This window comes from Limosilactobacillus ingluviei DSM 15946, assembly GCF_001435775.1.
GTDB classification, from domain to species: Bacteria; Bacillota; Bacilli; order Lactobacillales; family Lactobacillaceae; genus Limosilactobacillus; species Limosilactobacillus ingluviei.
In genome coordinates this window covers 57672-113596 of sequence record NZ_AZFK01000087.1, presented here as the reverse complement: position 1 = coordinate 113596, position 55925 = coordinate 57672, and the positions used below count along the sequence as shown (strand labels likewise).

Below are 55925 nucleotides of genomic sequence, written 5' to 3'. Positions count from 1 at the left end.
GTCGCTGACCGAGTAAAGCCCGATAACCCAAAGCTGTTAAAGAAACTCACCATCATGCAAGATAACTTGGAAGAAATCCGGACTCGGATTAACGGGATTGCCTTAGCCCTAGCCCAACAAGAACCCTACGAGGAGATGAAGATTCATGACTAACACAGATTTCAAAATCAAAATGGAAGCTTTCTGCGACGACAATAGCTTCGTATCCTTGCTGGACGTTGCGGTCGTTCTGAATATCGAACCTTGGCGCCTGCTGCGAGCGATTGAAAAATTTGGCCTCTATCACACTACCAGCTTCCAAATTACTAAGTACGACGCAACATTGCTATACGCCTACACGGTAGGTTACCAGGAGGATCACGATGGAAGTATTTAATGTATCGGCTCAGGAAGAGCCACAAGAAGAACGCTGGGCGATTAAGAACGAAGCAGAGGCTAATTGGTGTTTCTACAAAATCGAGCAGGCCCAAGCTAAGATTGCACAGGCTCAAAAGACCGTTGCCGAAGCAAAGGAATTTGCTGCAAAGGTTAAGGCACAAGAAAGCGAAGCAATCGACCGTTTTAAAGGTTACTTACTCGAGTGGGCCGACCAACAAGAAGATGATGATTGGTCATTCGTGGGACCGGCCGGGAAGATTTCCTTTGACAAAGAGCGCCAAACAATGACCAAAGGCAATGAGGCAAAGCTAATTAATCAATTTGCTAACACCGATTACGTTAAAAAACTCGTCAAATTAGATTGGGGCGAACTCAAGAAGACGCTGACGATTGCAAATGGCAAGGTTATTACTGCTGACGGCGAAGTCGTTGAAGGAGTAAAGATCAACACGAAAGCGGCCGGCTGGAAGATTAAGAACAAGCCAGAAGGTGCTCATGGCTGGCACGAAGTCTAGGAGGGATGAATATGGACTTAATGATGAGTGAAACGATTGGGGAGTTAACCAAAGGGCTGGCAAAATTCCATAGTCAACTAAAGCAACCAAAACTGAACTCTGAGAATCCTTTCTTCCACAAAAACTACCTTGATTTGACTGGCCTGCAAAGTGCCGTTGATGAAGCGATGAAAGGGACGGGGCTGTCTTATATCCAGCTAGTTGCGGGGAGCAATGGTCAACCAACCGTCCGGACGGTAATCCTGCACGAAAGCGGCGAATTTATCTCGTCCGACACGTTGCAATTACGGCCGGACAAAACCAATCCGCAAGGGCAAGGCTCGGCCATTACTTACGCAAAACGGTATCAGCTTGGGGCCATGTTTGGCATCTCCGGAGAGGCCGATGATGATGGTGAGGCTGCTACTAACCATCAACCTCAGAACCGGACGTACCAGCAGCGTCAGCAATCATCCCGGCAAGCAGCTCCACGCCAGCAACGTCAACAAGCGGCTTCGCAACCTCCTCAGCCAAGCCCGGAAGAACAGCAACAAATTGATGGACTCAAAACGGAATACCGAAATGTCCTTAATGGACTGGTGAAACAAGGGGCACAAAAAAAGGAAATTAATAACGAGGTTAACAACCGTCTGAAGCGATCCATTAAAGATTTCACAAAGAAGGATGAATTATCAAAGTGGACGGATGCACTAGCAATGATCCAAAAAATCGCCAATGAGCGTACGCAAAATCTCTTTGAAGAAGTACCTGAGGCAAATGCGCAATGATGGGGCGACTTAGCAAGATCGCAGGTCAGCAAGTTACCGTTACGGTTGACGACGATGTCAACCTGGCGCAGGTCAGCCATCTCAGCCAAGGAATGGTGCCAGCAGTAGAGCTGCACATTATCGATAAGCGTAAGATTAGCCCGGATCAACGCAAAAAGATCTGGGCCCTGCTAAATGACTTGTGCAACTACACTGGTGATGTTCCGGAGGACTGGGCGGCCCGGTTTAAGTACAAGGTGCAACTGGATTTTGGCGTTAAGCCATTCAGCTTGTCTAACTGCTCGGTAGCAATTGGCAACTACATGATCCTTGAGATCTTAGATTTCCTCTTTGCTGAGGACATCCCATTCCAAACTAAACTTTGGGACAGCCTGCCGGAAGATTTTCCTCGCCAGCGCTTGTGCCTGCGCAATCGGACCTGTGTAATTTGCGGCCAGCCACATGCTGACCTGGCCCACTATACGACCGTTGGCATGGGACGAAATCGCCGCACAATCGACGAACGTAAAATGTACTTTATGACGCTGTGCCGCAAGCACCATCAATATCAACACCAAGTTGGGATCCAGGCTTTTTGCCAGCAATACCACATCAAGCCACTAAAGCTGAGTGACGATGATTTGCTGCGCTTTAAGATCCTGACCAACCGAGAGCTACAAAAATTACAGGAGAATGATCGTGATTAATAATGTGTCATTAACGGGCCGGCTAACGCGGGATCCGGAGCTGAAGTATACAAATGGCTCCAACATTCCTGTCTTGTCCTTTACCTTAGCCGTTAACCGTAACTTTAAGAATAAGCAAGGCGACGTGGAAGCCGACTTTATCAATTGCGTTGCCTGGAATAAGGCCGCCGAAAACATCAGCAACTACTTTCAGAAAGGCAGCCTGATTGGCATTGAAGGAAGTATCCAAACTCGGACCTATGATGATAAAGATGGGAAACGAGTATATCTCACCGAAGTGTACGTAAAATCATTTAGCTTTTTAGAAGCCAAGAAAAATCAAGCACCAAGTAGCGGTCAGCCGGCCGCAGCATCGTATGCACCAGTTACCGACGTGCCATTTTAGTTAGGAGGCTAGTTTGATGGGAAACATGAGCTTATTGATCTCGGAACCACCATTGATGGTGCTGCCAGAACTGGCCAAGCAGATCGGGCTGAATGAAGCAATTGTCTTACAACAAGTCCACTACTGGTTGAGCAAGAGTGACAAAGTCCAAGATGGCCACAAGTGGGTTTACAACTCATACGAAGACTGGCACAAGCAGTTCCCGTTTTGGGGGATTGCGACCGTTAAGCGGGCTTTTACCAGTCTGGAAAAGCAAGGTTATCTGATTTCGGCCAATTACAATAAGGCTGGCTTTGATAAGACCAAGTGGTACCGGATTGATTATGAAAAATTAGCCGAAACTGAATCAGTGATCCAACGATCGGATCAAAATGATCCAACGAGTGGATCAAATCGATCCAATGGAGCGGATCAAAATGATCCAACGAAGGGATCAAATCGATCCGATGGAGCAGATCAAAATGATCCAACCTATACCAGAGACTATCCAGAGACTACTACAGAGAATAACCAAGAGAATACTGCAGAGAAGAATAACGATCATCGGGACAAGCCCGATGATCTACGCGAAGGCGTGCTGCGTGAATCATTCGAGCGGCTGTGGTCCCTGTATCCAGCCAAGCGAGGGAAGAAGGCTGCTTTTGCGCACTACAAAGCTTGGCGACGCAAGTCCAAGCAGAATACTGAGGCTATCTTGGCCGAAAAGCTGCAAGCCTACAAGGCTTATTTAGCTGCGCCCCAAAACAGCTGGCGCCGGCCGCAAGATGGATCGACTTGGTTTAACGGGGGCTTTGAGGACGATTGGTCATTGCCACAGCAACAGCCACCGTTGGGCCGGAATGATTACCTCAACGGGCTAACTGGGAGGCGATATGATGAGTGAGATGCAGGCCTTAAACACCAATCCCCAACGTTTGCGCCAGATTATGGCCAAAGCGGGGGTTGACGTTGATGATCCTAACTTGGCCATCCGAGTGCGGGAGTATCGGGCAAAGCAATACAAGTCATGGTTGCAACAATTGGCGGCTGAGAAAGCAAAGCAATTTGAGCGCAATTCGCTATGGGCAGGGGGCGAAGCTGTTGACTTCGTCTTCTCGCGATGGAATCCGCAATTGCAACCTGATGCCGTGCAAGCTCGTGCCGTAGGTGTCCATGCCTACCGACTGGCAAAAGAGCTGGCCATCAGTGGCAAGGGTAATATCATGCTGGTGGGCCTGCCAGGGACCGGCAAAACTAGCTTAGCGATTGCAATGGCCCATTACCTGGAAGCAGAGGCGGGGGCCAGCATTCTGTTTCTGGCCACCAACGAGCTCAAGCTGCTGTTCCAGCATGATTACTTCGCTGACGACCGGATCCGGAACAAGATCGACCTTGTGGTGACGGCGGCTAAACAGGTGGATGTGCTGATTTTGGATGACTTCGGCACCGAAGCCGGGAGCCAAAACCAAATCAAGGGCGTGCGCCGGGATCTGTACAGCACGATGAAGTCAATTGCTGAAGCACGATTTGACGGTATCACCAACGGGCCTAAGGGGATCACAATTGTGACGACCAACAACACGGTGGACCAGCTTGAACAGATGTATGATTCACGGACGATCAGCCGGCTACTACCGGAAACCAAGGACCGGTTCATCACTTTTGATGGCTTATCTGATGTACGGGGGAAAGGACAATGACAGCGAGTGAAAAATCAATCTTCTTGGTCGGCCAAGAAGTCAAATATCTGGGTGGTCGCTTTATCGTATCCGGCACATGGGATGATGGCACCTGCGACTTGATGCAAGATGGACTGGTGGTTATGTATAACGTGCCACTGGCGGATGTAGAGGAGATTTAACATGACAAAGATCAACGATGACATCAAGCGGCTATACTACCGACTTGATTATGATGATATTGTGCAAGCTTTCGAAGCTACCCAAAAACTTAAAACCGGTTTTGGCGATTTCTTAGATCGTTGCGCTGATGCAGCGTTCGACGATGATGGCTATCAAGGGCTACAGCTTGCGGACTTTGAGGATGAAGAAATCGAAGCCTTGTGGGCCTATTACAAATCACGAAAGCACGCAGAGGAATAGTAATTATGGCTATGAGTTTTGAAGAGAGATTAAAGCGGGCAAAGAGCATTGTTAACAACTGCCGTGAAGAAGCTGAACGGCAAAACTTAAGCACAGCATGGGGCGATCAAGCCTTGACTAATGCAGTAGTAGCTATTGACTTTGCCATAATAGAAACGGCGAAAAAGTCGAAAACAAGTGTTGATGATGGAGGGGCTGATTGATGAAGCAGCGGCCAAGTAAGCAAGAAAGGCGGATGGATCTGCTACTGACAATTCTGACAGTGATTGTGTTTGCCGTAGCAATTTGTTACGAGGTTAAGTATTTCCACTAAAAAAGGGCCTACCCTTACAGGCAGACCACACATCAAATTAATTATAGCATGTGAGGGTGGGTTATGTACGAACAACAATCTCTACTGGGTGATGATATTGACTACAAGGCGACTGAGGCCAACGTAAAGCACTTTTTAACTCGTGTCTACCCGCGTGCTAAGCGGATGGCTGGCAAGGAACTTGCTAATATCCAGTCACCGCAAATCACCGACATGCCTAAGGGGGCACCAGCAGGCAATCCCTTAGAGCAACGGATTATCCAACGGTCTTATGCCCAGCAAGTGGTCAAAGCGACCGTTGACGCGATTTATCGGTGCGATGCATTTAGTCGTGAGGTGCTGGATCTGTTGTACCTGCAAGGCTACTCGGACTCGGCTTGCTACATGGCGATTGGGTACCAGCGCAGCCAATACTTTAAGCGGATCAAGCCAAAGGCGTTGAGACAATTTGCTGAGGCTTACGAGCTGGAGGATCTAGAGATTCATCGCTGAAAACAAAAAAGCCGCTGCGATTGGGCAACGGCAAGGCTGGTACCAACTAGAAGTAGTTGCAACAAGCTTAAATAACTTTCACTCGGATATAATATAACCTTAATACGACTGTTTGTCAATATGTATGGGGTGCACGAACCCCATAAGTGAAAGTTAAAAGCTTATCGCAAAGCTACTTCTTATGGGAGAAGTAGCGAACAGCAGCAGCGCCAATGATTGAGACAATCACGTATACTACTGGTTCATAAGCGACAAGCACGTCGTAAAACGTGTTGTGCAACACACTTCTCCTTTCCGGCAAGGGCACTTACCTTCATTCGTGCCTTCCAGCAAGTGAGATCCCAATGCCAAATTACGGCAAAGCCGCAAAACCATTCTAGCATAAAATTATCTAAATTTTGAAAATCGGACTCAAAACGGACTAAAAGCGGACTGAGAGCGGACTATGATCGGACTCACAGGCCGAAAAACAGCGTTATAGTGGTATCGTAAATATTTACGAATTCTGCAGTAGCGATGTAGCTCAATGGGCGAGCAGCAGGCTTCTGCCTGAAGATCCCGGTTCGATTCCGGGCATCGCTATTCCGCCTACTCGACAAGGCGGGTGCCAAGTTCCCAGGTGGGGCAGTAACTTTTTGAAGCGATTATTACTGGCAAAAGCACGGTTCGAATCCGTCGCTTGGGCATTGCTGGGAATCCATAAAAGGAGTTGACGTCTCCTTTTCTCTAGAATTATCATCCCAGCTTCTCTCGTAGTGGCACATACATTGATGACATTCAAGGTTTCAATTTGTGATTTTCTTACGCAGTCTAACCGGTGACTTTCTGGTATTGAGATGCCTCCTTTCTGGAAGATAATAAGTACGGGTAAATTAGGTGCCTTGGGGTGCGAATCCCCGCTACGAGTTTAGATGGTTTGCCCAGTTATGGGCCACAGCTCAGCTTAACGGCTGGGCTTTTTTTTGTATTAAACGATTGTGAGGTGGTGGATCGATGTGAAACTAACAGCAAAGCAGCGGCTATTTGCCGATGAGTATATCAAGAGCGGCAATGCCAGTGATGCAGCTATCAAGGCTGGTTATAATGCTAAGTCAGCACGCTTTATTGGCGCTGAAAACCTAACAAAACCCAACATCAAAGCCTATATCGACGCCAAAATGGCTGAAATCGAATCGAGCAAGATTGCCGACGCCAAAGAAGTCCTTGAGTTTTATGCTCGCGTGTTACGCGAAGAAGAGACCGAAGAAGTAGCTCTAGCAGCTGGCGATGATGTTGTTACAGTCCGCAAAAAGCCCAGCATGAAGGATAAGATCGCCGTAGCAAAAGAAATCATGAAGCGGTATCCATTAACTGATCCATTGGTAGCTGCTCAGATCAAGAAGCTGCAAGCTGAAACAGAAATCGCTGAGTGGAAACGCAATGAGCTGACTGGAGAGAACAAGGCCGCAGATAAAACGACATTGGTTGACGATATTGGAGGGATAGATGATGGCCAAGACGATTAGATTATCTAAGATGGTCAATCCGCACTTCTACCCTCTGTGGCGTACTGATAAGCCTTATGTCGTTGCTAAAGGTGGCCGGGGATCATTTAAGTCGTCGGTGATCAGTCTTAAGTTGGTGACGATGGTTAAGCACTGGACGCAGCAAGGACACCAGGTCAATGTAGTCTGTGTCCGTGAAAACGCCAGTTACTTGCGCGATTCGGTGTACAGTCAGATCAAGTGGGCCTTGGATATGCTGGACCTTTACGATGAGTTCTCTTATTACTCCAGCCCGCTTAAGGTCACTCATAAGCGGACAGGTAGTTCATTTTATTTTTATGGTGCCGATGACCCGATGAAGCTCAAGTCTAACATCGTGGGTAACGTGGTAGCCGTTTGGTTTGAGGAGGCCGCAAACTTTAAGAGCCAAGATGTATTCGACCAATCTCTGCCAACTTTCATCCGCCAGAAGCCGTTATTCGCTACTCAGACCAAGGTCTATTTCTCCTACAACCCACCCAAAAATCCGTATGACTGGATCAACGAATGGGTGACCCAGTGCGAGCAAGATCCGGATTACTTTGTGGATACCTCGACTTATTTAGATGATGAGTGGGGCTTTACCACGCCGGACCAGCTTAAGTTAATCGAGCGGTACAAGCAGCATGATCCGGACTACTATCGCTGGCTCTATCTTGGAGAGGTTGTCGGCCTTGGGACTAACGTCTACAACATGGATAACTTCCGGCCGCTGGCAGACTTACCTGATGATGATTACATCACGGACGTTTTCTACTCCGTCGATACTGGGCATGAGGTATCGGCAACAACTTGTGGTGCCTATGGTGTAACCAAGCGAGGGGATGTTATCTTACTGGATACGTACTATTACAGTCCACAAGGTAAGGCGCACAAAAAGCCGCCTAGCGAGCTCTCCAAGGACTTAAAGGCATTTATCGATAAAGTTACCGAGTGGATCGGCAAAGCACCCACACGCATGACTATCGACTCTGCCGAAGGGGCATTAGACAATCAGTTCTACAATGACTACGGCATCCACTGGCATAAAGTGGCCAAGCTTAAGAAGGTGGACATGATCGACCGTGTGCAGGATTTACTTGCGCAGGGTCGTTTTTATTACCTTGAGCGACCGGAGAATGAGATCTTTTTGGCTGAACACCGCAAATACCAATGGGATGACAAGACACTACAAAGTGACGATCCCAAAGTGATCAAAGAGGATGACCATTGTTGCGACCAGTTTATGTACTTTGTACGTGATAACGAGCGATTCCTTGGACTTAAGTGGTAGGAGGTGATCCGATGGGTTTTATTGCAACATTACGCAATCTGCTATGGAAAGGGGGTGCCAAGATCGGCATGACGAAAAGCTTAGTAAAGATCACTGATGATAACCGTGTCGCAATCGCGCAAGGTGAGTATGACCGGATTCAATTGGCGAAAGCGTACTACCGGGACGACCTGCCAAAAATCTGGTTCCGGAATTCGTATGGCGAACGCAGGCAACGGCCGATGAGTACGCTCAACGTGACCAAGCTATCAGCTAAACGCTTAGCCTCAATCATCTTTAATGAGCAGTGTGAGGTATCGCTGGAGGATCCGCAACTGGACAAGCTGGTCAAACAAATCATTGCTGACAACCACTTTAACTTGCAGTTTGAGCAACATCTCGAAACTGGGGTGGCATTGGGTGGACTAGCTGCCCGGCCGTACGTTGACAATCAGAACAACATCCGCATTGCGTGGGCCAATGCTGACCAGTTTTACCCGTTACACACTAACACTGATAACATCAGCGAGTGCGTATTTGCGTCGCGATCAACACGGATTGAGAATGACCAACCAGTCTATTACACGCTGCTGGAATTCCACCAATGGGATGGGCCAGATAAGTATGTAATCACCAATGAACTGTATCGCTCAACGCAGCATGACGTTGTCGGCAATAGCGTGCCACTCGATACTCTCTACCCCAACATGCAACCACAAATTGAGTTTAATAGCATAATCAAAAAGCCGTTGTTTGCTTACTTTAAGACGCCAGGCGCGAACAACCGCGACTTGGACAGCCCATTAGGGATCGGCATCGTTGACAACTCGCGTAACATCATTGACGCGATAAACTCAACGCACGATGCCTTTGTGCATGAGATTAAGATGGGCAAGCGACGGATTGCCGTGCCGGCCGAAATGCTACGACCAGGTTCGACGTTTGGCAACCGTAAAGGCGAAGAAACACATCCCCGCATGTTTGATTCCGATATGGATGTTTACGAGCAATTCTACGGGATGGACGATCTCAAGATTACGGACCTAACCAGTGATATTCGTGCTGAGCAGTACAAATCATCGATTGATTACTTCTTGCGCGAGTTCGAGGAGCAGACCGGCTTTAGCGCTGGGACGTTCTCATTTGACGGCCAGGGGGTCAAGACAGCAACAGAAGTCGTCAGTGAGAACAGTACGACCTACCAAACTCGGTCCAGTTATCTGACGCAAGTAGAACTGTTCCTTAACCAATTAGTTACAGCCATTCTCCAAGTGGCTAGCACGCCCGAGTTCTTCAGCGATGGGCAAGCCCGTTGTCATTTCGATGCAACTGGTGACCTTAATCTGTCCGTCCACTTTGATGATGGCGTGTTTATCGACAAGGACAAGCAACGAAGTGATGAACTAGCGTTAGTTTCTGCTGGTGTAATGCCCAAGCGTGAGTACTTAATCCGTAACTTTGGCTTGAGCGAGCAAGAGGCTAATCAATGGTTGGCCCAGATCGAGAATGAACAACCAGAATTTACGCCAAGTGGCTTTATGGATCCTGATAACAGCGACGAATAGTGAGTGAGGAGGGAGATCATGGATGCAGGAAAGCAGATCCAAGCTGACGCTGAAACGATCACCAATCTCTACTCTAACCTTGAGAGCCGGATATTTACGGAGATTATCAAGGTGCTGCAACGGGGCAAGTATGCTGATGTAACAGCGGACAATGTATTGCAGTGGCAAGCCAAGCAGTTAGCTGATGCGGGGATGCTATTTGACGGAGTGATTAAACTGCTGGCCGAGTATGACCATCTGGATCCGGATTACATCCGCCAAACCTTGCAAGATGATGGCTACCAGATCATGGACGAGGTTAGCCAAGAGCTGCAAGAGCATGGCCGGCCAGCACAACCGATCAGCGATGAGTTAACAAATACGCTTGATTCGGCGGTGCGACAGACTACAGACACGCTCAACAACATAATTAACCAGACGCTACTTAGCCGTAACTTGGGTGTCAATCCCGCCATGCGGGCTTACCAAGAGATCCTTAAGCGATCTACGGTAGCCACGGTATCAGGGCTCAAGACTCACGAGCAAGCCGTTAAGGATGCAATCTATCAACAGGTAGAGCGTGGGATCCCGCTCCTGAGAGATAAGGCTGGACGGATCTGGTCAATTGAGGGCTACACGCGGACTGTCTTAACTACGACGGCCAATCGGATCTACAACGACCTGCGGACCAAGCGGATGCAAGAGATGGGGCAAGCGTTGTGTGTAATGACCAGTCATCCCAACAGCCGGGAAGCCTGCGCGTACATCCAGGGTCACGTGGTTAATGTCGTGCCGCCAGAAGATCCCAAGTTTAACGGTAAGTACGATAGCATCTATAATCATGGCTATGGTACGCCGGCCGGAACACTGGGGATTAACTGCCGGCATATGTTAATCCCATACACCGAGGGCGTCAACACCAATCACCAGCCCCAATATGATCCAGAAGAGGCCATCAAGAATGGTAAACTGGTTCAGCAGCAACGGGCCCGTGAGCGAGCCATCCGGGAGGCCAAGAAGCGTTTAAAGGTCGCTGAAGAGCTTGGCGATGAAGTAATGGTCAACCAAACTAAAACGTTGCTGAGAGCACGTCAGGCTAAGCTGCGGGAGTTCATCAAACAAACGAATGCTGATCGCAAGGTGCCAATCTTGACTCGCGATTATAGTCGGGAAAAGATTATCACTCGCGGGTCAAAATTCAGAACAGCTGAACGAGAATTAATTTCAGAGAAATCAACACGAAACGAGTTTTCCGTTAATCGGAAGCTGGTTAACACTGCTGAATTTCATAAACGTTTCAACGAGCTTCCGGTTCGTAAAGCAGCCAGAGAATCTCTGTATAAGCAATCCATTAAGATGTTGGAACATCGTGATGGAACAGCTTATGAAGATATTGTAGCCATTGATGCTCGAACGGGGAAAGTGATTGCCAAGAATGATACTTATGAACATCGCTTCCAAAGTGGATTTACTAATGCTGATGCACAGCTGCTTAATACTTATCCTGGGCGGATTATATTGCTTCACAATCATCCTGGAAGCACCAGACCGTCGTCAGCAGATCTTATTAGCTTGCACAAGCATAATGCTGTTGCTACTGCTGTGGTGGGGCATGACGGTTCGATTCGGCTTGTTAAAGATGATTATCGGCTTGTTGGAATAGAGGCTAAGTATCTAAAGTGGTATAATTACTACAGAAAAGATCTCGCTGAAACTCAGCAGCTTGCAGAGATCCATGCCATGAATCAGATTTACAAGGAGGTGCCAATCTATGGAACGCGATTCAATCAAACACGATGAAAGTAAGATGGGTTGGGTTATTAAGGAGCCTTGTGCTGATTGGACGGAAAAAGAACAACTTGAATATATTGCACTTGAAAAACAAGAAACTACTAAGCACTAGCATTCGCTGGTGCTTTTTTGTTCGACCCGAGCACGTCGTAAAACTGCTCTTTTTGTGTACCAATTCTCGCGGCTCGTAACCGCGTAACCAATTAACGTAAAGGAGCGATCACAATGAAACGTGAAGAATTAAAGGAACTGGGCTTAAACGATGATCAAATTGCGGCTGTGATGACCTCGTACGGTAAAGAAGTTAATCCCTTGAAAGAACAAGTGGATAGCCTGACCAGTGAACGTGACAACCTAAAGCAGCAAGTCAGTGATCGTGATGGTCAATTAGACGACTTGCGCAAGAACGCTGGGAAGAACGAAGAACTGGAAGCCACGATTAAGCAACTGCAAGAAGACAACAAGGCTGCTGCTGCCAAGTACCAAAACGATCTAGCCGCTAAGGAAAAAGGCTTTAAGATCGAAGGTGCTCTGCGTGATGCTAAAGCCAAGAACGTGAAAGCCGTACTCTCTTTGATTGACACGGAAAAGGTTAGCGTGCAAAAAGACGGGACCTTAGATGGCTTGACTGACCAAATCGAGGCAGTTAAGAAGTCCGACAGCTACTTGTTTGACGCTAAGAATGCCGGCCAACCAATTAAGTTTGGTGGCAACTTTGGCAATGGTAATAACAACAATGGTGCTGGCAAGGACGACATCGCCTCCCGGATTGCTGCACGCTTTGCAGGAACAGCAGAATAAGAAAGAAGGTATAGAGAATGACGATTGCATTAGACCAAAAAGATCTAAACACGATTGATGAAGAATTTGCCGCCGATTCCAAGATTTGGCAACCACTGACCGGTGGGGCTAAGTCAATTACGGCGGCCGACTTTGACGGCGTCCACACGGTCCGGGTAAACAAGATGTCTGGATTTGTTGAAGCTGCTAAGTACAACCGCAACGGTGACAACGCGCGGCACAACGTTAATATTGAAAAAGAATCGTTCGAACTAACCCAAGAAGATTGGATTGGCTACGACCTTGATCAATTAGACATGGACGAAAATGGTGCTTACCAAGTCGCTAACATGGTGCGTGAACACCAGCGGTTAATCACGGTCCCACACCGGGACAAGTTCGCGGCGCAAAAGTTGTATGACACGGCTAAAGCTGGCGGGAAGCTGGTAACGGATACCATCGATGCGAAGAACGCCCTAGCCGCTTATGATGATTTAGAAACTTATATGATCGACAATGAAATTCCGGGTGGTTATGTAATTTTTGCCTCATCTGCTTACTATCGGGCGCTGAAGAATGCTGATGGGGTCAACAAGAACTTCTCCACGAATACTCAACAGATCAACGGGATTGATCGGCGCGTTGGTCAGCTTGATGGTGGGGTGCCAATCTTGACGGTCCCAAAGGCTCGTTTGCAAGGCTTGAGCATTACCGACACAGTCAACTTTATGGCTGTGCCGTTGTATGCCGTCGCACCAATTGTTAAGTACGATACAGTCGATGTTCTTGATGCCTCAACCGACCGGTCTGGCTACCGGACGACTATTAAGGGTCTGTCCTACTACGACATCTTGGTATTTGACAACGCGAAGAAGGCTATCTATGTTGCGGCTTCCCCAAAAGCGTAGCCCCGCAGAATAATCTAAGCGGGGCCTTTGACCCAAGCGGATCAGTTAAGCCAACGGAGAGCCAGACTGTGGACCAGATCAAGGCCTACATGGACAAGCATGGGATTGCCTATACATCTAGCATGAATAAGGCGGACCTCTTAAAGGCGGTGGACGGCGATGCAAGTTAACTTAACCTTTGCTGAGTACGTTGATTTGGGCTACGCCAGTACCAAGGCTGATGATTTTGCCTTGCTGGAGCGTCAGGCCCAGCGGGCAGTGGATAGTGTGACGGATTACTACTATCAAGATCATGTCATGGCTGATGATCCGGATCAGCAACGTGTTGATGCCTACAAAGCGGCGATCTGCGAGCAAGTTGACTGTATCCAATCAACCGGAGTCTCGTCTTCCTACGAAAACGGGGATGATTTTAACGCTATCACGGTTGGCCGCCTATCGTTGCAGCCAGCTAACCACGTCACAAAAGACAGTATGGTGGGCGGCGTTTGCAAGGAAGCCTATCGCTTACTAGCTCATTATGGCCTGCTCTATCGCGGAAGGGGGAGTGATCTGTATGTTGCCACGCATCCTCAAAAAGATGTGTAACCAAACAATCACTCTCGCCTTGCCAACTGGAGAAGAAGACGACTACGGCAAGCCAGTTGTTAAGCAACAACAAATCGACAACGTGATTGTCCAACCTCAAACGATCTATGCAGGCAACAGCAATGGGCGGCAAGTTACCGCCAATGCTGTTGTTTTTATTTTGGGGCAAGTTTCGGCACCGATGCCAGAATTGGGTCCGGATTGTGTGGGCTGGCATTTGCAGTTTGAGGGGCGTGACTATACGATTACCCGCTTTGTTGACAACCGGGAGCCGTTTAGCAATGACGTGTACTCGTATGAGCTGGAGGTGTTGTAATGGCAGTTAAAGTTACTTATGGCGGCCGCTTTCCCGACGACTTGATCAGCAAGGCCCGGATTGAGCGAGCCAACTATGATCTGGCTAACCAGGTCATGAGCGATATGGATCAGTTTGTCCCGTACAAAAATGGTCCGCTATCACAATCAGCGCATATTGCTGCTAACGGCAAAACGATCATCTATACACCACCGTACGCCAAGGCGCAGTTCTACGGCTTTATCAATGGTCACCGGATCCGTAATTACACACGGACGGAGCATCCTAAAGCTACTCGGCGTTGGGACTTGCGGGCCAAGTCGCTATACCTATCCAGTTGGCAAAAGCTGACCGCAGATTTGATTTTACGAGGTGGACCACATGGATCTTAAAGAACGCGTGCGCGAGTCAATCAATAGTTTGGATTTGCCAGTTAAGTGCCTGCTGGGCTACTTGGATGGCAAGCACAGTCCAGAACTGCGGCTACAAATGTTGCCGGGCTCTACGGTGATCGACGAAGACTATGCTGGCAACAAGACTGAGACCTACGCAATGGAAGTAATCATGGCCGGCCCAGACGAAGGACTGATTAACGAAACGCTGGGCAAGATTGCGGAATTGTTAGCTGATCATGATTACATCGTGACCAGTAAGGATGATTCGTTTGATTTTAGTGGAGTGGAAGTTGCGTCCTTCCCGCACCCGATCTTAGCGGATGCGCAAGGAGACGTAACCTATGTATTTGATTTCAAAGTAACAGTAGACACCTACAAGAAAGGATGATCTAAATGGCAGAACCAGAAGCACCAACGAAGATTGGTAAATTTGACCTGAACTGGCGGAATAAGCTGGAAATTGCAATCGATGGTCAATCAGACCCCGCCAAGGCTGATGAGGCCAAGTGGGCTCCATTAGCCGCTGGGATTAACAACATTACGCCGGCCGGGAACGACACGGCCACTAACGACCAATACTATGACGGCGAAGGGTTTGGGAGCGCAGACGTAACGTCCAAGCGGTTCCAGCTGACCATCGCCGGCCACCGTTTAGCTGGGGACCCAGCACAAGACTTTGTGGCCTCCAAGTCATTGGCAATTGGGGACGACCTCAAGACCTTATGTCGCTTTACATTATCCAACGGGGACGTCATTATGGGTCAAATCACCATGCAGACGATCGTAGCAACTGGTGGTCAGCCAGGGGCCAAGCAAACCTTTAGCTTTGTGGCTGTCTTTAACGGTAAGCCAACTTATACGGTTAAAGCTGCTCCGTCTAGTGTAGGAGCTGGCTAGGGTTAGTTAGTAAGACAGAGACGAGGAAACGTGAGACGGGAGGCAACACATGTCAGTTATTAATTTGGATTTAGACGCTAAATTTGCTTTTGACTTCAAGCGGCGCGTAATCATTGCTGGGCGCGAATATATCATTAGCTTTAACGACCACTTAGACACGACGCTCAAGGATTTGGACTTGGACGTACAGGGCCTGGCCGAAAACCTGAATAAGCAAAGCGACAAATTTGAGCAAGAAATGACTGTCGATGACCGCAAGCAGTATATCCACCAGGTCAACCGTCAGGCCCAAGAACGGGTCTTAGCTAGTTTGGACGCGATCTTTGGCGATGGCGAAGGCCAGCGGATTTACGACTACTACGATCAAAGCATGTATGCAATGGTGCGGATTGTAGAAGTATTGCGTGATACCTTAGCCGAAATCAACGGCGAGAAGCGGGATAACGATGCTGCTAAGCACCAAGCCCGGAAGCAATCTTATACCCGTAAACGGCGGCGTTAATCATGCTACGGCTAACCAATGATCTTAAGCGCGGTTACCAGCTACGTGATCGGGTCTATAAGCTGAACCTGGCATACGATAATGTCTTGCGATTTTATGAGCTGCTTGATGACGATCATTTTTCAGCTGTCGAAAAGGCCCAGACGGCTTTTGAGATGTTCTTCGGCTTTGCACCTGGCCCGGATGATGATGAGTATATTGCAGGAGCCTTTGAAGGAATTGCCAAGTACTTATCTGAGGATCCTTACGAGGATACGAGCGCAGGCACGACTGATCTGGTAGGCAATGATTTTACTCCAACCAGATACTATTCGTTTACTCAAGACGCGGGGGCAATCTATGCCAGCTTCCGGGAACAATATGGGATTAATCTGATCGAAGAGCAAGGTAAGTTGCAGTGGGACGAGTTTAAGGCATTATTTGCCGGACTCGGGCCCAAGACTTATTTTCAGCGGATTGTGGCGATTCGCCAGGCAGATCCAAACGACTACGAAGGCAAGGAGCAAGTCGACTTGCTCGAAGCACAAAATCGTTATGCTTTGGCAGATAACCACAGTGAAGAAGCCGTACAAGCTCAATTAGCCGGCTTTGCGGATGCGCTGAAAGGCTGGGCACTATCATAGGAAGGAGGGACCAACATGGCGGCAGATGGAACAGTCAATATTGATGTGATCTTGAATGACCAGGCCAGCGAGAAGGCCAAGCAGATCGATACCATCTTAAAAGGGATTGGTGACGATGCTGGCGAAAAGATTGATGATCAGATCGGCCAAGAGCTCAACAAGGCAGTTGATAAAACCGAAAAGGCTCACGATAAGATGGGCGAAGCCTTGAAGAAGCCCGTTAAGCAAAAAGTTGACGCTGACACTAAGGAAGCCGAAGAAAAGACCATCAAGCTGGTCAAACGCTACAAGGACCTCCCCGACGAAGTTAAGACCAAGTTGGTGGCCGATGCACAAAAAGCTGGGATCGAAAACTTTGACCACCTACTCAAGAAAGTACCTAAGAAGGTGCTGACAGAGTTGGCCACTAAGGCGCAGAAGGGCGAAGTCATCGACTACGAAGCGTTGCTTAAAAAGGTACCCGCGAAGGTCTTAACTAATTTGCAGGTAAACGATAATGCCTCACCGGCGCTGCGCAAGATTAAGCAAGAAGCTGACTCGACGGCGACTCATTTTACCAGTTTGAAGGAGATCGTTGCGGGGACCTTTGTTGGTGGTTTGATGACTCGTGGGATCAGTATGATCACTGGAGCAATGGGCGGATTAGTGCATGAATCAATGAACGCTTCTGATGCCATCTACAAGTTCAAGTCAACGATGAAGCTAGGTGGCTTTGGATCGGATGAAATCAAGTCCGCAACTGCTGAAATGAAGAAGTATGCGGATCAAACTGTGTACGATTTAGGCGATGTTGCCAATACTACGGCTCAACTGGCTGCCAACGGGATCAAGAACTACATGGAGTTGACCGAAGCGGCCGGGAACCTCAATGCTCAAGCTGGTGGTAGTGCTGAAACATTTAAAAGTGTAGCGATGGTAATGACCCAAACCGCTGGGGCCGGGAAGTTAACCACCGAAAACTGGAACCAACTCGCTGATGCTATCCCTGGGGCCTCTGGAGTGTTGCAAAAAGCCATGAAGGACAACGGCGCCTATACCGGTAATTTCCGTGATGCTATGGAAAAAGGTGAAATTACAGCCGAAGAATTCAATAAGGCAGTTACCCAACTGGGGATGAATAAGGGGGCAATCGAAGCCGCCAAGAGTACCGAAACCTTTGAAGGAGCATTTGGTAACTTACAAGCTAACGTCATTAGCGGGCTTAACGATATGATCAATGCGATCGGCAAAAAGCGGATGACAAACATGATCAATGCTGCTTCCGATGCGGTCGTTAAGTTGACCGGGTTTGTCCTTAAGATGTTTTCGGCGTTGGCCGAGCATAAGCAGATTGCAGTTGGGCTGGCAGCCGTATTAACTGGGCTGTTTGCGACCCGGAAGATCATTGATTTTATCGGTGCGCTTGGTCAAGCCAAACGCGCTATGGTCGAATTTGGCTTAGCCAGCGAAGCCGCTAATGCTTTAGGTGGCGGTGCCGGTGGTTTGGGTCGGACTGCGGCTGGTGCGGTTGGGCTTGGATCGCGGGCTTTGTCCTTTGCGGGCAAGGCAGTACCAGTTGCGGCAGCAACGATGGCGATCGGCTCGGAATTAACCTCGAAAAACAGTACCAGCCAAAAGATCGGTGGCTCGGCCGGTGCAGTTGCCGGAACAGCGCTCGGTGCCTTTGCGGGATCCTTTATGGGCCCGGCCGGAACAGCAATTGGCTCGGCCGCTGGATCGTGGCTGGGAACTAAAATCGGGGAGAAAGCCGGCGAATTTGCCCAAAAAGCGCTCAAAGGCAAGACACTGGTCGCCTCGACTAAGATCAAGATCGATTCCGACACCAACAATCTTAGTAACAAATTATCGCCGAACCTGAACAAGCTGAATAAGCTGACTATTCAGGCGGAGATTGATCAAAAGTCGATTAATGATACCAAAGCTAAGACGGATCAACTCTTTGCCAGTATGAGTAAGTCGGTGGACAAATACTATGCTGATAAGGAAAAGAAGGCCCAGAAGGACCTCCAGCAATTGGTTAAGCAAGGCATGCTGACCCAAGCCGAAGCTGACAAGCGGCTTAAAAAGATGCAAGAGGCCGACCAAAGGGGAGCCGATGCACGTAAGAAGTCGTTAGATAAAATGCAAAATGATACTAATGCCCACTATCAACGATTGGAAGCCTTACAGAACGGCTCTAATGCCAAGTTACAAAAGATTGCCCAGAAGTATGGTACCGACTCTAAAAAGTATCAAGATGCCCTACACAAGGCCTTGGAAAAGGAGAATAAGAGGTACTCTGAACAGTTGGCTCGCGATCAGATGAATGCGAACGGTAAAGTTACCAAGAGTGTTAACAAGGGAGCCAATGAGCAGCGCAAAATCCTGCAAAAGCTGAGTAAGGACAAAGGTAAACTCAGTATGCAGGACCTCAAGCAAACCGAGAAGGATGCCAAAAAGCAATATGAAGCGGCGGTAAAGCCTGCTAAAAAGGCACGCAACGAAATCATCGCAGCCGCCAAGGATAAGTACAAACAGACGGTCAAGCTTGCTGAAAAAGAACGTAAAGAGAATCACTCCATTACTCAGAAACAATATAATGATATTGTTAAGCACGCTAAAAAACAACGTGATGATACGGTCGATGCTGCCAATGACCAGTACAAAAAGGTAACTAAGTCCGCTAAGAATCAACATGATAAGGTTGTCCACGAGGCCGAGTCCCAGAAAAATAAAGTTATTATGGCCGCGAATGGTCAGGCAACTGGGCACGCCCAAGCAGCGTCCAACGAATACTCGATGGTTAACAAAAACGTATCGAGTGGGAGTAGTCGAACGGCATCAATTTGGAACAAGCTTGGTGGTCAGATCAATAAAGTGTTGAAAGTATTTGAAGCCAGCCAAAAAGTCCCAATGCTAACTGAAGCATACGCAACTGGGACGGGGGCCTTAGTAAATGATCAACTTGCCTTGGTCGGTGAAGAAGGATTTGAGTTGGCCCACACCCCACGTGGATATGAAGTGCTGGGGAAAGAGGGCCCAGAAATCCGGTACCTATCAGCCGGGACGTCGATCTTAACGCACGAACAGTCTAAGCAAGTAATGGCCCTCAACGGCGGAAAACTACCGGGCTACGCTAAAGGGACTGGTGCTAAGATTGCCGACTTTGTCAGTGGTGCGTTAGATAGTGCCGGCGATATGTTGGAAGAAGCGTTTGATTTTATCGGAAAGAGCGCAACTGAAATCTGGGACAAGATCAAAAACAGCATCGGCTTAGATCGATTGTTAGACGCCTTGCCACGACCATGGCTTAACCAGACCTACGGGAAAGGATCAATCCGGATTGCTGAGCATTCGGTTGGTAACTTCTTGAAGAAGATGGCCGATAAATTCATGGAGAAGATCGGTGCAATGGGGGTCAGCGAAGGCCTCATCCGAGCGGCGGCGTCACTGATGAAAGTCAGCTTAAGTGCTGGTGATGTGTCACACATCATGAATGTTATCAAGCATGAGTCTGGTGGTCGAGCTGACGCAATTAATGGCTGGGACTCCAACGCGAAAAAAGGCACGCCATCTAAAGGGATCTTGCAGTATATTGATCCGACCTTCCAGACTTACGCCATGCCAGGTCACACTAATATCTGGAGCCCGTTAGACCAATTGATTGCGTTATTTAACGACTCAACTTGGCGATCTGACCTTAAACTTGGTGGTTGGGGCCCAACCGGTGGCCGGCGCTTTGCTTTGGGCGGCTGGGCTGATCGTCCATCAATTTTTGGCGAGGTGCCTGGCGAACCTGAGGTGGCGATCAATCCACGTCGGGACACGGCCGATGGACTAATTGCCGATGCGATCCAAGCCCGTGCCCAAGTTGATCCAAATGGATTGGCAGGGCGATTGGCTAAGACAATTACTGCAGCTAAACAGCAAGCGGCTGGGTTACTGCCCAATGCATCTCTCCCCCACGCTGGGCAAATTTTGGCTGATAATCGTCAAAATGGTGGTTCAGCCGCCCAAGGGGATATTAAGCTTGCCGTCCAGCTTGATGGCAATACGATCGCACGGGTTGTATACCCAATTCAAAAGGCTTTCCGGGCTCAGGAAATTATTGTCCACAACAACGGCGGCGCTGTACCAGTTGGCCGTGCTATGCCAGTAGGGGGTGCATTCTGATGGCAACGATTATCATTCAGCGACTAGATGGTACGGTCTACGATCTAGACGCGATGGGCTTTCGGGTCAAAAAATTTGATATTCCACTACCTAATTACAATCACTCTTACCAGCAGATTGGGAATTATGGTTCCACTTTGATTGGCACGCAGGCACAACAACTAGTGATCCCACTAGTTATCGACATCACGGCTATGGATATTCACGATTATAATTTTCAACTTTTACAGCTAAGACGGGTTTTTCGATCTGATGAAGATTTCTTCGTGATTAATATGTATGCTCCATTTATCCGTTGGCGGTGTCGTGCAGAAGCTGTGACCCCTAGCCAAAACGGTAATTTCTGGCGAGCGTCTGACGTAACGATTAATCTGGATTGCCCATCAGGGTTTGCTGAATCGGTGGCAACCACACAAGACCCGGTTGATCCACCTAACAACGGGTGGGGATTTGGGCAGGGATTTAATACTGAACAGATTCCAAGCTATATCTACACCACTGCTGATTTTACTTTCTTCAATGCTGGGGTGATCCCATTAAGGGCAGACGATCGGCCAGTTAAAATTACCTTTCAAGGAACAGCCCCGAATGGCTTTACACTTACTAATAACACCACTAAGCAGTCCTTTAAGCTAACTAAAGGTGTTAGATCGTCAGACGTTGTCACGATTCTGGGATTCGTTCCTAGTATTAACGGGAAGCAAGAGTACAGCTCTAGCGATCATGGCTTTTTGGATTTTGCCGTTGGCGAGAATAAGCTACATCTTGATGGAGCTTCTGGTTTCACGATGAAGTTTGATACAAGATTCTATTACTAGAAAGCGGGGATGAAATGCTATCGATTGGGATTGAAAATTATGATGGTCAGCAGTCTGTTGTTTCAGCCTACGGGGTATCAGTAACGACAACGATCAATGCACTTGCCACGCTTTCTTTTAGCTTCAACGCTACTGGCCAAAATCTACTTGCAGAAGGATTAATTGGACCATATACGCTTTTTACCACTCCAGACGGTCAGCAGTACCGGTTAACTACTTCCAACCCAGTTCCTAATAACGAATTCAGGGTGTACGCGATTAGCGCTACACATATTGGTCGAGACTTAAACGATACGTTTGTGGAAGATACGTTAAAGGGCAAGCAGTCTTTAAAAGCTTGCATGGATTTAGTGGTTAAGGACACGGGATTCAAGTATCAAATCGATGATAAGTTTGATGACCATGATTTTGGTGATGCTGAGATTGGCAATGCCGCTGCGGATAGCATTCTGTCATCGATTGCCGAAGCTTGGTCTTGCGAGTACTACTTTGATAACAAAACGATTCATCTAGCCAAAAGCATTGGCCGCGATGGATCGTTTTTATTTATCGACGCAGTTAACGCTTCACATATTGCATGGACAGAAAGCTATGACAGCGTAAAAACGGCTATTAAAGGATATGGGAAGCAGGTAGAGCAAACCACCAGTAGTACCGACGATTCTGGTGATAGTGGTAGTGGTAGTGCTAGCGGTGGTGCGGCCGAGTTTATCAGCTATACCCGTTCGTTCGTTGGGCGGGTTCCGTATGTATGGGGTGGTAATACTCCGAGCGGATGGGATTGCTCCGGATTTGTGGCGTATGTGTATAACCATTTCGGGGTACCAATGCACCAACCAACCACCTATGAGGAGTATCAAGGATCGGTTGTTGGCCCGCCATATCAGACGGGTGACATGCTGTTTTGGGGTGCACGTGGTGGTACCTATCATGTTGCCTTAGCCCTAGATAGCAATACGTTAGTGATGGCAGCTAATCCTAGTCGGGGAACAGTACAGCAATCAATTAATGCTTGGCGACCTGATTTTGGAGTGAGAAATGGAGCAATGGCAGCGAAGTTAAGTACCGGTAGTACAACAACAACGTCTGCCCCACAAGAAACAGTTGAGGATGCAGCGCCAGAATACACCTGTCAGGCCGAATATATTAGCCCGTTAGCCAACAAGAAAAACATTGGTAAGCGGTGGGCTGAGCCATATTATTCCGATACCATCACGGACGAGGGAGCTCTTAAAGCAGAGCTAAAGAAACAACTCCATGACTACCCAGATGTCCAATATACGGTCGATTGGATTAGTTTTACTAAGAATGTGGGCGGTTTTGCCAATGAAATTAAAATCGGCAATAAGGGATGGTTACGTGACCGGATGGGGACCGATGTTAGTGTTAGGATCCAGTCCATCACACAGGTATTGGATAATAGTGACCCAAGTAATAAAGGGTCGATTACCTTCGGAAACAAGATTTTTGATGCGTCAGTATGGAATGACCGGCAAAAGTCGGCAGGGGTTACTAAGGAACAGCTTGAAAAACTCCAGCGGCGAATTAATCAGTTATCCAATATCACTACAACGCAGTTACCAACAATGAACAGCGATGAGGAGGCTACGCTAGATGACTATCTTAAATCCCACGAATCAGAAAGCAACGCTAGTCAAGACGGATGATGGTAAACGAATCATTGTTGACGAGTTAATGGTTGACAGTAAAACCGGGGTTATTGGAAAGGGGTACTCGCCAGACAATGGTAAAACGCTGGTAGTAAAGCAAACCATCAAAGGAAATCTATACGATCAGGATGATGCAAATAAGCTCTCACCACTACTGAACAAAATCCCGGTAGACAGTCTTAAATTACGATCCCCTAATGGGACGGTTTTCCTACTATCAGTTGATGATGATGGAAAACTAGCAACTCGAAAGGTAGGTGAAAGCAGTGAAGCAAATTAGTTTACAGGATGTAGGACTAACTGATCGGTATAACCGCAATCGTGCCCAAAGTAATTTCAAAAAAATCGAAGACGCAATCAACAGCAATGCCATCACAGCGGAAGAAATGTACGCCGAGCTCAATGGCAAGCTGGCGGCGGAAGCCAATATGCGGAAGGCGGGTGACGACAGCGAGGCACGCGACCGGCGGGTGGCGGATACCACCGAGGCCCAAGCGCGGGCAGAAGCGGACCAAGGACTGGAACAACGGATCGCTCGACTGGAGCGGTATATCTTTGACGGCGAAGTCCGCGACACGCCAACAAACATTTTTATCTAAGTAAGGAGTGTAAACAAATGGAAAGTCACGTAAGTCATAACAACGACCGAAAATATTATCGGATTGCGATTGATACGGCCAAGGAAGGCGATCAGATCTTTAACCTTACCGAATATTTTAAGGGCCGGGTAGGAGATCGGAACTACGGGCTCCAAATGACTTGGTACGAGCAGGGGAGCCTTAAAAACGTCAAGGGGCTCAAGCCGTATATCCGCGGGAATGTTGGGCACTACTCAATCGGTGATGACGGGGAAATCATCATGGCTCCCGACGCAGCAGTTGTGAGCTATGTTGGCGATCCGAGCGACACTGACGTAGCCGGCCGGGTAGTGTACCACTTCCCAGAGCAAATGTTCCCACAAGAGGGGATCTTTTACGGCTTCGTCGGTCTGATCGATGATTCTGACGGTGATCAGCGCTTAAGCGGGGTCAACGTGTGGTTTAAAGTATTAGCTGGTGTAGCCTACATGGGTAAGGCCTCAGCTTACTACATTGGTGAGATTGATAAATTAATCCACAATAGTGAGGAGCGAATCCGACAACTGCTGGATCAAGGGCAAAAGGACGTTGACGCCAAGCAAGCCGCCTTGCAAGCTATTGTCGATGATTATAAGGCCAAAATAAGTGAGGTCATTGAGCGACTTAACGCTCAAGGTCAAACCACTAACTCCATGATGGAGACCGTCAAGGCTGGGCTGACGGCGTTGGAGACCAAGATCAAACAAGATGGCTTATTCACGAAAGATGAAGCAGAAAAATTTAAGCAGGAAGTCAACAATGGATTGAATGAGTTGAAGAAGAACGTTTCGATTTCACAGGGCTTAAACGTTAAAGATTTTGGTGCTGTAGGTGATGGGACTACTGACGACACTAAGGCTTTCCGAGATGCTTTAGATAAGGCTGATAGCGGTCCAATTAAGCGGGTTTTAATTCCTGACGGTGAATATGTTATCACAAAAGGACTTATTATCCCTGATGGCGTTGGCATTGTCGGTATTGGTTCCGAAAGAAGTACAATTTTATCAGCGCAAGGAATTAGTTTCTTACTGGAGCTCGGCAGTCATTCAAATGTTACTAATTTCACTATGTCTAGTTTGAATAACGGTAAGGATATTACTCTGTTAAAACTCGGCGATGATGGACGTGGAGTAGCCGACTGCTATGTAGATAAGATTTATCAACATGGCTCTAATCAATTTAAGACATATGGCGTTCGTTCTGCAGTCACTAACGGCAATATTTTTGGCAATACAATTAATGTAGTACAAGAGATTATGTATGATGGAGTGCTACTATCATCAAATAAAAATACTTGGATCAACGGAAACGATATCGACGTAACTACAATTGGGTACGCTCACTCATCCGTTTACCTTACGCCAGGTGATGATTCATCTCTTAATATCGCGCAGAACAACATCAAAGCTCATTACGAAGCTATTCCTGAGGCAGAAGGTCAAACTTATGATGCTAAAGATATTATTGGTGTTCGGGTTGAATTTGGAGATCGAAATCACTTTAATCTTCGCAGTTGGGATGATGACGGTAAGGGCGTCAAGGCATTATCCGTTGTCCCGATAAGTTTTACCAAGAACCTTAATAACTACCGTGACAACGTTTTTGAAGGTTATGCAGAGTCTGATATCGTCACCAATTTCTACACGGCTCACGCCAACGATTTCAGTAACCTGCGCATTGCCAAAAATAGTAGAGGGAACTTTAACGGCGACTACCCACATTTGCATGCCGGTAACTTTAATGTTACTCGTAATCTAATCAGCGATGATCTGATTACAAATATGGTGCGGGGATATTCAGTACCAATTTTCGTTTCAAAAGACGTAACTACGATTTGGTCGACTTACGATTTATACGGCTCTGAAGTACAGTGTGATTCAAACAAAGGGGAAATGTACATTACTCTTAATGGTAATGACCACAACTTGATCCCTGGCATGGGGCTTCTAACGGTTGGATTTGATGTTCGATTTGATTCTCCAGAGGATTTGTCTGCAATAACATTAAGAGCCGGATTTTCAAATTTCCAATCGACAACCGCGAACCGCATGGATTCAGCTGTAGAGGGACGAGATGTGGCTGTTGATACGTCAATGTTCGGTTATCGGGTTGTCGCTAACGTAAACGTTGGTGATGTTAGCGCATACGATACTCACGCTTTAACATTATCCTGGAATGGCTTACAAGGAGGCCACCTTAAAGTTAAGCGTTTCTTCGTTACCCCAGGATATATTAATGCTTCCCAAGAAGTTTTGCCCGGTCCTTCTAGTAAGAAATGGTTATCAAATCGACCAGCATCACAAATTAAGAATTTCCAAGATATGTTTTTCCACCCGATGCCGGATTCGCTTGTTATCAATCCGATGGAATTTGATTCCAGCAAGCTCAGTAATGGCGACTTTCCAAGTTATCCAGTCTATTACTAACGATTATTTTTATTAGCATCCTCTACAAAAATCGGTGGGCTTTTTTGTACGTAATCTTTTATGGTTGGCGGACGGAGAAAGGGGAGATTATGATGGACCCACATCACTTTGCAGGTCTCGATTGGGGCGAATGGGTGGCGATCTTGACGCTAGTTGCTGCCATCGCAGCTTACGCACGATCAGGCATTAGTCGCACTGCGCGCGAGTCATCACGGCAAGATTTTGATCGCATTAACGAGACGATGAATGGAGTGCGTGAAACAATGGCTGAGCTGATTGTAACCATCAAGCAATTGCGATCAGATATGGAAGAGCGCAAGCAGACTGAGAGCCGTATGCATCAAGCCATTGATGATCATGAAAGGCGTTTGATTAGATTAGAAACACAGCAGGAGGAAGAACGATGAAAACTAACTTGCAACAAAAATTTTTGAACCACGATGGTACGTTAAACAAAACCACCATCGCAGCTTTTTTAACGTTGCTGATTGTCTTGGCGCAACAAATCATGCTCGCTTGCGGATTCTCGTATGGGCATTGGGATCAAATCGCTGGCATTATCAACACGATCTTAGCAGCCGCCTCAGTGGCCGGCTTCGTGGAAGGTGCTGGTGAGGTAAAGACCAAGGAGGATGACACACATGAATAAGACACAACGCAAAGCGCTGGCCCTGATGGCTGGCGCTTTTTTGATGGCCGCCGCCTTGCCATCAGCAGCCCATGCCGATCGCCGGTTGGGTCAGGACGTTGCCAGCTACCAAGACAGTACCCTGTGGTGGATGCAACAGCGCTATGCCTTGGGGTCGCGATTTACCATCGTCAAATTGGGCGGCTCTGGTGGCCTAGAGGGGGCACATTACCAAAATCCCAAGGCCAGTGCTCAGCTCGCAAACGCGCAGGCTAGTGGCCAAGACATTGGGGCTTACTACTGGGGGCAATTTGGGGCAGATAGTAATTGGGCGCGGACGATGGCCCGTTACGCCATCAGCGATGCCCAGCGTGTAGGCCTCAAAAAGGGGTCGACAATTGCACTGGATTATGAGGCAGGGGCAACTAACAACGTCCAAGCTAACACCCGAGCAATCATTGCGTACATGGATACGATTAAGGCTGCTGGCTATAAACCGGCTCTCTATTCCGGTGCCTGGTACTTGCAGCATTACGTCGACATTGAGCAGATTGGCCAGCGCTACGGGACTTGTCTGTGGGCGGCATCGTACATCACTACGGCCAACCAGACTGGGCCAAACTTTAACTACTTCCCAAGCATGAAATATGTTGCCTTATGGCAGTACGCTGATAATTGGTACGGTGTAGACGGTAATGTTGAACTGATTGATCATTTTATTCGAACTGGTGAGGTCAAAGAGGATACGCCAGTCAAGCCAACCCAACCAGATCAGTCAAACCGGACGGGGAGCACGTACACGGTCCAAGCCGGTGACTCTTGGTGGGCCATTGCACAACGGGTTGGATTAGATATGTATCAATTGGCCCAATTAAATGGTAAGACCGTTAACGATGTTATCCATCCTGGTCAAGTCCTTAATATTACAGGGACAATCAAGGACGGTGCAGCTGAAACTAAGCAGCCATCGAGTCCGGCAACATCGAACTCAGCGGCAAAAGGTGGCACTAGCAAGGCCGAGCAACCAACTACCCAAAAGACATGGACTGATGAGCTGGGCGACACGTGGCACAGGGAGAGTGGCACATTTACCAGTAATACTTGGCTCCATCTACGCTATGGCGCCAAGCCGCTATCGACCACGCTACTATATGCTGGACCGGGATTGACGATTAAGTACGATGCCTGGTCCCGCCACGATGGATATGTATATGTACGTCAACCGCGAGCCAACGGGTATGCATATGTCGCAGTACGTAATGCACAAACTGGTGAGGCCTACGGAACATTTAAAAATTGAAGTAAGACATCTTTTAAGTGGACAAGGTCTATAAATTTAAAGACAAAAAGCGTTTTTTGAGATTCTTGTGAGGCTATAATGCCCTCTGAGTATACAGATGAAATAGAAAATTCATCTAGCATACTCGGAGGGCATTTTTCTATGCCGCTTCCCACGGTGGTGGGGTAATCCTCAAATCATAAGTTAACACTTTAAATTGTTATAGCGGATATTAATAGCTATTTAGGATGTTTTATGTTGTAATAATAAATAGTATATTAGAAAGTATAATGAGGTGATTTGTGTGTTGTTTATCGATGAGTCTGGATCGATAACGAGAAATAAATCTCGGAACTGTCGGTATTTTGTGATTGCAATCGTAGAGAGTGATAATCCATCACACGTGAAAAGAATTTTCAAAAAAGCAAAAGTAAAATTTTTGAAGACACATGCAAGCAAAAATTATGCGATTCTTGATTATCGTAAAGAAATAAAGGGCTCAGAAATGCCTTCAAAAATGAAAAAATATATCTTTAACGAATTGAAGAAAAAAACTGACGTTAAATTTCATTATATAGTTATAGATAATCATCATTTAAAGGATGACTTTTTTGATAATGTAGAATTATGCTTTAATTTTGTTCTATGCAACTATCTGAAAAATTTGCTGCAACTAAATAACCAAAAAGATCTTTCGATACAATTAGATGAGCGGAATTGTTCTGTAAAGAGTTTAAATAGTCTTGACGGATATTTGAAAATAGAACTAATGCTTAAAAATAATATAATCAATGAATTTAACGGATGTAAATATGTTGATTCGACTAAATCGGATCTTGTACAGGTAGCAGATATGGTTGCAAATACTGTTTATAGGTCTTGTAAGCATGATTCAAAAGACGGAGCTAATGCATTAATAATGAATCAATATTTTAATGATGGAAATATGTATTTTCCTAATCGTGCTAATAATCTTGAATGTTATACTCATGATATCTACAAGCTGATTGACAACAATCACAAAAGGCATTAAAATTAAATCGAAGTTATAGTAATTCGACTGATACCGCGCAATGCTTTTGTGACAGACGGCAAAAGGAAGGACGTAAGCTACTTTGGGAAGTAGTCGGCCAGTCGTAGTAACTAGAAGGGCTGTTAGCCCTTTTTTATTTTGTAATATTGATAGCCCTAGCAACGGGGCTGTACCATATTGAGTAGCTATCTAGAGAGCTGGAGAGAGCACAAAACCGCCCCTTAATAACTTTGGCAGGTTTCAGGACGGTTTTTTAATCGTTTCTTATTACTAAGCCACCGCTTTTAAAGCGGCCTCCTTACATATTGATAATAATATTGGCGCGATAAGTTGTCACTAAAAACCCTCTTATATGCTAAGATAATGGGTGAGAGCGGCAGATACCCTACGGGGCCTGCTGCGTTATTACATAAGGGGCAGACAAGGGGCAAAAGGGGCAACGGAAATACGATGGAAAAATGTATGAAATATAATGACTTGCTAAGCAAGTGTTGTTACATAGCGTTTTTGCAGTCGTTTTCCACTCGAATTAAGATCGTATTTCTACATATTTTTATTAACTAAGTTCACGGGGTTATTTTCAGTGATAAAAATTCCATTTGGTATATGGAAATCGGCTCTGGTCACACTTGGGCGGCCGTACGGGTGCCCAACGACAAATATGCGGTCATTGCCAATCAAACCTCAATTGGGACTCTAAAATTAAACGATCATGCTAACTACTTGGCCTCACCAGGCTTGGCCAAGTTTGTTAAACGCCATCATCTCGCTCAAGTAACGCAGAATCGGGTCAACTATGCGCAAGCCTTTGGAACAAATAATAAGTTGGACGCGACCTATAATTGGCCTCGGGTTTGGGATGGTCAGCGCTTATTAACGCCTAGCAAAAAGCAGAGCATTAAGCAACATGATTTGGCCCTCTTTATGAAGCCTGATCAAAAAATTTCAGTTGCCACGGTCCAACGAGTCTTAGCTTCGCATTTTAACGGCACTAAATATGATTCCAATGGCAAATGGGTCGGGGGCTACCGGCCGATCAACGTGCCGACCGACGTCGAGTCGCACATTTTGCAGATTCGCAATGATGTGCCAGCGGAGATAGCAGGTGTGCAATGGTTAGCCATGGCATCACCGGCCACCAGTGTGTATGTACCGTTCTATACGAATGTAAATACAACGCCTTACCAGTATCAAAGCGGCACTGATCAACCTGATCAAAGCTCTGCCTACTGGACGTATAAGCTAACCCGGGTGTTGACGGATCCATACCGGAATAAATTAATTAACAAAGATGTACGTCCGGCGCAAAAGAAATTGAACCACCAACTACAGGTCAACCTAAAGCAAAGTGACCAAACCGCGCAACAGTTAACCGGGAGCACATTAAGCAATTACTTAGCCCAACAAAATCAACAAAATGCGGATTTAGCTCAGAATACCTTTGAAAAGCTGAATCAAAAATTGATTGTTGATTCCAGTCGGCAAACTAAAATTGTCCATCACCAAGATCTTTAAGCTTACTTTGGAGTTTCGGTTATCTGATGATTCTTTAATATCTTACTAAAAATAAGGATCTTCTTGAAAAAACACGACAAAAAGTACCGCTTGCTCAGTTAGTCAGAAAAAATTTAAAGCTTTTTTAGCGAAGATGGTAGCGCTTACAGATATGGTGTGATATTATAAATTCACAAGGTTAAATGATGCTAATCGCATAAGGAGGGACCAATAATGAAAGCAGCTGTATGGCATGGTGTTAAGGATATTCGTGTAGAAGATGTTGAACTAAAGCCATTAAAGGACGATGAAGTCGTAGTTAAGGTGGCTTGGGCTGGTATCTGTGGGAGTGACCTGCACGAATACGTTGAAGGACCTGTCTTTATTCCGGTTGAAAAGCAAGACGAACTGACCGGTGGTCTGGCCCCATTAACGATGGGTCACGAATTCGCAGGGGTGGTTGAAAAGGTTGGCCCAGCCGTTACCGATGTGAAAGTTGGTGACCACGTAACTGTTAACCCAACCATTACTCACGAACGTTGGGCTGATGATGTTGACGTATACGACGGCTACTCCTTTATTGGCTTGAGTTGTGACGGGGGCTTTGCTTCCCACGTAAATGTGCCTGCTCACAACGTTTACAAATTGCCAAGTGACTTCCCATTGAAGTTGGCTGCTACGATTGAACCAACTGCCGTGGCAGTTCAAGCAGTTAAAGAAGGGGATCTGCGGTTCGGTGAAACCGTAGCAATCTTTGGGGCTGGCCCAATTGGGTGTTTAGTAGTTGCTGCAGCTAAGGCGGCCGGGGCCCGGAAGATTATTGTATGTGACCTGTCAGAAAACCGGTTAAAGAAGGCCCAAGAAATGGGGGCAACTGACGTAATCAACTCTGGTGAAGTCAACGCGGTGGAAGAAATTCACAAGTTGGTACCAAACGGGGTTGACGTTTCCTTTGAAGTTGCCGGGGTCCAACCAACCTTTATTCAAGCGATTGAATCCACCAAGGCGCGTGGGACGATGGTAATTGTTTCGATCTTTGCTCGCCCAATTGAATTTAACCCAATGCTGTTAACCAACACTGGGGTTAAGGTTACTTCAACGATTGCTTACTCCCGGGATGCCTTCCAAAAGACGGTGGACTTGGTTTCCCAAGGTAAGATTAAGGTTGAACCAATTATCACGAAGCAAATCGGCTTAGACGACATTGTTACTGAAGGGTTTGATACTCTGATTAGCGACAAGACGCAAGCCAAGATCTTAGTTGAATTAAGTGGTGAATAATTAATTTACCAACGCTAAGGACGTCTTCCTAATTTTAGGAAGGCGTTTTTTAATTGAAATTGACAATTACTACATTCATGTTTATTATTTTATTTTAGAATTAAATTAAAGGGCGGTGAGAGAATGGCGAAAGCTTTGATCATGGAGGATCTTTCAGCTTTAAATCAAATTTCGAGTTTAGCGGCGGTACCCCTATTAACCGCCCAGGGGCATCAGCCGGCCCTGCTACCGACCGTAATGTTATCAACGCAAACGGAAGGCTTTGGCCAGCCGGCGCAACAAGCGCTGACGACTTTTATTGACGCCACCTTGCAACATTGGCAAACACTGGCGGTTAATTTTGCGGGGCTTTTAATTGGCTACGTTGGGAATGCACAGCTTTTGATGCAATTGCGCAAGCGGTTGGCGACCATGACCATCCCCATTCGTGTGCTTGATCCAGTTTTGGGTGACAATGGTAAATTATACCCCGGGTTGACTTCAGCCACGGTTACCGCGATGCAACAAATGTTGAGTCAGGCAACCGTAATTACCCCAAATTGGACCGAACTGGGCTGGTTGGTGAATCAACCGTGGCAAAGGCAACCGGCAATCAGCGATCTTCAGCGGGCTATGCAAACCATACAGGCATGCCATCCGCAATTAACGGTGGTCGTAACGGGCGTGCATTATGAACGTCAAGTCGGGTGTGCATGGTTAGAGGCTGATCAGCTTCGTTTTATAGGAGCACCGCCGATCCCGGGCCATTTTTACGGGACCGGCGACGTGTTTGCGGCTTTATTGCTGGGATATCTGCTATGTGACTACCCAATCGCAAAAGCAATTCAAGCCGCCCAGGCCGGGGTTGCTTTTGCAGTGGCGGCTTCGCGTACTTGTACGGCCACCGAACGCTTGGATGGCTTACGATTAACCGCATTACTGCAGCAACTTGCGAAAGAAGGAATTCGAAATGAAAAATAAACAACTTTACCGGGCGATGCTAACGGCACTTTTAATGGCACTAACCATTGTTTGTGGCCGCTTCTTTTTACTGCCGATTCCGTGGACGCATGGGAATATTAATCTCTCTGATGCCAGTATCTTAATTGCCGCGGCTCTCTTAGGCCCACTTGGTGGTGGGATCGTTGGTGGGGTTGGCACCGCTTTTTTGGATCTGATTTCTGGTTATGCGCAATATGCGCCCTTCTCGCTCTTAGCGCATGGTTTGGAAGGGATTCTGGCTGGTTGGTGCTACCAACGATGGGGGAAAACTAAGCTCGGTCAGTGGAGCAGTTTGGCCGTCGGGGCATTGATAATGGTCGGGGGCTATTTCTTGGCTGATTCGTTTCTCTATACTTGGGTGGCCGGCTTTTTAGGCATTGGGACCAATCTCTTACAGGGCTTGGCCGGAATTATCGTTGCGCAATTGATTTTACCGGCTTTAAAAGCTCGTTGGCAGGATTGACAGTTGAATTGATGGTTGCACGGATCGCGGCTTTAGTCGCGGTCCGTTTTTCTCATAAAAATTTTATTTTAAAAAGGGTTGGTAACTGTGAAGGAGGGGTGTAAGATAACGGAAGAAATGATGAGGAGAAATGACTTATGGGTGGTAACTACCGGAGTGTCTTTGATATTATTGGGCCCGTGATGATAGGGCCCTCTAGTTCGCATACGGCAGGTGCTGTTGCCCTTGGCCAAGCAGCACGGAAGTTGTTGTGGCAAACGCCACACAAGGCAACGGTTCATTACTATGAATCGTTTGCCTTAACTCACCGGGGGCACGGAACGGATTATGCAATTGCAGCCGGCTTATTGGGGTTAGCGCCAGCGGATGCGCGAGTTCCCCAAGCGCCCCAATTAGCTCGGCAAGCAGGGCTGGATTTACGCTTTGTCGAAGAAAGTGGCCCGAGTCCCATCCATCATCCGAATACGGCGGTGATCGAATTATGGGCTGGTCAGCAGCATTTTCAAATCAGTGGTTGTTCAATTGGGGGTGGGACGATTGAAATTCGGGCGGTCACGATGCACGGGATTTCAGTTCAACTAGCCGGTGCGTTGCCCCTCGCCCTGTATTATGCGCCTGATCATGCCCAATTGCGGGCGCGACAATTGGTCCAACATTTACGCCAGTTGGTTCCGATTAAACGCCGCCAAATTAAGCGTGGGCAGGCCGGGGCTGTCTACGCGCTGAACTTGGGACAAGCCCTAGCCACCCCACAAGTGGAGCAACTAATGCACCAATATCCTGATTTAACCTTCTTGTGAGAGGAACCAGCAATGTTTAACCGGATTGACGAACTAGTTCAAGCAGCAACCCAAAACCACCAGAGCTTGGCGGAATTGATCATGCAAGCTGAGTGTGAGACGAGTGGTCAAAGTCAACGGCAAGTTTGGCAGCGGATGGCCCAAAATCTAACGGCGATGGAAGCCGCCGCAGCACAGGGCGCGCAAGGGGTGCGCTCAGCCACGGGGTTAACCGGTGGTGAAGCAGCCAAACTCTGCGCTTATCGGGCCAAAAATCAATCGCTGAGTGGCGATCTGATGTTAAGTGCCGTACAAGCAGCCATGGCGACTAATGAAGTAAATGCAGCCATGGGCGTAGTATGTGCCACCCCAACTGCAGGCTCGTCCGGAACCTTGCCGGGCGTGATGATGGCGTTAAAGCAACAACGCCATTTAACTCGTGATGCCTTAATTCGCTTCTTATTTACGGCCGGTGAGATTGGCTTGATCATTGCCAACCAAGCCGGGATTGCTGGGGCAACGGGAGGTTGTCAGGCAGAAGTCGGGTCAGCCAGTGCAATGGCTGCGGCGGCAGCAGTTGAAGCCGCGGGGGGAACGCCGGCCCAAAGTGCACAAGCCGTTGCGATTGCGTTGAGCAACTTGTTAGGGCTGGTTTGTGATCCGATCGCGGGGCTGGTTGAGGTTCCGTGTGTGAAACGAAATGCGATTGGCGCCGGCAATGCGCTGATCGCTGCTGACCTCGCCCTGGCTGGGTGTACGAGCCTGATCCCGGCTGATGAATGCATCCAGGCCATGGCGCAGGTCGGACAGGCCATGCCAGCCAGTTTGCGGGAAACGGGCTTGGGTGGCTTAGCCGGGACCCCGACGGGCCAAAAAATTCGCACCAAAATTTTTGGGCAAACGATGGGAGCGATTTCGGATGCGAAAGGCTGAGTTGATTCAAACTGAAATTGTGACGCAATTAAGCACGGTAATCGATCCGGAGTTACAGATCGATATCGTTAATCTGGGGTTGGTCAATACCATTGATCTTGATTGCGAAGGTATTTGCTTGATTGAACTGACTTTAACAACGATGGGGTGCCCGTTAACTGGTTACTTGGCAAGTCAGGTAAAACAAGCCGTGATGGTGGTACCTGAGGTAAAGAATGTTGCCGTAGAATTTGTTTGGGAACCAGCGTGGACAATTGAACGAATGAGTCAGGCGGCGAAAATCGCCCTGGGCTTACACTAAAGGCAGTCTCTGATTACGGGGACTGCTTTTTTGCTGGAATTGTTTTTGATGCCAAGATCGTATGAAAACGGTTCCGCTGACAACGAGTGCGAGTGCTACAATGAAACTAAAATAAAGATTTGTCTCAGTTGGCTTGGTTGACGTTGCGCCGACCAGAAAGGGGAAAAGGATGCATCAAACGGAAATCAGAATGCCGAAGTTAAGTCCCAAATCAGATCAATACTTTTTTGGGACCTGGGAAAAGCAAGTTGGTGAGCACATTCAAAAGGGGGAAGTCCTGTTTGAAGTCGAATCAGAAAAGGTCATCAGCGAAGTCCCGAGTGAAGTAACGGGGGTAGTAGCCGAACAGCGGGTTGACGAAGGCGCTACCGTTAAAGCCGGAGAAGTAGTCGGGGTGGTCACGGTGCAAATGATTGAAAGAAGATGAGCATATATGACAACGCCGCAAACAAAGAAACCAGCATGGCTCCGGGTTCGCTATGATCAGACACAAGTGAAGCAAGTCAGTCAATTGCTAGACCAATTGCATTTAAATACCGTGTGTGCCGAAGCAAATTGCCCCAACATCGGTGAATGTTTCGGGACGGGGACGGCCGCCTTTATGATTTTAGGGCCCAATTGTACTCGTAATTGTCATTTCTGTGATGTGCCCCATAAACGACCAGCCCCAGTTGATTTGACGGAGCCACTACATGTTGCCCAAGCAATTCAAAAATTAGGTCTTAAGCACGTTTGCGTCACCAGCACGGACCGTGATGATTTGCCTGACTTAGGAGCGGATCAGTTTGTGCGGGTAATTCAGGCCATCCGCCATCTAACGCCGCAGACGACGATTGAAGTGCTGACGCCTGATTTTCAAGGCAAAACGCCTTTGGTACAGCGCGTGTTAGCGGCGCAACCAGAGGTCTTTAACCACAATATGGAAACAGTTCGCCGGCTGACTCCTTTGGTTCGGGATCGGCGCGCTACCTATGATCACTCCCTGGCCGTTTTGCGCTATGCCCATCAACACGCGGCTCCGGGGACCTACGTCAAGACAGGGATTATGCTCGGGCTTGGTGAAACAGATGAGGAAGTTTATGCCACGATGGACGATTTGATTGCCGCTGGTGTAGATTTCTTATCAATTGGCCAGTATGTGCAACCATCACCAAAGCACTATCAATTGCGGGAATGGGTGCCGATGGAACGCTTCCAGACCTACTACCGGGTCGCCATGCAAAAAGGCTTTAAATTCGTGGCCAGTTCGCCGTTGGTGCGGAGTTCGTATAAGGCCAGCGCGGAACTGGCGGCCGTGGGGGTGACGCGCTGATGTTGTATTTGCCAACAACCAGTAATGATGCGACGAAACTTTTTGCGTTAGAATATTGGCTGGCACAGCAAGATTATCCCAGTACGGTCTTTTTGTTGTGGTCAACCCGGCCGACGATTATGTTGGGAAAATATCAAGATGCATTAGCGGAAGTTAACTTGGCGTTTGCTGAACGGCAAAAATTACAAGTGACGCGGCGCTATTCCGGTGGTGGGACGATCTATACCGATCCGGGATGTTTTCAATATAGTTTCATTGCCCCAGCAACCACGGCCAAAATTGACTTTACGCAGTTTTCCGCGCGAATTTGTCAAGCGCTGCAACAAATGGGACTCCCGGTGCAACAGTCGAGCCGAAATGATTTGACTTTTCAAGGGCGGAAGTTTTCCGGAAACGCGCAGTATCACCGCTTTGGTCACGTCATTCACCACGGCAGTTTACTCTTTGATACGGATGTTAAGACAATGGCGACGGCCTTACACGTTGATAACTTAAAGCTTAGGTCCAAGCATATTGCTTCGGTTCACCAACGGGTCATTAATTTAAAGACTGGCCTGCCAACCATGATGGCGGCTGAATTTCGGGCACGGTTATTAGCCAGTATCAAGCAAACCGCGGATGAAGTGACGCCGCTAACCTTAACGCCAACCCAATGGCGAGCCGTCGATGGGATTCAACAAGCAATTTTTGCTAACGACAAGTTTATCTACCAGTCCACGCCACTAACGGAAATAACTAAAAAACGCTATTTCCCTGGTGGGGGCTTGGTAAAGCTGTCGTTAACGGTCAAACACGGGGTTTTAACGGCTTTCCGCCTCAATGGTGATTTCTTTAGCGATGTTGATGTTGCACGCTTAAGTCAGGGTTTAGTCGGTCAACGCTTCCGTCCCGCGACCGTTCAGGCCCAATTGACAGCTCTGCTAGCGGCCACGCCAATCGTCAACATTAGTGCGGCTGATTTAACGGCCCTGTGCTTTAGCTAGTAGTGCGTTTTAAAGTTAAGCCGGTGCGTTGGCTAGCGCACCGGTTTTTTGGATTGTGAAGCTAGTTGCAAGGCCATTGCCGGAAGCTAACCGCAAATTCCACATGAGAATGTGAAATATTCCAATTAGGAATGTTTAGAAATGCCTTTAAATAAAGTCTTTTGGTGCTTTTTGGTTTGTGAAAAAAGTTGACGATTTAGTTGAAAACGGTTGTATAATGATAGGTGAATAAACGCACTAAATTGAAACCAAAGGAGGTGGCCGCCTGAACGGGGATGCCGGTCAGGCCTTAAGATGACAAAGCCACGGGTATGTATTTTTTCAACCTGCCTGGTTGATTTGCTGTTTCCAAATGTTGGCCGAGCAATGGTTGAAGTCTTAGAGCGCTTGGGGTGCGAAACCTTTTTGCCAACCAAGCAAGTTTGTTGCGGACAGCCAACTTACAACAGTGGTTACGCCGCTGGCAGCATGAAAACCTTCAAAAATGAAATCGACGCCTTGGCCAGTGTTGATGCTGATTACATCGTTGGTCCGTCAGGTTCGTGCGTTTTCATGATTAAGGAGTATGAAGCGATTCTAAAGGATGACCCGGTGTATGGTCCAAAAGCCAAGCAAGTGGCTGCTAAAATTTACGAATTCAGTCAGTTTATTTACCGGGTGTTGGGGATTGTTGATTGTGGCGCAGAGTTAGATGCCAAGGCCACGGTTCACCGGTCTTGTCATATGACCCGGTTGATTGGTGAACGCACGGCCCCGTTCGTTTTACTGGATCATGTTAAAGGTTTGAATCGCATCCCATTGAAAAACGTTCAATTATGCTGTGGCTTTGGGGGGACTTTCTCGGCTAAACACCCAGAATTATCTGACAGCATGGTGGATGAAAAGGTGCAAAATATTATCGATACGGAAGCCGAAGTCTTAATTGGGACCGAGCAATCATGCTTGATGAACATTGCCGGCCGCATGAATCGCCTGGGCCACCCGATTCGAGTAATGCACATTGCGGAAGTGTTAAACCACCAAGTGGACGTCAACCGGATCAAATATTTGGCCGATGTTGATGAGGCGGTTGTGCCAGCGAATGGGGAAGGAGTGTTTTAAATGGGGATCTCAACCAGTGATAAGCCATTTTTAGAACGGGTGGCAGATGCCAAACAAGACCATTTTATGCAAGCGGCAGTCGCCAAAGCCCAAGACGCTCAATTTATTAAGCGGACCCGAGCCCGGCGGGAAATGGGCCATTGGAATGACTGGCGGGATTTGGCAGAACAAATTCGGCAGCACACTTTAAAATACTTGCCGGATTACTTGGAAATGTTTGCCAATAACGTGGAAAAACGGGGTGGCCACGTGTTCTTTGCCCAAACGGAAACTGAGGCCCGGGATTTTATCCGCGAGTTAGTCTTGGCCAAGCAGGCGCATAAGGTCGTGAAATCTAAATCAATGGTCACCAACGAAATTGAATTAGATCAAACCTTAACCGCCTTGCCCGACGTGGAAGTGTTGGAAAGTGACCTCGCAGAATTTATTTTGCAAGAAGACAATTGGGACGAACCGACCCACATTGTTTTTCCAACTTTGCACAAAAACCGGGATCAAATTCAAGCAGAATTTAAAAAACTTGGTTACCAAGGTGATAATGAACCCGCGCATATGGCGCGCTTTGTGCGGGGTTACTTACGAAATTACTTTATGCAGGCCGACTTTGGCATTACCGGGTGTAACTTTGCCATTGCGGATCAAGGGATGATCAATCTGGATACCAACGAAGGGAATGCCGATATTACCATGGCGATGCCGAAAACGCAGGTCGTGGTGATGGGGATGGAACGGATTGTCCCAAGCATGAAAGAAGCCGAAGTCCTTGATAATATGTTGGCTCGTTCAGCGGTCGGCCAAAAGCTGACCACATACTGTACCTTTGCGGGTCCCAAAGTTGCTGGGGAAGTTGACGGTCCGGATGATTTTTGGGTGGTAATTTTGGATAATGGCCGTTCCCGGGCGTTAGGAACAGAATTTGAACCGATTTTACAATGCATCCGCTGTGGGGCCTGTTTAAATGTCTGCCCGATTTACCGTCACATTGGTGGAAAAGGCTACGGTTCAATTTATCCGGGTCCCGTCGGGAAAGTTTTGTCACCGATTTTAGGCGGTTATGATCAGTTTGAAGAATTGCCGTATGCGTGCTCATTATGTGCGGCTTGCACGGAAACCTGTCCAGTCAAGATTCCACTTCATGAATTGATTCGTAAGCACCGGATTGTTGAAATGGATGAAAAACACCTCGATCATTCCATGACGAACCTGATTTTAAAGATGGTTGGCGTGGGAACTGGCTCGCCAGCCTTGTTTGGAACGGCAATGAAGATGGCGCATTCGGGCGCGGCGCCGTTTAGTAAACCAATGGGTAAAAATGACGTGCAGGGAATGTACGAAGGGGGCAAAATTAATCACCTGCCCAAAGCGGCGCCGAAGTTGGTCCACGGCTGGGCCGACCTGCGGGATATTCCGACGCCGCCCAAGAGTAAGGATAATTTCCGCCACTGGTACCAAAACCATCACCCCATTGAACCGGCACCGGCAGTAAAAGCAAAGGAGGAGAAAGCGGATGACTGATTTATTAGCGCAAGCCAATACCAAGGCAAACCGAGAAAAATTTCTCAACCACCTGGCCCAACAAGCGGGCCGGGATCGGCATCAAGTTCAACCGTTTGAACCATTAAATGATTTGCCCGACCAAGTGTTGGCAAACCAAGCTCCGCAAGCGTTGTTGGCAACTGCAAAGCAAAACAGCGAAGCCGTTGCGGCGAAAGTGTATCTGAAAACCAGCGATGAGTTGGCCAGCTTCTTAGATGAATATCTTCAAACCATTCAAGCCAAAACCCTATTGTTGCCGGGGGTCTGTGAAGCGCAATGGGAGGCCTATCACCTTGCAGATTGGGCTGGTCATCCGCAGGGGGTCACGACAACGGTCTGGTCGCCTGAGCCGGCTGATCGGGCGCAAAATGCCCAAGCAGCCGACCAAGCTGACTTAGCCGTTGGGTTTGCCGATTACCTGATTGCTAATACCGGGACGATTACGGTCGTGACAACGCCAGCGCAAGGCCGCGCCTTTAACTACTTGCCGGAACACTACTTGGCCTTGGTTCCCCAAAGTGGCTTGGTTCGCTCCACCCGGCAAGCAGTGGAAAAATATGAAGCTGCGCTGGCGGACGGCTTTCAGACTTCGGCGATTAATTTTATTTCGGGTCCATCAAATTCCGGGGACATTGAAATGGAATTGGTGGTCGGGGTTCACGGCCCGGTTGATTGTGCCTATGTCATTGTTACGGATCGCTAGACTAATCTTCTTGTTGCCCGCTCCTTGGCAACAAGAAGATTTTTTTATATCGCGTACAAAGATTGCGTCCTTCAATTAGAGTGTGGTAAGCTTCAAGTAACAAGAATATTTCGTAGGGGAGTGAAAATGGGTGGATACGCAACGGTTTGTTGAACGGCGCAAGCAGTTAGGTTATTCGCAAGTAACCCTGTGTCAAGGGATCTGTACGCAATCAACCTTAAGTAAATTTGAAAATGGCTTGCAAATTCCTTCGTTGGCAATTTTAAGTAAGCTGTGTGCACGACTGGGGTTTAGCATTGATGACCTGAATACGCAAGACCCGTCGTCAATTCGTTACCTGCGGGACTTATTAACGCTGATTGAAGAAAATTTGATGATTGAAAATTACGGTCGCGTGCAGGAACTTTTGGAAAAATTGGACCCGCAGACAATTCAAGTGCCCGAAGAGCAAATGCACTATTACTACCTCGAAGGGATGTCCGCGGTGTTAACCAATAAGCGCCCAGCGGAGGCGTTATTTTCGTTTGCCCAAATTCTCGATGCGTTAGACGAGCAGCACCAAACGGTTTATTCTCAATTGGCCTACTTAGGCAAAGGGGTGTTGTATGTCCGGAAAGAAGATTTGCAACAAGCGGCCTTCTTCTTTGATAAGGTTGCTACGTACCTAAACCATTTGGTGACCAGTGCGACCGCAGCGGAGTTGCAAGGGGAACGCTACTTTCAAATGTTGACCTTAATGTATTATTTGGCCGAATACCATTCGCTATTACAAGAAGTTACCCAAAGTAACGAATTAATTGAGATGGCTTTGGACCTGTGCGGGGTGAAGCATGTGACTTATTTCTTACCCCGGCTGAAGTTGCTGCAAGCCAAGAACCTGATCTTGGCACATGGTGAATTACCCCAGATCAAAACAGTTTTGAATGATGCCTTGGCCTTTGCCCGGCTAAACCGGAACCAGTCGGTGCAGGTTCAGATCATGGCCCTTCAAAAAAATTTATCCGCCCAATAGCAAAACCGCGTCAAGGAGTCAAAGCTTGGCGCGGTTTTAGTTTGATTAGGGCTTAGACACTGGGGTGATGGAGGAAATGACTTAAGCGCGTCAAACCGGCTTGTAAGGTTGCCTGGGGAGCACAGTAGCCTAACCGAACATAGCCAGGCTGACCAAAGGCTTCCCCGGGGACGAGTAACACGCCGGTTGCTTTCAACAATTTGAGGCAGAAGGCTTGCGTTGGTTCATTAATCGCCAAGCGGGGGAAGGAAGTCGAGACTAACGCTGGTTGCTGTAATGAGAGCAAGGGTTCTTGTTGTAACCAATTCTGATAGGATGCATAATTTGCCTGAATCAGGGCTCGATTACGCGCTAAAATAGTTTCCCGATGCTGTAAGGCATAGGTCGCAAATTGATCATTCAATACTCCGCCACAAATCATGGTGTAGTCCCGAAGTTTACGAACTTGATTGATTAAGTGCTGGTCCGGACTGGCTAACCAACCGATCCGCAAGCCGGGCAATGAGTACGTTTTGGATAGTGAATTGGTACTGATACCGCGTTCATACAGGTCGACAATCGGTACGACCTGCGGAGCCGCAAAGGGTTGGTAAACTTCATCTACTAGGACGTAAGCGCCCACGCGGGCTGCCAATTGCACAACAGCGGTCAGGGTATCGCGCGACAAAACGGTGCCAGTCGGGTTGTTGGCGTTGTTAAGGCAAATTAGCTTTGTGTTGGGCCGCAGTAAACGGCGTAGTTCGGTTAGGTCGGGTTGCCAATTGGTTTCCGGATGGAGATGCCAAAAATCAACGGTTGCGCCGAGGGCTTTGGGACCATCGTACAGTTGTTGGTAGGTGGGGTACTCGGCAATGACGTGGTCACCAGGTTCGATTAGTGCCAAGCAAGCGAGGAGATTGGCCCCGGTTGCCCCATTGGTTTGCAAAATGTTGGTCGGTGAAAGTTGCTGATACAGCTTGGCAACCGCCGTTTTAAAATCCGGTGAGCCTTCAATCCAACCATAGTTTTCGGGCATTTGGGTGGCTGCGGCCAAAAAACTGGGTAAATCATCCCCCGTTAGCTGGAACAATTCTGCCAGCGTCATTGAGGCAATCGTACTCTGTGAAATATCATAGCGGGCTTGTTTTTCCCAACGATTGAGCCACGCTTCAACCCCAAACTCAGCAAATTTAACCATGATGATGCCTCCTGACTAATAATAATTAAATTAATTATACGTTATCACGAAAGCGCATTCAAGATCGGGAGAGGGACAAAAAAAGTTGGACTTGGCAGTTGCCAGTCCAACTAAGGATAAATGGTTATTCATTTGGGCGGTCCGCAGTACCTTGTTGAAACGACTTAATCATCGCTTGCAGTTGTTTGGCCGTGCTGGCAGAGCGGAAGTGGTACTGGTTGCTAGCGGAGTCATCTTTTAGCGCGGCCCAGAATTTGTCGGGATCAAATGCTTGGGCGAGGGCATTTAGTAAGAGACTTAAATTTTTAATTTGCCGGCGCTCTTGCCGGTTGGCCTGAAAGGCACTGGTGAAGTCTTGGATGTCTAGATCGGCTAAACCGACGAATTCCAACACGTGCAAGTAATCTTGCAAAATAGCGCCATCGTATTTTTTCAGCAACTGGTTAACAGTTTTGCGCTCTTTTAAGGAGTCAATCAAGTAGTTGGCGGCGCCGAAGACTAAGGCTGGGTCATACTTAGCCAAATCGATACCTGGTAATTCATCCGGTAAGGCCGTATCATCCCGGAGATCAGCTTCGGTCGGCAGTTGGCCAAAGTGTTGGTCCAAGGCACGTTGAGCCGGGGTCTGGTTGGCAGCACGTTGGCCTTGTTTTGCTGCTTGAATTGGCAGAGTTTGAGCAGCTTTAACGCTAGTCGCCAGTTTAGCCACTTCGGCGGGGGAAAGGACGGCTTCACCAGTTTGGCCGTTCAGAATGGTTACCCTTCCTTTAGCGAATTGCTCCTTGAATTGGTCATTGCTCAGCAGCCATTTTAAACTTTCGCGGGCGGTTGCTAAATCGGCCCAGCGAGACAGCCGGTCATTAATTGATTTAATGAAGTTCTTTTGGGAATTACTCCAGTACCGCCGGGTTTGATTTGGACTATCTAAGACAATCAAGTAAGGGGTCTTCCTAAACATTTTCGGGTGGGCCGTTAATGATTGCGGGGTTGGTTGAGTCGGTTTGCGCTTGACTTGGTAATTAGGGGCGGGGGGCGTGGCAACTGGTTGTTTTTGCCCGGTAGCTAAGTTTAAGATTTCAAAGCGATCTGTGCTCTTATTGCCAAACAGGGTCGGGTATTGTTGTTTAAGTTGCTCAAAGTGAATTTCACCCGGGTTTTCCCAAGTATACTTTCGTTTACTGTTGCCAGTAAAACCAGGGTTGGCCCAATAAGAAGTTTTACCGCTTGATTTTGCGGTATAAATTAATGCATATGCCATTTTATCAATCCTTTCTCAGTAGTCATTATTTTTAATTGTACCATTTTTCAGTGCCAAGACTGGTCGATGCGGAGGGTTTCTTGCTACAATAAAGGTAAAGCAACCAACAATAGACATCAGAAGGGATGATTCCATGCAATATGCAGCAAAGGCGCCAGCACTCTGGCAAGCAATGGCAAAAGAAGAAGAACGACAACAGGCAACAATTGAGCTGATCGCTTCGGAAAATATCGTTTCTGATGCGGTCCGGGAAGCCCAAGGGTCGGTTTTGACCAACAAGTATGCGGAAGGCTACCCCGGCAAGCGTTACTACGGGGGCTGTGAATTCATCGACCAAGTTGAACAACAAGCAATTGATTACGCGAAGGAATTATTTGGGGCCGCGTACGTAAACGTGCAACCCCACTCTGGTTCGCAAGCCAATATGGCCGTTTATCAAGCTTTACTTCAGCCGGGGGATGTTATCCTCGGGATGGGGATGGATGCTGGGGGACACTTAACCCATGGCGCAAAAGTGAACTTCTCGGGGCAAAACTATCAAGCTTATGGCTATGCCTTGAATCCGGTAACTGAGGAATTAGATTACGCTGCTATTCGGCAACAAGCCTTAGAAGTGCAACCAAAGCTGATTATCGCTGGGGCTTCGGCCTACAGTAAAATTATTGATTGGCAAGCTTTCCGTGAAATAGCGGATGAAGTTGGAGCTTACTTGATGGTTGATATGGCTCACATTGCTGGTTTGGTCGCTACCGGTGCGCACCCTAGTCCAATTCCGGTGGCAGACGTAGTAACCACGACAACCCATAAGACGTTACGGGGGCCGCGCGGGGGGATGATTCTCTCTAAGGATGCTGAATTGGGTAAAAAATTTAATTTTGCTCTTTTCCCAGGGACGCAAGGGGGACCGTTGGAACACGTAATTGCGGCCAAGGCCCAAGCCTTCTATGAAGATTTGCAACCAGCGTTTGCTGATTATATCCAACAAGTAGTTAAAAATGCCGCCGCGATGGCTGAAGTTTTCCAAGCATCGGATCTGGTGCGGGTTGTTTCTGGGGGAACAGAAAATCACTTATTGAACCTTGACTTAACCAAGACTGAATTGACGGGGAAAGAAGCTCAAGCCTTGCTCGATTCCGTTCACATTACCACTAATAAGGAATCAATTCCGAATGATCCGCGCAGTCCATTTGTTACGAGTGGGCTGCGGATTGGGACGCCAGCAATTACCAGCCGGGGCTTTAAGGAAGCCGATGCTCAGCAGGTAGCTAAGTTAATCTTACAAGCCTTAGCAGCGCCGACCGACCAAGCCAACTTACAGGCAGTGGCGGCTGGGGTAGCTGAATTAGTCACTAAGTACCCAATTTAATAATTAAGCCCAATAAAAAAGGCCGGTCCCGTGGGACTAGCCTTTTTTTACTGACAAGGGGATGTTTAGCAAACCCCTTGGGCTTCAACCGCCTTGGCAACCTTTAAGAATCCGGCAATGTTGGCCCCAACTACGAAGTCGTCTTCCGCCCCAAATTCTTTTGCCGTGGTGGCAATGTTGTCGTAAATCGTTTCCATAATCTGCTTTAATTGACCGTCTACTTCCTCAAACGTCCAGCTTAAGCGTTCGGAGTTTTGGCTCATTTCAAGGGCAGAAACGGCAACCCCACCGGCGTTAGCGGCCTTCCCAGGCACGAAGAGCACGCCATTTTCTTGCAAGTACTTCGTTGCATCTAAAGTCGTTGGCATGTTAGCACCTTCAGCTACGACCTTAACCCCATTGGTAACTAACTGCTTGGCATCATCTAAGGTCAATTCATTTTGGGTCGCACATGGCAAGGCGACATCAGCCTTAACTGCCCAAACGCCACGGCCTTCGTGGTATTCAGCGCTGTCACGTTCGGCGGCGTACGCCGTTAAACGTTCCCGGCGAACTTCCTTAACCTCTTTGAGCAAAGCAACGTCGATCCCAGCGGGGTCATAGATCCACCCCGTTGAATCAGAAACGGTCACGACCTTAGCACCCAATTGTTGCGCTTTTTCGACGGCATAGGTCGCCACGTTCCCAGCGCCGGAAACGACCACGGTCTTACCCGCCAAGTCATCAGCGTGGTCCTTGAGCAGGGCATTCACCAGGTACAGCAAACCATAACCGGTAGCTTCCGTCCGGGCTAAGGAGCCACCCCATTCGAGGCCCTTCCCCGTCAAGACGCCTTCAAAGCGGTTGGTCAAGCGCTTGTATTGACCAAAAAGATAGCCAATTTCCCGGGCGCCCGTTCCAATGTCCCCAGCTGGGACGTCGATGTCGGCCCCGATGTACTTGTGCAGCTCAGTCATAAAACTTTGACAAAAGGCCATGACTTCCCGGTCAGACTTTCCCTTTGGGTCAAAGTCTGAGCCCCCTTTGGCCCCACCAATTGGCAAGGTCGTCAGGGAGTTTTTGAAAATTTGTTCAAAGCCTAAGAACTTTAAAATTCCCAGGTTAACAGTAGGGTGAAGCCGCAAGCCCCCCCTTGTAAGGACCTAAGGCATTGTTGAATTCAATCCGGTACCCATTGTTAACTTGTACTTGGCCTTGGTCATCAACCCATGGCACGCGGAAGAGGAGTTGCCGATCGGGCGTCGTCAGCCGTTCTAACAAAGCGAGTTGCCGGTATTTGGCTTCATCTTTTTCAACGGCTGGGCGAATTGATTCAAGCACTTCTTTAACAGCCTGGTGAAATTCCGGCTGAGCGGGGTTTTGTTCAACAACACGGGTATATACATCATCAATATAAGACATCGACAAATTCCTCCTTACACTTGAGCAAAAGTGTTATCTAACAACACCTAAAAGTATATCGGAGGCTAAGCGAACCTGTCAACGCGTCTCTTGGACTAAGATTAAAAGTTTCTCATTTTACTTTAATCAATTAAGAAAAAACGCTTACGAATGAGTAGCAATTTAAAAATTTTAACTAATTAGTGCGTTCTCCGTTGCTAAGAGGCCACGATTTTTAACCAATGTTTCAATAAATGCGGTAAAATGAGGACAATAAGTTAGTTGTAGAGATGGGGGAGTCAACAATGGAAAAACAGCAACCGGCAGAACTTAAACAAAGCGTCCGCCTAAAGCAAATTATGGCCGTGATGCGGAAATACCATTTCATCTCCAATTTTTACCACCAAAGGGAGCCGGAGGCGATTTGTGGGGCCCTACAAGAGTTAGGGCCCACATTTATTAAACTGGGCCAAATCCTTTCGACTCGCCCCGATTTAGTCTCAGGCGACTACGTAAAGGAGCTTCGTAAACTGCAAGATCAAGTTAAAGCAGACCCGTTTTCGAGTGTGGAACATACTTTTGAAACGGCAACCGGAAAGTCGCTTAGCGCTGTTTTTAAACAATTTGAGCCCGAACCGTTTGCCTCAGCTTCAATTGGTCAGGTGCATCATGCCCAATTGTTAGACGGCACCCCAGTAGTCGTGAAGGTTCAACATCCAGCAATTACTCAGCTGGTCAGTACTGACTTAGCCTTGTTGCGGCGGGCGATTAAAATGATCAAGTATGTGCCAGCTAAGACGGCCGTCGTTGATTTGGACCGGACCCTGGATGAAGTCAGCAGCTCACTGTTGAGTGAAATTGATACCCTTCATGAAGCTAAAAATGGGGAAGAATTTTACCGCTTGAATAATAAGCAGGGGATTTTTATCGTGCCCGAAGTTTACCGGTCATTTTGTGCCCCGCAGGTGTTAGTTAACCAAGCGATGACAGGAAAGAGCATTCGCTATTTCTTTGATGCTGCTACGGCTGAAGAACAAGAACGCAATCACTTGCTTGCAACCGCGTTAGTTCATAACTTTATGAAGCAAGTTTTTGTCGATCATTTTTTCCATGCCGATCCTCATCCAGGCAACCTGCTTGTTACACCGGCTCCGGCCGGGGAGATGACTACCAGTAAGACGGTTACGCATGAATTTAAACAAACTTCAATTACTTATCAGCAGCAAACACCGTTACCACCTTACCGGTTGGTTTACCTTGATTTTGGCATGATGGGGCGTCTCACGCCAGTAATTGCGGACGGGATTGCGGAGGTGATTTTGGCGCTCACCAGTAAAGACTACCACCGGATCGCCCAAACTACCCTGGCCATTTGCAATCAAACGGGGGAACTCGACCAGCAACGCTTTACCAGAGAGTTAAGTACTTTTTTACGTCCGTACTTAGCACAAGGGCTCGGTCAAATTGATTTTTCAAATATGTTGTACCGGATTATTCAGCTTTGTGAGGAGAACAATCTCCAAATTAAGCCAGAAGTAACATTGTTGATCAAAGCCTTCGGAACGTTGGAAGCAACGATTGCCCGCCTTGACCCGCAACTTTCAATGATGGCTGTAGCCCGGCCATTCGGCTTAGCTTACCTCAAACGGAAGTTGAAAGTCCGTGATTTAGCCGATGATGCTGTGTTTAAATTGTGGTCGGTCTTAGATTCGGCGGGTCAACTACCGGAACGGCTTGATACTGCTCTGGACACCTTTAACGGTGGTGGAATTGAGGTGAAATTGCGCTATGAAGGTCAACGCCAATTACTCAAACAAGTTGAACGGATTGCCAACCGGCTTTTAGTTGTCATTATTTTGGCCGCTGTGATTCTTAGTTCGTCAATGTTAGTTGAAAGCAGCATTGACCACCCACACATTTATCGCTTGGGCGTCGTGGGGTACGCCATTGCCATTGGGATCATTGTGATCTTAGTGGTCAGTGAGGTGTGGCACCGAGTTCGCCGGTGGCGCAATAATCGTAAATAAAACAAGGTTTAAAGGGCAGATTAGTTTAAAACATACCTGTCATTAAAATCTCAGTTTTAATGACAGAAGTTTAAAAAAGATTATCAAATCAACTTTTTAACCTTTTTACGTGTGGATTTGTACTTGTGCTGATTTGCATAACATTTGCTACTGCAAAAGATTTTGATTGGCATCTAACGCGTAAATTTGCAGCACCCGATTAATGTATTCAACATCGTTTTGGGCTTCATGAAACGGCAATTCACGTCGCAATCCCAAAAGACCAACCAAGCTACGCAATGAGACCATTGCTTTGCCGTTTAAAGCGTCCGTTTTTAAAATTGCAGCTAAGTCGATTAGCTGGATTTGTTGCCAAAAACAGCGTTCAGTTGGCCACTGGTGTCGCTGGGCTTCACCATTTAAAACGTGTAAATCAAAGTGATTATCATAACTTAATAAATAATCAATTGGTTGGCGTTGAATAAAATGCTGAATTTTTCGCATGGTCGTGTCAAGGTCGAATTTGATGGCTTCTTGGTAGGTCAAATTGGTGGTTTTAAGGAATTTCAGCTGTTGGACTGGGGCCATGTCACTAGGCTGAAAAACAGTATAGTTAAACTGTTCATGACGGCCAAAAATTCGCCCTGCCAGCTGACCAACATGGGTGTTTTCTGCCCCGGTCCCATAAAATTCCAGGTCTAAAATCAGCACATTGGCAGGACTGTTTAAGACTTGTCGGAGCGCTTTGAGGGTTTCAATCGGCGGTTGCGTGCGCCTGGCAACTGGGGTAGCGAGCACCCGGCGCGCCTTAGCGGCACTCATTGGAACCAATGCCTCCTTCCTTTGCGGCTGAAGCTTCGTTAACAATTGGGCGAGTTTAGCTTCATCTTGGGGCTTGAGGCTGGGCGTGGTTAAGTCCCCTTCCCTGGTTGGAGCAACGGCAGGCAGGTCCTTGGCATGGTGTGATTTTTTATGGCTCATGGCCATCTCCCCTTTCGATAAAATTCTTAATGTTAGTATAACAGAATCATGGGGGACAAAAAAAGTGTCCTATTGCTAGGACACTTAAACAGTAACGGCTTATCTTTATGGTAAGAACCCTTCCTTGCGGGCATTGTCTTGGATGTCTTGTAAGGTTTTAGCCGAATTTGCCATGGCCGCTTGTTCGTCTTCGTTTAACGGCATTTCGATGATCCGGGCAATCCCGTTGGCGTTAATAATGGCTGGCGTCCCTAAGTAGACACCGTGTTGGCCGTATTCTCCGGTCATGTAAGCGCCGATTGGCATCACCGCATTCGTGTTGCGTAAGATGGCTTCCGTAATCCGAACCAAGGCAGAAGCGACCCCGTAGTAAGTCGCCCCCTTACCTTCGATAATGCTGTAAGCCTTGTGACGGACGTTATCTTCAATTTCTTTTAATTCGTCTAAGGTGTAACCCCGGTCCTTAGCAAATTCCAGTAATGGCTTACCCCCAATCGTTGCCGTTGAGAAGGCAGCGAATTCGGAATCACCGTGTTCAGCCATTACGTAAGCTTCAATGCTGCGTGAACTGACATTGAACAACTTCGCTAAGGCAATCCGCAACCGGTAAGAGTCCAGCGACGTCCCAGACGATAGGACCCGGTTAGCCGGGAAACCAGAGAATTCCCGGACCGCATTCGTTAAAATATCAACCGGGTTCCCGGCAACTAAGAAGATCCCTTGGAAACCAGATTCCACAACGTTCTTAGTAATATCTTTGATAACCGCCAGGTTTTTGTTGACTAATTGTAACCGCGTTTCGCCAGGCTTTTGTGGTACCCCTGCCGTAATAACAACCAGATCTGCTTCCGCACAGTCGGCGTAATCCCCTGGCACCATGTGAACCGGGGTTTCAAAAGCGGCCACCGCGTCTTCCAAGTCTAAAGCGTTCCCAACGGCCTTCTTCTTCGTGTGGTTGATGATGATAAATTCATCTGCTAACGCGTGTTGGGCCATCGAGTAGGCATAGGCGGTCCCAACAGCCCCAGCCCCAATCATAACAACTTTTTTCCGATGATTCATAACCATGAATGCTCCTCCTTGTAACTAAAATCTACAATCCTTAATCTAACCGTTGTCATTAAATGACAAACGTTTGCTCACAAATTCATTATTGATGGATCTTCTTTGAATGTCAAGCGTTTACAGCTGAAATGCCCCGAATTGCTTGTGAAATGCCCTGCTTACAAATAAATTGCCTAGACCATTTAATTCGCTCCGCCACTAATCCTTTCTTTGTGCAAACTTAAGCGAGGTCGTTAACCCGATTGGCAGTATCACCATGTAAGATGACATCGAGGGTGGCATCTAAGCCCCCTTCAATTAGATTTGCAACGGCTTCATCGGTGTAGTAAGCGACGTGGGGTGAATAGATAACGCGCTCGGAAGCCAGCAATTGCTTAAATAACTCATCCGCCAGGGGTTGGCCTTGTAAATCCAAAGGCACGATGGGGCCTTCATGCTCGTAAACGTCCAGCCCGGCGCCAGCTAACTGTCCTTGTGTTAATGCGTTAAGCAAGGCTTGGGTGTCAATTAATGAACCGCGTGCGGTATTGACTAAGTAGGCGCCGCGTTTGAAGTGCTGAAACATGTTGGCATCAAAGAGGTGGTGGTTAGCGTCATTTGCTGGCATATGCAAGGATACCAAATCGGCTTGCGCGACCGCTTCTTCAATCGAATCAACATAGGTGACAATTCCGGTCAGGGCCGGGTTTTGATGACGATCAAAACCAATCACCTTGGCGCCGATTCCGTGAAAAAGTCGCGCGGCGTGTGCCCCAATTCGACCGGTCCCCAAGACGGCAATCGTCATCTTGCCAATTACGCGGCCGCGGATTGGTGTTTGCCAGGTAAAATTATGTGCAGCAACGCGTTGTTGGATTTGCGGAACCCGCCGCACTAAATTTAAGGCCGTGGTTAAAGCATATTCAGCGATTGACTCCGGTGAGTAGGATGGGACGTTACTGATAATGATGTGGTTTTTCGTGGCTTCTGCTAAATCGTACATATCATATCCCGCACTGCGCTGGGCAATTTGTTTAATTCCCATTGCGTGAAAACGAGCATAGGCTTCCCGCGGAATATCCGTTACCTGTAAAGTGGTAACCCCATCAAATCCACGGGCGTCATCAATGGTGTCTTCATTGATGACATCGGTGGTCATTGCAAGCTTAACTTGATGCTTTTGGGCCCACCGCTCGGCAAAGGGCCGGTCTTCAGCTTTCACGCCATACATTTTAATCGAGTACATGTGCTCACCTCATTATTTAATTGCTGTTAAATAAAGTTTAGCATTTAGAGCAGTTGCTGAGAACGTTCGTTTCACGGGTGACAGTGTTTCTTAACATAAAAATGATAATTAGATTAAGTTGAATTAAGCACATGGCTGCCCCCCAAAAAATGCTATAACCGGTTGATCAAGCGGTTAAGAATTTGAAGCATAGGGTCACGAACTTATTTTTTGCAAACGTTTTATGATTTTGATTAGAAAAAGATTAAATTTTGCAGTTGACATTCTAATGGAATTCCCTTAGACTAAGTTCCATCAAAAGTTAATAACACATATTTTTAAGGAGGGACTGCTTATGGAAGCGCGCGTCAAACCTGCTTCAAAGCAAGCTACTACATATCAAGAGGCTTCCCGCTTTAAGGAAGCACTCTATCGAGTCTTTGCTGCTACTGCCCAAGCCATCTTAGTCGTTCTTGGTGGTGGCCTGTTACTGGCAACGATTGGGAATCTGTCGGGGATCCATGCCCTTTCCCTGGTTGGTTCAGAAGCCCAAGCCTTGTTGGCACCAGCAATCGGGGTGGCGGTAGCCTCACAATTAAACACGAATACCTTGGTAACTTTTGCTTCCCTGGTTTCAGCCACCGTCGGAGCAAATGCCGTGCACTTTACCAGTGCCAGTGTAAATGCCGCCACGGCAACTGGCCAAGCCAGCGTTTCACTGGCTGGAGCGCCCATCATCACTTCTGGACAACCAGTTTCAGCGCTGTTAGCCGCAGTGGCTTGTGTCCTGGTTGGGAAGTACCTGACGGGCAAGACCCCACTGGACATGGTCTTGGTACCATTTGGGGCTTTGGCGGTTGGGGTAACCTTTGGTCTGTTGGTTGCTTCTGTGGTTACCCCAGCCCTGTTGGCGGTCTCGGCTTACATTGCCCACACGATGACGGTCTCACCAGTCTTGGGGTCAGTGGTAATTTCACTGGTTTGGGCCCTCTTCTTGATGACGCCGGCCTCTTCTGCCGCTTTGGCAGTTGCCTTGACATTAGATCCGGTTTCTTCTGCAGCCGCGTTGATTGGGACCACGGCGCAGTTCGTAGCCTTTACGGCAATGTCATGGCGCCAAAATAACCTGGGAGCAAATATTGCCCAAGGGTTGGTTACGCCAAAGCTGCAATTCCCGAATTTGCTGTTAAATCCATATCTGTTGGTGCCATCGATGGTTTCCACTGCGGTCTGTGCGCCAGTAGCTACGGTGCTGTTCCACTTCCGCTCAACGTACACCTTGGGCGGTCTGGGACTGAACTCGCTGATTGCGCCAATCGCCTACCTTTCACGGGGCTGGGATCAATTCGCTGTTTACATGGCCTTCGGGGTTGTGGTCCCAGCGGTAATGTCAGTAACGCTTTACTTAGTAATGAAAAAAGTCGGTTTGATTGGTGAAAACCAATTACACTTGGAAGTAGTTTAATTAAAAAGGCTCAATGCTCCCAAAACGCATTGAGCCTTTAGTATTTAGTGCCAAAAGTGTGCCAACTGAGAAATTAAAAACCGCGTTAGACCATCTGGATTGCTTACCAAGCCTGGTCTAACACGGTTTTATTACTTCAAAAAGTCAGGGGCTAAGAATTCAGGATTCGGGTAGTGGTAGAAGCCTTGCCCGCTTTCCCGGCCGGTTTGTCCTGCATCAATCATTTCCTTAAGCTTATCAGCAATCAGTTTTGCATCGGGGTTCCCGGTCTGTTGGTAGCTGTTCATTTCAATCTGGTACGGAGTCCGTAGGCCAACCACATCCAAGATCATGAATGGACCCAACGGCGCCCCGGTAGAAATCATCCAATCTTTGTCGACCAAGTGCGGGTCGGCAATTCCCTTCGCCCACACGGCCAATGCGGCATTAAGCAGTGGGACTAGTAAGGCATTTAAAATATAGCCAGGATATTCTTTGTGCATCGTGATTGGCACCATCCCAATCGCCTTGGCAAAAGCTACTGCCTCATCAAAAACAATTGGATCTGTGACCGACGTTCCCACGATTTCAGCGACATTATATTTCCAAATTTGGTTAGCAAAGTGAATGTGTAAGAATTGAGCTGGCCGATCCACGTACTGCACCAATTGGCTCGGCATCATCGTGGACGAGTTGCTGGCCACGATGGTTTTAGCAGGTAGCACTTTCATTAATTCACTGTACATTTTAGCCTTAATTTCCACGGCTTCCGGGATGGCTTCGATTACGAGGTCGGCATCAGCTACGGCCGCCGCCAAATCATCAGTAACCTGGATGGTCGCCAACGCTTGATCAAATTCGGCTTGGGGCAGTTGAACATCGCGTGCGTATGGTGCTGCTAACGCCGCTAACCGTTGCTTAGCCACAGCAATTTGGGGGTCATAAGCAGCGACATGCATTCCTTTTAGGGCGGATTGAAAGGCAATTTGACTGCCTAAGGTGCCGGCCCCGATAATTGTTACATTTTGAATGGTCATCGTTATTACCTCCTTAACAATCTTATTCCACCTTTATTTTATCACGAAAGCGGTTACAAAAGGTAAAAAAGGCCATAAAACGACAAAAGACACCAAATGTCGTTTTATGGCCGCCTGTGGTAAACCTAACGTGAGCCAGGGAGCGTGACGCCTAACTCTTCACCCAACGTTTTCATTTGAGCGTAAGTTTTTTCATCCACTTCAACCCCCCGTTGCCGATTTTGGGCTAACAAGCGATATTCACGATCCCCTGGAATCCAAATTTGTTTTCCAGGAATTGCTGGTAGCTGCCGAATTCGGTCTAACATCCGGGTCGCATCAGCCGCTAATTTAGCTGGCTCGCCGAAGAAAGCTGGGTCGAAAACCAATAAGAATTGGGAAAAATCATGCTTACCTTTTACGGTATCCGCTGAAATAGACCCTTGGGCTAAAATGCCGGTTAGGATTTCAATTACTAATGAATTGCCCATCCCTTTGTAATTTGAATTCTCTTCGAAGAGGCCCCCTAAGGTCAAGAGTCCCCCGCCCTTTTGGTCAGTTGAAAAGGCGGCCGCGGCCAAGATCTCCTCAGCTTCTTTAGGGTCGCGAACGACTTGGCGGTTCTTATCGACGACCCATTCACCCGGCAAAGTTTCACCCCGCTTGTCTTTAACCTGGATTTTGCCGCCGGAAACTGCCGCGGTGGCGCAATCAAACATAAATGGGTGGGGCTGGGCTGGGAAGCCGAAGGCAAAAGCATTTGAACCTAAGAATGCCGTGGTGGCATTAGTCGGCACCACTAAGGGTCGGG

The 55925-nt window shown here is 47.7% G+C and carries 59 protein-coding genes, 1 tRNA gene and 2 pseudogenes (2 of these 62 cut by a window edge); 54 read left to right on the top strand and 8 right to left on the bottom strand.

All coding sequences use genetic code 11. The annotated features are described in order from the left end of the window. The 51 genes and pseudogenes from FC43_RS10215 to FC43_RS09975 all read left to right on the top strand — a co-directional run. Positions 1-153, top strand: the 3' portion of a protein-coding gene (locus FC43_RS10215) for a hypothetical protein (RefSeq protein WP_056955584.1). The gene continues 75 nt to the left of window position 1, outside the view; the window shows 153 of its 228 coding nt (coding positions 76-228); its start codon lies off the left edge, out of view; the stop codon is at positions 151-153. Continuing rightward, positions 146-376 carry a hypothetical protein gene (locus tag FC43_RS10210; RefSeq protein ID WP_056955583.1) on the top strand — a complete coding sequence of 77 codons (231 nt, stop codon included), beginning with the start codon at positions 146-148 and terminating at the stop codon, positions 374-376. Before FC43_RS10215 ends, FC43_RS10210 begins: the two co-directional genes overlap by 8 nt. Then, positions 363-893 (top strand): host-nuclease inhibitor Gam family protein, encoded by a 531-nt coding sequence (locus tag FC43_RS10205; RefSeq protein ID WP_056955582.1) that lies wholly within the window; start codon positions 363-365, stop codon positions 891-893. Before FC43_RS10210 ends, FC43_RS10205 begins: the two co-directional genes overlap by 14 nt. 11 nt (positions 894-904) lie before the next feature. Next, positions 905-1660 (top strand): ERF family protein, encoded by a 756-nt coding sequence (locus tag FC43_RS10200; RefSeq protein WP_056955581.1) that lies wholly within the window; start codon positions 905-907, stop codon positions 1658-1660. Next, positions 1657-2346 (top strand): putative HNHc nuclease, encoded by a 690-nt coding sequence (locus FC43_RS10195; protein WP_056955580.1) that lies wholly within the window; start codon positions 1657-1659, stop codon positions 2344-2346. Before FC43_RS10200 ends, FC43_RS10195 begins: the two co-directional genes overlap by 4 nt. Then, positions 2339-2657, top strand: a pseudogene (ssb, locus tag FC43_RS10190) (single-stranded DNA-binding protein); the annotation flags it as partial. The gene FC43_RS10195 and the pseudogene ssb, both read left to right, overlap by 8 nt. 90 nt (positions 2658-2747) lie before the next feature. Continuing rightward, the gene (locus tag FC43_RS10185; RefSeq protein WP_056955578.1) at positions 2748-3614 is read left to right on the top strand and encodes a hypothetical protein; all 867 of its coding nucleotides are present in this window, start codon (positions 2748-2750) and stop codon (positions 3612-3614) included. Continuing rightward, entirely contained in the window at positions 3607-4410 is an 804-nt protein-coding gene (locus FC43_RS10180) for an ATP-binding protein (protein WP_056955577.1), read from the top strand. The genes FC43_RS10185 and FC43_RS10180 overlap by 8 nt, the downstream gene beginning before the upstream one ends. Then, positions 4407-4571 carry a hypothetical protein gene (locus FC43_RS11155; protein WP_156648394.1) on the top strand — a complete coding sequence of 55 codons (165 nt, stop codon included), beginning with the start codon at positions 4407-4409 and terminating at the stop codon, positions 4569-4571. The genes FC43_RS10180 and FC43_RS11155 overlap by 4 nt, the downstream gene beginning before the upstream one ends. A 1-nt stretch (position 4572) precedes the next feature. Beyond that, positions 4573-4812 (top strand): hypothetical protein, encoded by a 240-nt coding sequence (locus FC43_RS10175; RefSeq protein ID WP_056955576.1) that lies wholly within the window; start codon positions 4573-4575, stop codon positions 4810-4812. 5 nt (positions 4813-4817) lie between these two features. After that, positions 4818-5015, top strand: a complete 198-nt coding sequence (locus FC43_RS10170; RefSeq protein WP_019205455.1) for a hypothetical protein — start codon at positions 4818-4820, stop codon at positions 5013-5015. 173 nt (positions 5016-5188) lie between these two features. Further along, positions 5189-5617, top strand: a complete 429-nt coding sequence (locus FC43_RS10165) for an ArpU family phage packaging/lysis transcriptional regulator (protein ID WP_056955575.1) — start codon at positions 5189-5191, stop codon at positions 5615-5617. 512 nt (positions 5618-6129) lie between these two features. Continuing rightward, positions 6130-6199 (top strand) — tRNA-OTHER (locus FC43_RS10160). A gap of 407 nt (positions 6200-6606) precedes the next feature. Continuing rightward, the gene (locus FC43_RS10155) at positions 6607-7122 is read left to right on the top strand and encodes a terminase small subunit (protein ID WP_056955607.1); all 516 of its coding nucleotides are present in this window, start codon (positions 6607-6609) and stop codon (positions 7120-7122) included. Next, positions 7103-8413, top strand: coding sequence for a PBSX family phage terminase large subunit (locus FC43_RS10150; RefSeq protein WP_056955574.1), 1311 nt, complete (start codon positions 7103-7105; stop codon positions 8411-8413). Before FC43_RS10155 ends, FC43_RS10150 begins: the two co-directional genes overlap by 20 nt. Before the next feature lie 11 nt (positions 8414-8424). Further along, positions 8425-9957, top strand: coding sequence for a phage portal protein (locus FC43_RS10145; RefSeq protein ID WP_056955573.1), 1533 nt, complete (start codon positions 8425-8427; stop codon positions 9955-9957). An 18-nt stretch (positions 9958-9975) separates the two neighbouring features. After that, positions 9976-11736 carry a phage minor capsid protein gene (locus tag FC43_RS10950; protein WP_082611504.1) on the top strand — a complete coding sequence of 587 codons (1761 nt, stop codon included), beginning with the start codon at positions 9976-9978 and terminating at the stop codon, positions 11734-11736. After that, positions 11708-11839: a hypothetical protein gene (locus FC43_RS11515; protein ID WP_268872362.1), complete on the top strand. Its 132-nt coding sequence runs from the start codon at positions 11708-11710 to the stop codon at positions 11837-11839. Before FC43_RS10950 ends, FC43_RS11515 begins: the two co-directional genes overlap by 29 nt. 113 nt (positions 11840-11952) lie before the next feature. After that, positions 11953-12528, top strand: coding sequence for a phage scaffolding protein (locus tag FC43_RS10135; protein WP_056955572.1), 576 nt, complete (start codon positions 11953-11955; stop codon positions 12526-12528). A 17-nt stretch (positions 12529-12545) separates the two neighbouring features. Further along, entirely contained in the window at positions 12546-13415 is an 870-nt protein-coding gene (locus FC43_RS10130; protein ID WP_056955571.1) for a hypothetical protein, read from the top strand. A gap of 159 nt (positions 13416-13574) precedes the next feature. Beyond that, entirely contained in the window at positions 13575-14003 is a 429-nt protein-coding gene (locus FC43_RS10125; protein WP_056955570.1) for a head-tail connector protein, read from the top strand. After that, positions 13972-14319: a putative minor capsid protein gene (locus FC43_RS10120; protein ID WP_056955569.1), complete on the top strand. Its 348-nt coding sequence runs from the start codon at positions 13972-13974 to the stop codon at positions 14317-14319. Before FC43_RS10125 ends, FC43_RS10120 begins: the two co-directional genes overlap by 32 nt. Beyond that, positions 14319-14690 carry a minor capsid protein gene (locus tag FC43_RS10115; protein WP_056955568.1) on the top strand — a complete coding sequence of 124 codons (372 nt, stop codon included), beginning with the start codon at positions 14319-14321 and terminating at the stop codon, positions 14688-14690. Before FC43_RS10120 ends, FC43_RS10115 begins: the two co-directional genes overlap by 1 nt. Further along, complete coding sequence (locus FC43_RS10110; protein ID WP_056955567.1) at positions 14680-15081, top strand: hypothetical protein; 402 nt, start codon at positions 14680-14682, stop codon at positions 15079-15081. Before FC43_RS10115 ends, FC43_RS10110 begins: the two co-directional genes overlap by 11 nt. Before the next feature lie 5 nt (positions 15082-15086). Then, entirely contained in the window at positions 15087-15590 is a 504-nt protein-coding gene (locus FC43_RS10105; protein WP_056955566.1) for a phage tail tube protein, read from the top strand. A 49-nt stretch (positions 15591-15639) separates the two neighbouring features. Next, positions 15640-16092, top strand: a complete 453-nt coding sequence (locus FC43_RS10100) for a hypothetical protein (RefSeq protein WP_056955565.1) — start codon at positions 15640-15642, stop codon at positions 16090-16092. Positions 16093-16094: 2 nt separating this feature from the next. Next, on the top strand, positions 16095-16715 hold the full coding sequence (locus tag FC43_RS10095) for a Gp15 family bacteriophage protein (RefSeq protein ID WP_056955564.1): 621 nt from the start codon (positions 16095-16097) through the stop codon (positions 16713-16715). Between the two features lie 15 nt (positions 16716-16730). Beyond that, positions 16731-20867, top strand: coding sequence for a tape measure protein (locus FC43_RS10090; protein WP_056955563.1), 4137 nt, complete (start codon positions 16731-16733; stop codon positions 20865-20867). Next, a complete protein-coding gene (locus tag FC43_RS10085; RefSeq protein WP_056955562.1) occupies positions 20867-21685 on the top strand; it encodes a phage tail domain-containing protein in 819 nt (272 codons plus the stop codon). The genes FC43_RS10090 and FC43_RS10085 overlap by 1 nt, the downstream gene beginning before the upstream one ends. A gap of 14 nt (positions 21686-21699) precedes the next feature. Then, a complete protein-coding gene (locus tag FC43_RS10080; RefSeq protein WP_056955561.1) occupies positions 21700-23352 on the top strand; it encodes a phage tail protein in 1653 nt (550 codons plus the stop codon). Continuing rightward, on the top strand, positions 23300-23635 hold the full coding sequence (locus FC43_RS10075) for a hypothetical protein (protein ID WP_056955560.1): 336 nt from the start codon (positions 23300-23302) through the stop codon (positions 23633-23635). The genes FC43_RS10080 and FC43_RS10075 overlap by 53 nt, the downstream gene beginning before the upstream one ends. Next, positions 23622-23954, top strand: coding sequence for a hypothetical protein (locus tag FC43_RS10070; protein ID WP_056955559.1), 333 nt, complete (start codon positions 23622-23624; stop codon positions 23952-23954). The genes FC43_RS10075 and FC43_RS10070 overlap by 14 nt, the downstream gene beginning before the upstream one ends. Positions 23955-23971: 17 nt before the next feature. Further along, a complete protein-coding gene (locus FC43_RS10065) occupies positions 23972-26398 on the top strand; it encodes a glycosyl hydrolase family 28-related protein (protein WP_056955558.1) in 2427 nt (808 codons plus the stop codon). A 92-nt stretch (positions 26399-26490) separates the two neighbouring features. Then, a complete protein-coding gene (locus tag FC43_RS10060) occupies positions 26491-26805 on the top strand; it encodes a hypothetical protein (protein ID WP_202812969.1) in 315 nt (104 codons plus the stop codon). Continuing rightward, the gene (locus tag FC43_RS10055; RefSeq protein ID WP_056955556.1) at positions 26802-27047 is read left to right on the top strand and encodes a hypothetical protein; all 246 of its coding nucleotides are present in this window, start codon (positions 26802-26804) and stop codon (positions 27045-27047) included. Before FC43_RS10060 ends, FC43_RS10055 begins: the two co-directional genes overlap by 4 nt. Continuing rightward, positions 27040-28326 (top strand): GH25 family lysozyme, encoded by a 1287-nt coding sequence (locus FC43_RS10050; RefSeq protein ID WP_056955555.1) that lies wholly within the window; start codon positions 27040-27042, stop codon positions 28324-28326. The genes FC43_RS10055 and FC43_RS10050 overlap by 8 nt, the downstream gene beginning before the upstream one ends. Positions 28327-28609: 283 nt before the next feature. Then, positions 28610-29338, top strand: coding sequence for a DUF3800 domain-containing protein (locus FC43_RS10045; RefSeq protein ID WP_056955554.1), 729 nt, complete (start codon positions 28610-28612; stop codon positions 29336-29338). Between the two features lie 576 nt (positions 29339-29914). After that, positions 29915-30853 (top strand): C69 family dipeptidase, encoded by a 939-nt coding sequence (locus FC43_RS10040; RefSeq protein ID WP_268872367.1) that lies wholly within the window; start codon positions 29915-29917, stop codon positions 30851-30853. A 213-nt stretch (positions 30854-31066) separates the two neighbouring features. After that, positions 31067-32113 (top strand): 2,3-butanediol dehydrogenase, encoded by a 1047-nt coding sequence (locus tag FC43_RS10035; protein WP_019205399.1) that lies wholly within the window; start codon positions 31067-31069, stop codon positions 32111-32113. A gap of 123 nt (positions 32114-32236) precedes the next feature. Beyond that, a complete protein-coding gene (locus tag FC43_RS10030; RefSeq protein ID WP_056955552.1) occupies positions 32237-33073 on the top strand; it encodes a PfkB family carbohydrate kinase in 837 nt (278 codons plus the stop codon). Further along, the gene (locus FC43_RS10025) at positions 33063-33557 is read left to right on the top strand and encodes an ECF transporter S component (RefSeq protein ID WP_056955551.1); all 495 of its coding nucleotides are present in this window, start codon (positions 33063-33065) and stop codon (positions 33555-33557) included. The genes FC43_RS10030 and FC43_RS10025 overlap by 11 nt, the downstream gene beginning before the upstream one ends. Before the next feature lie 137 nt (positions 33558-33694). Beyond that, positions 33695-34357: a serine dehydratase beta chain gene (locus FC43_RS10020; RefSeq protein WP_056955550.1), complete on the top strand. Its 663-nt coding sequence runs from the start codon at positions 33695-33697 to the stop codon at positions 34355-34357. 12 nt (positions 34358-34369) lie between these two features. Further along, positions 34370-35269, top strand: a complete 900-nt coding sequence (gene sdaAA / locus FC43_RS10015) for an L-serine ammonia-lyase, iron-sulfur-dependent, subunit alpha (RefSeq protein WP_056955549.1) — start codon at positions 34370-34372, stop codon at positions 35267-35269. Next, on the top strand, positions 35256-35570 hold the full coding sequence (locus tag FC43_RS10010; protein ID WP_056955548.1) for a metal-sulfur cluster assembly factor: 315 nt from the start codon (positions 35256-35258) through the stop codon (positions 35568-35570). Before sdaAA ends, FC43_RS10010 begins: the two co-directional genes overlap by 14 nt. A gap of 169 nt (positions 35571-35739) precedes the next feature. Further along, positions 35740-35997, top strand: a complete 258-nt coding sequence (locus tag FC43_RS11150; protein WP_056955547.1) for a lipoyl domain-containing protein — start codon at positions 35740-35742, stop codon at positions 35995-35997. Between the two features lie 6 nt (positions 35998-36003). Beyond that, positions 36004-36882 carry a lipoyl synthase gene (gene lipA / locus FC43_RS10000; RefSeq protein WP_019205407.1) on the top strand — a complete coding sequence of 293 codons (879 nt, stop codon included), beginning with the start codon at positions 36004-36006 and terminating at the stop codon, positions 36880-36882. Then, complete coding sequence (locus FC43_RS09995; RefSeq protein ID WP_056955546.1) at positions 36882-37865, top strand: lipoate--protein ligase; 984 nt, start codon at positions 36882-36884, stop codon at positions 37863-37865. The genes lipA and FC43_RS09995 overlap by 1 nt, the downstream gene beginning before the upstream one ends. Before the next feature lie 294 nt (positions 37866-38159). Then, the gene (locus FC43_RS09990; RefSeq protein WP_056955545.1) at positions 38160-38966 is read left to right on the top strand and encodes a (Fe-S)-binding protein; all 807 of its coding nucleotides are present in this window, start codon (positions 38160-38162) and stop codon (positions 38964-38966) included. Beyond that, positions 38967-40481 (top strand): LutB/LldF family L-lactate oxidation iron-sulfur protein, encoded by a 1515-nt coding sequence (locus FC43_RS09985; protein ID WP_019205411.1) that lies wholly within the window; start codon positions 38967-38969, stop codon positions 40479-40481. Continuing rightward, on the top strand, positions 40474-41205 hold the full coding sequence (locus FC43_RS09980) for a LutC/YkgG family protein (protein ID WP_056955544.1): 732 nt from the start codon (positions 40474-40476) through the stop codon (positions 41203-41205). The genes FC43_RS09985 and FC43_RS09980 overlap by 8 nt, the downstream gene beginning before the upstream one ends. Before the next feature lie 130 nt (positions 41206-41335). Next, on the top strand, positions 41336-42217 hold the full coding sequence (locus tag FC43_RS09975) for a helix-turn-helix domain-containing protein (RefSeq protein WP_056955543.1): 882 nt from the start codon (positions 41336-41338) through the stop codon (positions 42215-42217). A 52-nt stretch (positions 42218-42269) separates the two neighbouring features. Here the strand turns inward: FC43_RS09975 and FC43_RS09970 are convergent, their stop codons facing one another. Together FC43_RS09970 and FC43_RS09965 are read right to left on the bottom strand one after the other, a co-directional pair. After that, complete coding sequence (locus FC43_RS09970; RefSeq protein WP_056955542.1) at positions 42270-43394, bottom strand: aminotransferase; 1125 nt, start codon at positions 43392-43394, stop codon at positions 42270-42272. A gap of 124 nt (positions 43395-43518) precedes the next feature. Continuing rightward, positions 43519-44652, bottom strand: a complete 1134-nt coding sequence (locus FC43_RS09965) for a hypothetical protein (RefSeq protein WP_056955541.1) — start codon at positions 44650-44652, stop codon at positions 43519-43521. A 133-nt stretch (positions 44653-44785) separates the two neighbouring features. On the opposite strand from FC43_RS09965, the gene glyA reads away from it, so the two are divergent. Then, on the top strand, positions 44786-46018 hold the full coding sequence (gene glyA, locus FC43_RS09960) for a serine hydroxymethyltransferase (protein ID WP_056955540.1): 1233 nt from the start codon (positions 44786-44788) through the stop codon (positions 46016-46018). Between the two features lie 65 nt (positions 46019-46083). Here glyA and gdhA read toward each other — a convergent pair. Next, positions 46084-47419: pseudogene (gene gdhA / locus FC43_RS09955) on the bottom strand (NADP-specific glutamate dehydrogenase). A gap of 284 nt (positions 47420-47703) precedes the next feature. On the opposite strand from gdhA, the gene FC43_RS09950 reads away from it, so the two are divergent. Continuing rightward, on the top strand, positions 47704-49425 hold the full coding sequence (locus tag FC43_RS09950; protein ID WP_156648389.1) for an ABC1 kinase family protein: 1722 nt from the start codon (positions 47704-47706) through the stop codon (positions 49423-49425). A gap of 147 nt (positions 49426-49572) precedes the next feature. Here the strand turns inward: FC43_RS09950 and FC43_RS09945 are convergent, their stop codons facing one another. The 3 genes from FC43_RS09945 to FC43_RS09935 all read right to left on the bottom strand — a co-directional run bounded on the left by FC43_RS09945 (position 49573) and on the right by FC43_RS09935 (position 52675). Beyond that, positions 49573-50385 (bottom strand): hypothetical protein, encoded by an 813-nt coding sequence (locus tag FC43_RS09945; RefSeq protein ID WP_056955538.1) that lies wholly within the window; start codon positions 50383-50385, stop codon positions 49573-49575. A gap of 105 nt (positions 50386-50490) precedes the next feature. Next, positions 50491-51453, bottom strand: a complete 963-nt coding sequence (locus tag FC43_RS09940) for an L-lactate dehydrogenase (RefSeq protein ID WP_019205420.1) — start codon at positions 51451-51453, stop codon at positions 50491-50493. Between the two features lie 217 nt (positions 51454-51670). Beyond that, positions 51671-52675, bottom strand: a complete 1005-nt coding sequence (locus FC43_RS09935; RefSeq protein WP_056955537.1) for a D-2-hydroxyacid dehydrogenase — start codon at positions 52673-52675, stop codon at positions 51671-51673. Between the two features lie 334 nt (positions 52676-53009). On the opposite strand from FC43_RS09935, the gene FC43_RS09930 reads away from it, so the two are divergent. Next, a complete protein-coding gene (locus FC43_RS09930) occupies positions 53010-54119 on the top strand; it encodes a PTS sugar transporter subunit IIC (protein WP_019205422.1) in 1110 nt (369 codons plus the stop codon). A gap of 131 nt (positions 54120-54250) precedes the next feature. Here FC43_RS09930 and FC43_RS09925 read toward each other — a convergent pair whose 3' ends face one another. Both FC43_RS09925 and FC43_RS09920 read right to left on the bottom strand, forming a co-directional pair. Beyond that, on the bottom strand, positions 54251-55135 hold the full coding sequence (locus FC43_RS09925) for a 3-hydroxyacyl-CoA dehydrogenase (protein WP_056955536.1): 885 nt from the start codon (positions 55133-55135) through the stop codon (positions 54251-54253). 125 nt (positions 55136-55260) lie between these two features. After that, a protein-coding gene (locus tag FC43_RS09920) for an Ldh family oxidoreductase (RefSeq protein WP_056955535.1) crosses the window boundary here: on the bottom strand, positions 55261-55925 show its 3' portion. It continues 418 nt past the right edge of the window; the window shows 665 of its 1083 coding nt (coding positions 419-1083); its start codon lies beyond the right edge, outside the window — the gene reads right to left on this strand; the stop codon is at positions 55261-55263.

Excerpts from the sequence above, each read along its gene's own strand:
- FC43_RS10195 (WP_056955580.1), top strand. The coding sequence starts at position 1,657 with ATGATGGGGCGACTTAGCAAGATCGCAGGTCAGCAAGTTACCGTTACG.
- FC43_RS10175 (WP_056955576.1), top strand. The coding sequence starts at position 4,573 with ATGACAAAGATCAACGATGACATCAAGCGGCTATACTACCGACTTGAT.
- FC43_RS09940 (WP_019205420.1), bottom strand. The coding sequence starts at position 51,453 with ATGGTTATGAATCATCGGAAAAAAGTTGTTATGATTGGGGCTGGGGCT.
- FC43_RS10075 (WP_056955560.1), top strand. The coding sequence starts at position 23,300 with ATGACTATCTTAAATCCCACGAATCAGAAAGCAACGCTAGTCAAGACG.
- FC43_RS09965 (WP_056955541.1), bottom strand. The coding sequence starts at position 44,652 with ATGGCATATGCATTAATTTATACCGCAAAATCAAGCGGTAAAACTTCT.
- FC43_RS10165 (WP_056955575.1), top strand. The coding sequence starts at position 5,189 with ATGTACGAACAACAATCTCTACTGGGTGATGATATTGACTACAAGGCG.
- FC43_RS10030 (WP_056955552.1), top strand. The coding sequence starts at position 32,237 with ATGGCGAAAGCTTTGATCATGGAGGATCTTTCAGCTTTAAATCAAATT.
- FC43_RS10065 (WP_056955558.1), top strand. The coding sequence starts at position 23,972 with ATGGAAAGTCACGTAAGTCATAACAACGACCGAAAATATTATCGGATT.
- FC43_RS10080 (WP_056955561.1), top strand. The coding sequence starts at position 21,700 with ATGCTATCGATTGGGATTGAAAATTATGATGGTCAGCAGTCTGTTGTT.
- lipA (WP_019205407.1), top strand. The coding sequence starts at position 36,004 with ATGACAACGCCGCAAACAAAGAAACCAGCATGGCTCCGGGTTCGCTAT.
- FC43_RS09945 (WP_056955538.1), bottom strand. The coding sequence starts at position 50,385 with ATGAGCCATAAAAAATCACACCATGCCAAGGACCTGCCTGCCGTTGCT.
- FC43_RS10130 (WP_056955571.1), top strand. The coding sequence starts at position 12,546 with ATGACGATTGCATTAGACCAAAAAGATCTAAACACGATTGATGAAGAA.
- FC43_RS10100 (WP_056955565.1), top strand. The coding sequence starts at position 15,640 with ATGTCAGTTATTAATTTGGATTTAGACGCTAAATTTGCTTTTGACTTC.
- FC43_RS10115 (WP_056955568.1), top strand. The coding sequence starts at position 14,319 with ATGGCAGTTAAAGTTACTTATGGCGGCCGCTTTCCCGACGACTTGATC.
- FC43_RS10010 (WP_056955548.1), top strand. The coding sequence starts at position 35,256 with ATGCGAAAGGCTGAGTTGATTCAAACTGAAATTGTGACGCAATTAAGC.
- FC43_RS10050 (WP_056955555.1), top strand. The coding sequence starts at position 27,040 with ATGAATAAGACACAACGCAAAGCGCTGGCCCTGATGGCTGGCGCTTTT.
- FC43_RS10020 (WP_056955550.1), top strand. The coding sequence starts at position 33,695 with ATGGGTGGTAACTACCGGAGTGTCTTTGATATTATTGGGCCCGTGATG.
- FC43_RS10120 (WP_056955569.1), top strand. The coding sequence starts at position 13,972 with ATGTTGCCACGCATCCTCAAAAAGATGTGTAACCAAACAATCACTCTC.
- FC43_RS10205 (WP_056955582.1), top strand. The coding sequence starts at position 363 with ATGGAAGTATTTAATGTATCGGCTCAGGAAGAGCCACAAGAAGAACGC.
- glyA (WP_056955540.1), top strand. The coding sequence starts at position 44,786 with ATGCAATATGCAGCAAAGGCGCCAGCACTCTGGCAAGCAATGGCAAAA.
- FC43_RS09980 (WP_056955544.1), top strand. The coding sequence starts at position 40,474 with ATGACTGATTTATTAGCGCAAGCCAATACCAAGGCAAACCGAGAAAAA.
- FC43_RS10145 (WP_056955573.1), top strand. The coding sequence starts at position 8,425 with ATGGGTTTTATTGCAACATTACGCAATCTGCTATGGAAAGGGGGTGCC.
- FC43_RS10090 (WP_056955563.1), top strand. The coding sequence starts at position 16,731 with ATGGCGGCAGATGGAACAGTCAATATTGATGTGATCTTGAATGACCAG.
- FC43_RS10095 (WP_056955564.1), top strand. The coding sequence starts at position 16,095 with ATGCTACGGCTAACCAATGATCTTAAGCGCGGTTACCAGCTACGTGAT.
- FC43_RS09930 (WP_019205422.1), top strand. The coding sequence starts at position 53,010 with ATGGAAGCGCGCGTCAAACCTGCTTCAAAGCAAGCTACTACATATCAA.
- FC43_RS09950 (WP_156648389.1), top strand. The coding sequence starts at position 47,704 with ATGGAAAAACAGCAACCGGCAGAACTTAAACAAAGCGTCCGCCTAAAG.
- FC43_RS09935 (WP_056955537.1), bottom strand. The coding sequence starts at position 52,675 with ATGTACTCGATTAAAATGTATGGCGTGAAAGCTGAAGACCGGCCCTTT.
- sdaAA (WP_056955549.1), top strand. The coding sequence starts at position 34,370 with ATGTTTAACCGGATTGACGAACTAGTTCAAGCAGCAACCCAAAACCAC.
- FC43_RS11155 (WP_156648394.1), top strand. The coding sequence starts at position 4,407 with ATGACAGCGAGTGAAAAATCAATCTTCTTGGTCGGCCAAGAAGTCAAA.
- FC43_RS09925 (WP_056955536.1), bottom strand. The coding sequence starts at position 55,135 with ATGACCATTCAAAATGTAACAATTATCGGGGCCGGCACCTTAGGCAGT.
- FC43_RS09990 (WP_056955545.1), top strand. The coding sequence starts at position 38,160 with ATGACAAAGCCACGGGTATGTATTTTTTCAACCTGCCTGGTTGATTTG.
- FC43_RS10200 (WP_056955581.1), top strand. The coding sequence starts at position 905 with ATGGACTTAATGATGAGTGAAACGATTGGGGAGTTAACCAAAGGGCTG.
- FC43_RS10035 (WP_019205399.1), top strand. The coding sequence starts at position 31,067 with ATGAAAGCAGCTGTATGGCATGGTGTTAAGGATATTCGTGTAGAAGAT.
- FC43_RS09995 (WP_056955546.1), top strand. The coding sequence starts at position 36,882 with ATGTTGTATTTGCCAACAACCAGTAATGATGCGACGAAACTTTTTGCG.
- FC43_RS11515 (WP_268872362.1), top strand. The coding sequence starts at position 11,708 with ATGGAACGCGATTCAATCAAACACGATGAAAGTAAGATGGGTTGGGTT.
- FC43_RS10060 (WP_202812969.1), top strand. The coding sequence starts at position 26,491 with ATGGACCCACATCACTTTGCAGGTCTCGATTGGGGCGAATGGGTGGCG.
- FC43_RS10210 (WP_056955583.1), top strand. The coding sequence starts at position 146 with ATGACTAACACAGATTTCAAAATCAAAATGGAAGCTTTCTGCGACGAC.
- FC43_RS10125 (WP_056955570.1), top strand. The coding sequence starts at position 13,575 with ATGCAAGTTAACTTAACCTTTGCTGAGTACGTTGATTTGGGCTACGCC.
- FC43_RS10150 (WP_056955574.1), top strand. The coding sequence starts at position 7,103 with ATGATGGCCAAGACGATTAGATTATCTAAGATGGTCAATCCGCACTTC.
- FC43_RS11150 (WP_056955547.1), top strand. The coding sequence starts at position 35,740 with ATGCATCAAACGGAAATCAGAATGCCGAAGTTAAGTCCCAAATCAGAT.
- FC43_RS10135 (WP_056955572.1), top strand. The coding sequence starts at position 11,953 with ATGAAACGTGAAGAATTAAAGGAACTGGGCTTAAACGATGATCAAATT.
- FC43_RS10025 (WP_056955551.1), top strand. The coding sequence starts at position 33,063 with ATGAAAAATAAACAACTTTACCGGGCGATGCTAACGGCACTTTTAATG.
- FC43_RS10185 (WP_056955578.1), top strand. The coding sequence starts at position 2,748 with ATGGGAAACATGAGCTTATTGATCTCGGAACCACCATTGATGGTGCTG.
- FC43_RS10105 (WP_056955566.1), top strand. The coding sequence starts at position 15,087 with ATGGCAGAACCAGAAGCACCAACGAAGATTGGTAAATTTGACCTGAAC.
- FC43_RS10055 (WP_056955556.1), top strand. The coding sequence starts at position 26,802 with ATGAAAACTAACTTGCAACAAAAATTTTTGAACCACGATGGTACGTTA.
- FC43_RS10170 (WP_019205455.1), top strand. The coding sequence starts at position 4,818 with ATGGCTATGAGTTTTGAAGAGAGATTAAAGCGGGCAAAGAGCATTGTT.
- FC43_RS09985 (WP_019205411.1), top strand. The coding sequence starts at position 38,967 with ATGGGGATCTCAACCAGTGATAAGCCATTTTTAGAACGGGTGGCAGAT.
- FC43_RS10110 (WP_056955567.1), top strand. The coding sequence starts at position 14,680 with ATGGATCTTAAAGAACGCGTGCGCGAGTCAATCAATAGTTTGGATTTG.
- FC43_RS10085 (WP_056955562.1), top strand. The coding sequence starts at position 20,867 with ATGGCAACGATTATCATTCAGCGACTAGATGGTACGGTCTACGATCTA.
- FC43_RS10180 (WP_056955577.1), top strand. The coding sequence starts at position 3,607 with ATGAGTGAGATGCAGGCCTTAAACACCAATCCCCAACGTTTGCGCCAG.
- FC43_RS09970 (WP_056955542.1), bottom strand. The coding sequence starts at position 43,394 with ATGGTTAAATTTGCTGAGTTTGGGGTTGAAGCGTGGCTCAATCGTTGG.
- FC43_RS10950 (WP_082611504.1), top strand. The coding sequence starts at position 9,976 with ATGGATGCAGGAAAGCAGATCCAAGCTGACGCTGAAACGATCACCAAT.